Consider the following 42,887-nt stretch of genomic DNA (forward strand, 5'->3'; position numbering starts at 1 on the left):
GTAAAATCGATCATCCACTCGATCATATTCTGCTTACCCTTTGGCTTCATTTGCAATCTGCGTGAAAACCAAAAGACGAGCCCAAAGACGATCAATGCTGAAACCAGTCCTGAAAGGCAGTTACCTACATTAAAAGGAATACCAAAAAGCTTCAAAACTTGAGCTTCTTCATTCACCAAGTTTCACCTCTTTTCAATTGTGATCAATACGGTTGAACAAAATGGTCGAACCATAAGATTAAGATTCAAGCATAGATAGAAAACTATTTTTGAATACAAAAGCAATAATACCACCAAATCCCCCAAAATTCAAAACGAAAATGAATTTATTTCAAAAGTTGGAGAAATGGAGCAACAACCGTATTTAAAGCGTTTGACTAATTTAGACTACGCGACACATTGCGTGACTTGTCTACTTAGTACCAAACAAGCGGTCACCCGCGTCACCTAAACCAGGAACAATATAACCATTTTCATCAAGACGATCATCTAAAGCAGCGGCGAAAATATCGATATCTGGATGTGCTTTACGTAAAGCTTCCACACCTTCTGGCGCAGCAACTAAACACACAAACTTGATCGATTGCGCACCGCGTTTCTTCAAAGCATCTACAGCCATGATAGCTGAACCACCGGTTGCCAACATTGGATCGACCACAAAAACTTCTCGACTAGCTAGATCGCTAGGCATCTTAACGAAATATTCGTGTGGTTGCATCGTTTCTTCATCACGATACATCCCAATGTGACCAACTTTAGCAGCAGGGATAAGATTCAAAATACCTTCTACCATCCCAAGTCCAGCCCGTAAGATCGGTACAACGACGACTTTCTTACCAGCCAAACGTTTTTTGTATGTCTTGCCCATCGGTGTTTCGATCTCAACATCTTCTAACGGCATCTCACGTGAAACTTCATATGCCATCAAAGTTGCGATCTCATCGACACATTGACGAAATTCCCGTGTCCCGCAATCCTTGTCGCGAATGATCGTTAGTTTATGTTGGATCAATGGATGATCTAAGACTTCAAATTTACCCATTGTTAAAATTCCTCCTTTGTCTAGCTCTGCTACTTATTTTAGCCGAAAACGCGCCTATTTGCTACTATTCGCGTTAAATTATTTATTCTTACTGAATTCCTTAAAGAAAACATTTCCAGCTGCTTTCTTTAAGCGGTTCATATAAGCTTCACCTAAACCTGTCTCGGCAACGCCTGCACATAAAATGTAGTCTTGGCTATCAAAAGTTCTGAGACCCGAAAAGAGCCGACTGCTAGCACTCTTGACGTTTGTGCCTAATGAGTAGCCTGCGATATTTTCTGGTAGCTTAGACACTTTAGCTACTTCTGGCTCAAAAGCCATCACGCCGATCTTAGCCGTTTGTGCCTTAGCCCAAGCCAAAGCTTCTTCCCACTCAGCAGCATTTACGATCAAGACCTGAGCATCAGGAGCATAGTGCTTGTATTTCATCCCGGGAGCTTTAGGTGTCTCGGCTTGACCAACATGATGCTTATCTGAACGCACTTCACAACCTAAAATTTCGCTGATCTGCTCGGGTGTGACTGCTCCTGGACGCAAAACAGTCGGCACAGCGGTACTTAAGTCAACGATCGTGGATTCGACCCCAACCGTAGTCGGACCATCATCAACGATCCCTTTGATCTTACCTTCCAAGTCATGAAAGACGTGTTCGGCTGTCGTAGGGCTCGGTTTGCCCGAAGAGTTAGCTGATGGTCCAACTAATGGGACTCCAGCTTCTTTGATCAATTCTAGCGTTGTTTGATTGTCAGGCATCCGAAAGGCCGCGGTCTTTAAGCCACCCGTGACTGCATCGGGCAGTGAATCGGGTTTAATCGGCAAAATGATTGTCAACGAGCCCGGCCAAAAGGCATCCATCAATTTTTGGGCTGCTGTAGGCAATTTTTCGACGTAGCGTTCGACCATTTCCCGTGAACAAACCGTCACGATCAAAGGATTATCTGACGGACGTCCTTTAGCAAGATAAACGCGTTTGACCGCTTGAGCGTTAGTTGCATCGGCCCCTAGCCCATAAACGGTCTCAGTCGGAAAAGCGACCAACTCGCCCAACTGTAGTTCTTTAGCGGCCAAAGCAACTTTATCTGGTGTATAGATCTCAGTTATCAGCACTATTATTTCCTCTTTTCTATTAAAAACTCACTTTTACCATCCGGTCATGTCCGGTGATATCCTGGCGTAATTCGACTTTAGCTGTCGGATAAGCTTGGCTAAAGATCTCGACTACACTTGGACCTTGTTGAAAGCCGATCTCTAAATAGAGCTTACCGTGTTCTGTCAGATGTTGGCTGAGCTTTTCAGCTAATTTCTTATAAAGATATAAGCCTTCATCTGGCGCAAATAAAGCCGTTTTAGGTTCATGCTCTAAAACACTTTTATCCATTAATTCTGCCTCTGATTCGGCAATATACGGGGGATTTGAGACGATCACATCAAATTTGCCCGTGATATTTTGGAAAAGATCACTTTCGATCAACGTGGCCTCTAGCTTCAAGGCTTGCTTGTTTTCTTTAGCAACTGCTAGGGCTTGGGAAGAAATATCACTTAAAGTCACTTCCCAAGCAGGACGTTCATGTTTCAAACTTAGCCCGATCGCTCCGGTACCAGTCCCGATATCTAAGACCCGCAGCGAAGTTTTAGGCTCGGCTTCCAAGATCCACTCGACCAATTCTTCTGTCTCTGGTCGTGGGATCAAGGTTGCTTCGCTGACTTTGAACTCCAAGCCAAAAAAGTTAGCTTTTCCTAGCAAATATTGGGCTGGGTGATCTTGGCAGTATAATTTGACATTGGTAAAAAAGCGCTCTAATTGTTCAGCTGACAATTGCGTCTGATAGTTCATCAACATCTCTGTTGTACTCCAATTCATCTGGCCTTGCAAGAGCAGATCAGCGGCACTTGGATCTTTCCCATGATCTTTGATAAAAGAAAAAGCCCATTGCTGAGCTTTAAAAACTGTCATTTTATCCATTTTGTAATTCTTCTAAGGCTTTAGTTTGATCGTAAAGAACTAAAGCATCGATCACATCTTCTAATTCACCGTTCATGATCCGGTCAAGCTTGTTCAAGCTCAAGCCGATCCGGTGATCAGTCACGCGGTTTTGTGGATAGTTGTAAGTTCTGATCCGTTCAGAACGATCCCCAGTACCGACAGCAGATTTACGGTTTTCGTCATAAGCACTTTGCTCTTGGGCAGCATAATAGTCATAGACACGTGCGCGCAAGATCTTCATTGCTTTTTCACGGTTTTGTTGTTGTGAACGTTGATCTTGCATAGCAACAACGATCCCCGTTGGCAAGTGAGTCATCCGCACAGCTGAAGATGTCTTGTTGATATGCTGACCACCGGCACCAGAAGCGCGGTAAACGTCAACTCTGATATCTTTTGGATCGATCTCGATCTCAACATCTTCTTCTTCGGGCATGACAACTACAGTAGCCGTTGAGGTATGCACTCGACCTTGAGATTCAGTTACAGGGATCCGTTGAACACGGTGAGCCCCAGATTCATATTTCAACTTAGAGTAAACGCTTCGACCATTGATGAGCAATGCGATTTCCTTGAAACCACCTACTTCTGTCATCGTCTTGTCGATAACTTCAATGTTCCACCCTTGATGTTCAGCATACTTGCTGTACATCGTGAATAGATCGCCCGCAAATAGACTCGCTTCATCCCCACCAGCAGCGCCACGGATCTCCATGATGATGTTTTTATCATCGTTAGGGTCCTTAGGTAGAAGTAAGATCTTGATCTCTTCTTCTAATTGTTCTTTTTCAGTCTTTGAACTTGCCAATTCTTCTTTGACCATCGTTGTCATTTCATCATCGTCAAGTCCAGCACTGAGCATCTCTTCGTCATCTTTGATCTGTTGGATGACTTGCTTATATTTGTTATACTTTTCGACTGTTTCACGCAGATCGGCCATCTCTTTTGAAAGTTCCATAAAGCGCTTAGTATCTGCGATCACATCCGGATCAGAGAGCAATTCGCCGAGTTCTTCATACCGATCTTCAAGCATTTGCAATCTGTCAAATAACTTATCCATAAAATTCTCCTTATTTAATAGTATTGTTTGTATCAGTTGGTGGCGCGACGTAATGTTTACGGCACACCGGATAGTAAGATTCATTGCCACCGATCTCGATCTGCTTGCCATCATAAACAGGCTTGCCATCATTGACCCGTAAGTTCATGATCGCTTTTTTGTTGCAGAACCAGCAGATCGTTTTCATCTCTTCGATCTTATCCGCATATAGTAGTAAATATTTTGAACCTTCAAAAAGTTCATTACGGAAATCATTTTTCAAGCCAAATGTCATCACGGGGATATTTAATTCATCGACCACCCGTGTTAATTCTAAAACATGATGCTTACTCAAAAATTGAGCTTCATCGACCAAAACACATGCAGCGTTTGGGTCTAGTTCTTTGACCTTAGCCAAAAGGTCATCTTCCTCAAAGATCGGAAATGCCTTACGCTTAAGGCCAATCCGGCTCGAAACATAACCGACTTCATCGCGGTCATCCAAGCCACTAGTCATAATAATTACGCTTTTATCTTGCTCTTCATAATTATGGGCGACTTTTAAGATCTCGATCGTCTTGCCGCTGTTCATTGCTCCATAGCGGAAAAAAAGCTGTGCCACTAACGCCACCATCCTTTTAATAGTTCCTAAACTAGTATATATGATTTATGCGTAAATTTCATTAATAAATTTGTTAGATGTTGCTATCAGCTAGGCTCGACCCGTTTTTCTGCGCACTGATCTAGATTTTATGGTAAGATACAAGTTGACATAAAAAAATCGGAGGAAATTTCATGTCATTTAAAAGTTCAATCGCAATTACTGCGGGTAAAACTTCTCACTGGTTCTTGCATAACTTTATGCACGGTGGGACCTCTCTGCCTGGTAAATTAACTTTAAAAATTGATCCTGATGTTTTAAAAGCTTTAGCTAAAGATTACGAGATCGTGATCATCACTGGGACCAATGGTAAAACACTGACGACCGCTTTGACCGTAAAAGTGCTCCAAGCTAAATACGGTAATGTTTTGACTAATAAGAGCGGTTCTAATATGAAACAAGGGATCGTGACCGCCTTTTTGACAGCTCAAAAAACGAGCTCTGGCAAAAAGCTCGCTGTCCTTGAAACCGATGAGGCCAATGTGCCGATCGTCTGTGAATATATCAAACCAAAAATGTTCGTGTTGACTAACCTTTTCCGTGATCAAATGGATCGCTATGGTGAGATCTACACGACTTATGACAAGATCTTAAAAGGTGTGTTGATGCATCCTGACGCACTTGTTCTTGCAAATGGAGATGCACCTATATTTAATAGTAAGGAACTACCTAATAAAGTTATTTATTACGGTTTTGCAGATAAAGCTGAAAAAGACCAACTCGCACCAGCTAACACCGATGGGCTGTTGTGTCCTAGTTGTCAACATATCTTGCATTTCAAATACCGTTCTTACAGCAACTTAGGTAAATACTTCTGCCCGCATTGTGGCTTCAAGCGCCCTGAATTGACTTACAAAGTCGATCAGATCAGTGCTCAAACTCCACAATCTTCTAAATTTACGATCAATGGACATGAAGTTGAGTTGCACATCGGTGGGACTTACAACATCTATAACGCCCTAGCCGCTTATGCAGTCGGCTCACAGCTAGATGTCGAACCCGAAACGATCTGCCAAGCGCTCAGTCAAAATGACGAAAAGGTCTTTGGACGTCAAGAAGTTATCGATCTTGATGGCAAAGAAGTGACTATGATCTTGGTCAAAAACCCAGTTGGCCTTGACCAAGTTTTAGAAATGATCAAGACCGATGATAAACCATTTTCACTGGCAGTCTTGTTGAATGCCAATTACGCTGACGGGATCGATACGAGCTGGATCTGGGATGGTGATTTTGAAAACTTACCATTTGACAAGATCCCTAGTGTCTTGACCGGGGGTGAACGTTACAAAGACATCACATTCCGGTTGCGCGTAGCTGGTGTTCCCGAAGAAAACTTTGCGCAACGTGAAAGTCTAAAAGACGTCTTAGCTTATCTCAAAACGATGCCAACAGAACACATCTACGTACTAGCAACCTACACTGCAGTCTTGCAATTACGGAAACTTTTAGCAGATGAAGGCTATATCAAGGGAGGCATGGATTAATATGAAATACCAACTTCACTTAGCACACCTTTATGGCGATCTACTGAACACTTATGGTGATATCGGTAATGTTTTAGTCTTAGAATACTATGCTAAACAGATGGATATCGAGTTGACTTCAGAAGTTATCTCACTTGACCAACCGTTTGATGCTACGAAATTCGACATTGCCTTTTTCGGTGGTGGTCAAGATTATGAGCAAGTCATCGTTTCTAAGGATATCCAAGCCAAAAAACAAGCTTTGACTGATTATATCGAAGACGGCGGTCCAATGCTTGCGATCTGTGGGGGCTACCAATTACTAGGTAAATATTATATCGGGGCAAATGGCGAGCGCATCGAGGGGATCTCCGCACTTGATCATTACACCGAAAGCCAAGACAATAACCGCTTCATCGGCGATATCGTGATCGAAAACGAAGAAACAGGGCAAAAATACCATGGTTTTGAAAACCACAATGGTGTCACCTATCTCGGTAAAGATGAACGTCCTTTAGGAAAAGTCATCAGTGGCCACGGTAACAACGGTAAAGACCAGGGTGAAGGTGCGATCTATAAGAATGTCTACTGTTCTTACTTCCACGGCCCGATCTTAGCCCGCAACGGTGAATTGGCTAAGCGGATCTTACTGACAGCTTTGAAGCGTAAGTATCCTGAAGCTGATCTAACTGCTCAAGAAGAACTAAAAATCAAACCAACATATTAACCAAAATGTTGGGTGTACACTTTCTGGTATGGATAAAAATTCCATACCAGTTTTTTGCGTAAAAAAAACACTTCCCACATTTCTGTAGGAAGTGCCGTACGGGTCTATCCATATCAGTTGACGGACACCCGACTTTTCAACTTTAACTATGCTTTTTTACCCGGTTCAGAAGCAATCAACATCATCTTTCCAGCCAACGTCCAAGATTTAACGGCATAAGGTAAGATAAAATGCATCCCCTTCTTGAGTTCATAGGTACGACCCTCTACTTCCAACTGGCCGTTTCCATCTAAGACTGAGGACAGTGTATATGGTGCTTGCTGGCGTTCAAAGGTCGCACTACCATCGATCTCCCATTTATAAACGGCAAAGAAATCAGTATCGACAAAACGGGTAACTTTTTTATCCCCTGTTACAGTCGTTTGAATATCCAATTTAGGATCAACATGGGGAACGTTGGTCATATCGATCGATTGCTTCAAATGCAACTCCCGCTTTTTACCAGTCGTTTTATCGACCCGATCAAAATCATACAAGCGATAAGTCGTATCTGAACTTTGTTGCGTCTCTAGGACCATGATCCCTTTACCGATCGCATGGATCGTACCGGCTGGAACATATAGGAAATCACCGGCTTTGACTGGGATCTTGCGTAACAACTTATCCCATTGTTTATTTTCGATCATCTCAGCTAACTCTTCACGCGTCTTAGCATGATGACCGTAATACATCTGAGCTCCTTCATCGGCAGCCAATACATACCAGCATTCGGTCTTGCCCAATTCACCTTCATGTTCTTTAGCATAAGCATCATCGGGGTGGACTTGTACGGAAAGATCGGCTTTAGCATCCAAGATCTTCGTCAATAGTGGGAAAACATCGCCCTTAGCATCACCAAAAACTTCACGGTGCTTATCCCAGACCTCCGTCAAAGTCAAACCTTTATATGGTCCATTTTCAACGATCGCTGGTCCATGTTGGTGCGCTGAGATCGCCCAACATTCGCCTGTATGATCACTTGGGATCTGATAACCGTACTCGGTATATAACCGGTCGCCACCCCAAATTTTTTCTTGAAAATATGGTTCTAAAAATAATGGTTCACTACTCATATTCATCATCGCCTCATCTAAAAGTCTATACTTTTATTCTATCACACTCATATAAATTGTAAACCTTTTCCACTCAGTCCTTTTCTGCCAGATACGTTGCGATGATCTTATCACGCCATTCTAAAAACACTTCATTATCAGCACTTGGATGCACGCGATTTGATAAAACGATCAAGGCATTTTTCCCTTTTTGATCAAGTAACATAAAAGTCCCAGTAAATCCAGTATGATAGAGACAAGGCGTGTTATTGCGATCATAGCGCAGATCCCAGCCCAGTGAACGACCAAGATCGTGGGTCGGAGTATGATCAGCATAGAGCATCGCGACCGTTTCTGGCGCTAACACTCCCGGGATCGTTTGGGGAGCAAGCATCCATTTAGCAAATTTCACCAGATCGGCCAAATTAGAAAATAACCCTGCCGACCCACAATGCTCACCCAAAATAAAAGCCTTAGGATCATGGACTTCACCTTGGATCAAGCCTCTAGTCGCCGTTAACTCAGTGGGCACACACTGCTTTTTTTCCGGAGTAAAGGTCGAAGCTTTCATGCCTAATGGCCGTAAGACCTCAGTCGTGATCACCGCTTGTACCGGTCGGTGGTAAAAAGCTTCGATGATCTGTCCGAGTAAGATCAGCCCGATATCTGCATAAACGACCTTTTTCCCCAACCAAGCAGCTGGCTTCAAAGTATATAAAGCCGCCATTAATTCCGCTGGTGGTAATTGATCACGATTTTTTATGTAACCACTAAGAGCAGACGTGTGGGTCAATAAGTGGCGTAGAGTCACCCTTTGATCGGTGAACCGCGGTAAATATTTAGCGACCCGATCGTCTAATCGTAGTTTTTTTGCCTCTAACAGCTGTAAGATCACCGTCGTCGTCCCAATGACCTTCGTCAACGAAGCCAGATCATATAAAGCTCCCTCTTCTAGTGGTTTTACCGTTGGAACTAGTTGCTTATTGCCAAAGACTTCAGTTTGGATATCGTCTTGGCAGATCATAGCATAGGAGACCCCAGGGACGATCTTTTGGTCTACCAGCTGGTGTAGTAAGGCAGCTGTCTTTTCGTTCATGCTCGATTTTCCTCTTGTTTCAATTGATTGATATAGATGATCTCGAATTTACCATCAGCATAGTCTACCCGACTAGCCCGCGAATTGTCGACTAAAAATAGCGGTACATCGCCGTTCAACGACTCTAAGAAATTCGACAAGATCAAACCATGCGTTACGATCAAAATATTGCAATCTTTGCCTTCATATTCACAGGCGATCGTCTTTAAAGCTCGGGTAAAGCGCTGTTCGAGGTGAACTGAAGTCTCGATCTCTTCTTCACCATCCATCGTCCGAAAAAGCTCGGTCAACTCAGAGACGTGCTCTTCATTGGCAAAAGCCCGCAAGATCTTGCGCAACCCTAGCGTTCGCAAAGCTGTAGGGACCATCGTAAAATTATTGGCTTCTTCAAATTTACCAAAACTCAATTCACGCAGATCGGGATCACTATAGATCGGTGGATAACCCTGTTTATTTTCCGCGAGAATATAGCGCGCTGTTTCTTGGGTCCGCTGAAGATCACTCGTATAAACAGCCTCAAACCGGATATTTTCCAACTCTTTGCCTAGCCGCTTGGCCATGCGGATCCCTTTTTTGGTCAACGGAGAATTCGTTGTCCCCTGCAATCGGCGTGATCGATTCAAACGCGTCTGTCCGTGGCGGACTAAATAAAAATGTATCACTATTTTCACCAACTCTTTTTTTCTAAAAACACCTATCTCTATTATAGATTTACCACGCCAACATGCAAAACATTTTACCTAAAACTTCTCGCAACCATAATTCAAATGATTATGCTAAAATGTTGATAGACAATGGGGGTAGTATTTTTGGCAAGTAATTCTGATTCGATTTTCAACGTTTTATCATATTTGAAGCGCCATCCTGAAAAGATCTTTGCTTTGAGATCACGTTATGACAATGTGATCCAGATCTTTTTCAAAGATGCGGTCAAAGTCGCTGATGCAAATATTTATTTTCCTGACAACAAATTAATGGTCAATTGTCTGACTGATGATTTTTTAGCTCAAAACGGTGATCTTTTAGACAGCTTTTGGCAACTAGCTGGTCACGACTACATCGATCATCATGAAATTTGGGCTACAACATCACATTTGACCGAGAAAAATATGTACTTATTGGAGCTCTCATTTGAATAGTATGAGACAAAGCACCAAGGATCTCACCAATATCGTGATGAGGTCCTTGGTGCTTTGCGCTTTGATTATTCTTCGTTTTCAAGTGGACGGTGAACTTTCCAGATCAAAAGCAAGTTCAATACCATCAAGGCTGCTGTTACCAAGAAGACCGCTTGATAGTCGAACAGACCCGAGATGAGCGACCCCATCATTGAACCAAGCATCGCCCCAGCCGCTTGAAATGACTGATTATAACTAAAGATGCGCCCAAAGGCTTCCCGTGGAACACTGACCGTCAAGACCGTTTGAACTGCTGGTAATAACGCTGCATTAGCGATCCCCAATAAGAAGCGCCAAAAGCCTAAACTCCACGGTGACGTCACAAAATACATCGGCAAAAAGACTACCATAGCAGCCACTAAGCCAAAGACTAATACTTTTAGTGGTCCGATCTTATCCATCTTGACACCTAAGCGTGAAGCGACTAACAACGTCCCAAAACCAGGCATTGCCGCTACGACCCCACTGACAAAGGATACATTACCCGTACCGTGCATCAATGATTTGACCAACAAACTGACGATCGGCGCGATCGACATCAAGGCCGATTGGATAAACAGCGTCGTGATAAACATTGCAATGATCAACTGTTTGTTTTCTAACTGTGCAAAGATCTCTTTCATCGGTTTCATCTTTTTAGCTGGGATCGGCGTAAAATGCTCTTTTGTATTAAATAAGGTCAGCAAAAAGACGATCCCCATCATCGCCCCGCAAACAAAAAACGTTACTCGATAGCCAGCAAAACCAGCTAATAGACCACCAACTAAAGGGCCGAGCAAATTCCCCGTCACGTTGGCAGTCATCATATTTGCCATCACAGCCCCAGAACGATTATGCGGGGTCTCGCCTGCCATAAAAGCAGTCGCATTATTGATATAACCAGAAAAAGCTCCTTGAACGAAGCGCAATAATACGATCGTCCAAGCATGGTGGACTAAGCCAACAGCAAAGATCGTAAAAGTCATCACCCCAGAAGCTCGTAAACACATGAGTTTGCGTCCTTTTTGATCGGCAAGATTGCCCCACAGTGGTGAAACGATCGCCTGGGCTAGATATGTAACAGCAAAGGCTAGGCCCGCATATAAGTTCAATTCAAATTTTCCATAGGGATGCAAGGTTTCAATATAGAGCGCCATAAATGGCATCGTCATCGAAAAATTCAACCCCGTCATAAAACACCCTAACCAGAGGGTCATAAAGGTTTTGCGCCATGAAGCAGGCAGCTCAGGATCTGCTACCATATTCATCACTCCTGTCATCATAATATTTACACTCTAGCAAAAATAACTTCAAATTACAAACCCAAGCAAAAAAGTGAACTACCTTGAGCAGTTCACTTTTTAATTACATTTCAAAGTCTTTTTCAGGATCCAAGCCGTAAAGTTCACTGACTGGATCAGTCTTAGCAGTCGGTTTAACTACGAGGATCGCCGTAACTGCTTTAGTCGACTCATATCCGGCTAAAGATACCACGTCTTCAATCAGATAAGTCAGACCGTCACTATTATAAATATGCTCACCGATCACCGGTAACTTTTCAAAAGAAGTTTTGTTCATCCGGTAATAATCCCCGTTTTTTTCGTGCATGACTAGAATCGCTTGCGTCACTTCGATCCCCCCTAAAAATTTTTTGCTTTACCAAAGCTCTTTCATTATAGTATATATCAATATTTTTTTACATAGGTATCTGCCAAAAAATATAAAAAGTTCTGCCAATATTCCAGCAGAACTCTCTACATTAGATATTGATAACTTTTTCCAAGAACGCTTTAGTCCGTTCATTTTGGGGATCTTCAAAGATCGCTTCGGGACGTCCTTCTTCGACAACATGACCCTCAGCCATGAAGACAACACGATCAGCCACTTCTTTGGCAAAGCCCATTTCGTGGGTCACAACGACCATCGTCATCCCATCTTTAGCTAGATCTTTCATAACTTCCAAAACATCACCGACCATTTCGGGGTCAAGCGCTGAGGTCGGTTCGTCAAACAACATGATATCTGGATTCATCGCCAAAGCACGCGCGATCGCGACCCGTTGCTTTTGTCCCCCGGAAAGTGAGGCTGGCATCGCATCGAACTTATCAGCTAAACCGACCGTTTCCAGTAACTGTTTAGCAGTCGTCATCGCTTCATCCTTATTAGCCTTGCCCAACTCAACCGGTGCTAGCATGATGTTTTCACCCACACTCAAATTGTTGAACAAGTTAAAATGTTGGAATACCATCCCGATATTTTCACGGGCTTTATCGATATTTGTCTTAGGATCACTGATATCATGCCCATCGATCACGATCGACCCGGAAGTTGGTTCTTCGAGCTTATTCAAGCAACGCAATAAAGTACTCTTCCCTGAACCAGAAGGCCCGATCAAAACGACCACTTCATTATTCGCAACTTTAAAATCAATGCCCTTTAACACTTGATTTGAGCCGTAGTTTTTCTTTAAATTCGTAACATCTACTTTTAAATCTGTCATTAATTATTGATCCTCCGTTCGATCCACTTCGAAAGAAGCGTTAAAACTGTAATGATGACTAGATAGATCACCGCAACGATCGCCCACACTCTAAAGCCTTCGAGGTTTCGTGCGATAATGATCTTACCAGTCTGAGTAAGTTCAAGTAACCCGATAACAGATAAGATCGAGGTATCTTTTAAGGTAATGATGAATTGGTTGATAAACGATGGGACCATGATCTTGATCCCTTGAGGTAAGATGACCCGACGCATCGATTTACCAAACGGCATCCCTAAACTACGTGCGGCTTCCATCTGCCCTTTATCGACCGATTCGATCCCACCTTTAACAAAGGCAGCAGTATAGGCACCTTCATTTAACATCAACGTGATAACACCAGCTAAGAAGGCTGGCACTTTGCTACCGATCAAGCTTGGGACACCATTATAGATGAACAGTGCCAACACGATCAATGGTAACCCACGGAAGATGTATATGATCGTTGTTGAAAGTCCACGGCAGAATTTGTTTGGTACGACACCTAACAGACCGACAAAGATACCAAAGATCGTGGCACAAAAGATACCCACAACGGTCAACTTCAGCGTCTCAATGATCCCTGAGATAAAGGCATCTTTGTTTTCTTTTAAGATACCTAAAACTGTTCGATCTTCAGCCGTTTCTGTTTGTGATTTGACTTTAGTTTTAGAAGTTGCTTTACCTTCTGTATATTTTTTGATGATCTTATCATACTCACCATTAGCTTTCAACTTAGCTAGACCTTCATTGAACATCTTGAGTAGCTCTTGGTTTTGGCCCTTTTTAACAGCAAAACCCGTTTCTGTCGTATTAGCTGGCTTAGTTACAACTTTTAGATCTAAGCCATTTTTGATCGCATAATACATCACAGCACTATCTTCAAAGCAAGCAGCAGAGTTACCATTGATGACATCATTGTACACACCATCAGAATCATCGAATGTTACGATCTCAAAACCGTATTTATCCTTGATCGAATTAGCATAATCAGCCCCTGCTGTTCCAGTCTTAACGGCAACTTTTTTACCCTTCAATTCAGATAGAGATTTGATTCCACTACCATCTTTGACCGCCATTACGATCCCAGCTGAATAGTATGGATCAGAAAAATCAAATTTTTGCTTCCGTTCTTCTGTGATCGACATCCCAGCGATCATCCCATCGGCTTGGCCAGCACTTACGGATTGAACAGCAGCGTTGAAGCCAACGGGGCGGATCTTAACTTTAAAACCCTCTTCTTTAGCAATTGCACGTAAAAGATCTAAATCGATCCCCACATACTTATTCTCTGTGTTGGCATACACAAACGGCGGGAAAGTCACATCCGTGTCGATCGTATATGTCTTTTCTGATGCAGCTTGGATCTGTGGCTGGGAGAAAACACCCAACATAAATAATCCAAACACTGCACTTAACATTGCAATAAACTTCTTCATGGGAACTCCCCTTTACTAGAATTTAATATAAAATTATTATAGCACAACTTTTGTCAGAAGATAGTACATGGAAATCAAAGCCATAATATAGAACTTAGATTTCGTATCATAATACTATTAAAAAAGCCTATAAAAACGGGGTTTATCTCAAATTCCAAAAATAAAATTAATTTTTGATTAATTTTTGTAGCATGTTACTAATCAAAATCCCCCCCCCCTTTAAAACCCTAAAACAAAAGCATTTATAATTAAATTAACACTAGTAAAATCACGCCCTGGAAATGTAATAAAACATAACATATCATTTGCGAAACATTTCAAACTCGCTCGTTTCCCCCTGTAAAATTTTTTCGATCGCTTGCGCCAGTATTTTTCGTTCGACCGGACGATACCTCTTTAGCCCAGGCAAAGCTGTAATTACGTGTAAGATCTTGCCTAAATAATAAGTACTCTTTTTAGTACGATCATAGATCAAGCCGGGATATACAACATAGGCACGCTTGCCTAGAACTTGACGTGCGTATTTTTCAACGGCCCGCTTAGCTTTTAAATAAGCTGGCGGTCCCGCATTAGCGGAAATGAACAAAAATTTGGTCTCACTTGTTTTGATGGTCGTAATGATCTGTTTACCTGGTTGAATACTAGCATTTTGATAATTCAACTGTCTTTTGCGATCAGGCCACAAGATCCCCACACAATCGATGACCCAATCCGCTTCGTTGAGCAACACTTGCCAAGCTCCCATCTGCTTTAGATCTACTCTTTGATACGTAACACCAGCTACACTGTGTGAACGCTTGCCACCACGTGATAAACTGTGTAGTTCCAGTGTCTTATCCTTGACCAGAACCTGTAAGATACCTTGTCCAACAAAACCAGTCCCACCAACAACGACAACTTTCATCAGCTCATCTCCAGTACTTGATTTTTCCTGATTATAGCACTTAAAAAGTACGAATATGTAAACTTTTGCCTACACATTCGTACTTTAACAACTATTTATTGAGTTTTCCCTTAGCTACTGCTTGATGATAAAAGATCCAAGCGATCACGCCAAAGAAGACCGGTCCAATGATCGTCCAAAAGGCGGTATCATACTCGTGTTGTAAAATAGGTTCAACACAAGTGAAGATTATCCCACCTACAAGGACGAGCAAAACAATGATCGTGACGATCCAGGTCCATTTACGACTCTTGAAAAATTCAAATGGGCGCTCGATATCTGTTCTTTGCTTGAAGAACGGAAACGCACCAACTAAAAAGAGATATGGACAACTCGTTGAAACATTAGCCATGTCCGTCAAGATCGTATAGAACTTTTGAGCAGCCGAGCCTCCAAAAGCAACTAAAAAGATAAAGATACAAACGATCGTCGCCTGAAGCCACATTGAAAAGGCTGGCATTCCCGCTTTGTTTAAGTTTGTCATTTTTTTAGGCCAAAGCTTAGGGTCAGAACCTAAAATAAATGACTTGATCGGCGAATAGACTAAGATGAAAAAGGCCCCGACATAACCGATAAACATTCCCAAACCAGCAAAACGTGTCATCAAGACGCCGAGAAATTGGCTCGTTTGTGCGGTTAAGCCCAACGCTTGACCTAAAACGACCCCTAAATTATTCATCAAAACATATGTAATATTTCCCAGGTTAGCTTCATTTTTTCCAATGACTTCTTGCCAATTAGTACTGATCCCCCACATAAAGATCATCAACGAATAACTAAGAGCGATCACTAAAGTCGAGATCAAAACAGCTCGCGGAAAAGTCTTTTCCGGTTTTTCAACGTCATCCATGACGCCCCCGAGCGATTCCATCCCAGCATAAGCAAAGATCGCATAGACCACAAAGGATAGCAAAGCGACCAGCGTACTAAAATCTGGATTAGGTGAAGTTGTAAAACTGCTCCAGCCTGTGATCGGCTGCTTTAAAGCCCCATGATCAGCAATCCAGATCACAATACTAGCTACGCAAAAGATCACATTCAAAGCGATCGTGAATATCCCACCGATCGAGCCAACTTTAGCCACAAAATCCATCCCACGAGTACTGAAGAATGTGACCCCCAAGATCCAAATGATCGCTAATAACCCGATCGTCTGCGTTGCGCCTAGACCTAAAAAATTCCAGCTTTGGGTGGTATCTTTACCGAAAAGCAAAGCCGATAACGGAATCCAGACCTTATTTGACGTCGAGACTAGCCAGATCACCCACGAGGCTAACCAGATAAAGGTCCCGATAAAAGCGATCTTTTCTCCAACTGAGCCCGCTAGCCAAGAATAGATCCCACCTTTTGCTTCTTTAAAGGCAGCACCATACTCGGCTAACATCAAAGCACTGGGAAGAAAGAAAAAGATCGCCGCTAAGATATACCACATGATACTCCCATATCCCATCTGTTCATAAGCGACGGTCGAATTCGCAAATCCAAAGATCGTTGAAAAGATCATCATTACCAAACCAAAAAGTTTGATTTTCTTTTTATTCACATTAAACCCTTCTTCTTATACATAATTATTAATATTTATTCATTATACACCTTTTAGTAACAACATAAAAGTGTATATCAAAATATTTTTAACGATTATCTATGCAAAAAGAGTTATATTCTGATCTACTAGTGCAACAAAATAATTCTATTTATAAGTATTGACAAAGCTACGCGACAGGCATAAACTGTAATAGTTGGGTTTTTATTGGGCATTCGCCAAATCGGTAAGGCAGTGGACTCTGAATCCATAATTTACAGGTTCGAACCCTGTATGCCCAACTACTTAAAAAGATCACTCGAATTTTTGCTAAATTTGAGTGATCTTTTTGTATAATCTTACATATGCACCTCAGCTACTCGGATCCACAAAAAAAGCTTGGGCGTTCCTGCACCCAAGCTCTCCGTCTTATATCCTACCTACGTTTGACCGTATGTTTATGCTTATAACGGTCTTCTTCCTTAACGTAACGGTGGGCATGCTTTTTCAAGTACTGTAATAATTTAGCCTCGTTGGCAAATTCACGTGGATGTTGTTGGCCGTGCAACCTTAAAGTGATCTTATTGATCTTGTCACGTCCTGTCCAGGTATAGCTATGTTCAACGATAAAACGGTTCAAAAACTTACCGTCTTTTTTGCCAAACTTCAGTACATATACTTTCTCAGGCACCATCAACGGATTAACGTGCTCTTTTTCATACTCGACACCGTGTGCACGTAGAAAATTTTTCGTTTTTCTAAGCATGTTTCTCCTCCTAACTTGATAGTAATCCTTTTACTTACTTCACCTATTATAGCACCTTTAAACTTATTTTTTGGTAACAATTTGTTAACATTAACAAATTTAAAAGAATTATTCAATAACTTTATAAAAAAAGCCGCTGGCTAAACCAACAGCTCTGATTTATCACCCGTACGGGGATCGAACCCGTAACTCCGCCTTGAGAGGGCGACGTCTTAACCAATTTGACCAACGGGCAATGACTACTCTTAATAGTATACTCTCTTTTTAAATAACGTCAACTATTTATCCAAATTTTTTAACGCAAAAAAGCAATAGCCTAAAAAGAGCAGTCCCGTCCAAATAACACAGAGGACAAAAACTAGATCTAGCCAGGCAAAAGCGAGGTAAAATTTAGTCGCAAACACTAACAATGTGATAACACACCAAATAACTAGCTTACGTTTGAGATATGCACTCTCACTTGGCATTAAATGTCACTTGCAATTCCGGGACCGCATTTAACTTACGATCATAGTATTGGACCTCGATCCGCTTACCATTTTCACTAGCGAAAGTCTCAACTATCGCAAATGTGCCACCGAGCGCAGTGAATTTCCCACGTGGATAGCTGATACTGCCCGGATTCAAAATAAATTTACCATTGATCACTTCGACCCCTAATTGATGGGTATGCCCAAAGAAAGCCATATTGGCACCTAACTCTTCCATTTTAGCTTGCAAACCACCCAAGCCAAAGCCTACACCGAGCAAATGCCCGTGAACTAACAAGATCTTGTCTTGACCACGATCAAAAAATTGTTCATCTTGTAACTCCAGATCATAGTCACAGTTACCACGAACGACTTTAAAATGTTTGAAAACTTCATCTGTTGCGGGCAACTCTGAATCACCACAATGTAACATCAGATCAACTTTCCCCGCATAAGCCGTGATCAATTTTTGCAAGATCGCCTTATCACCGTGACTATCACTAACAACTAAATATTTCATTTTATCGTACCTCGTTTAGCCAGGCGTCAAAACGCTCCATCAAAGCTTTGACTGCTCGACCACGGTGACTGACACTGTTCTTTTCTTCCATTGACAATTGGGCAAAGGAGCGCTCAAATGGTGGATAATAAAACAGTGGATCATAACCAAATCCGCCTTGGCCGCGTTGTTCTTCTAGGATCATACCGTTGACCTCACCTTCAACTGTCAACTGTTTGCCAGCCGGACTAGCAACGACGATCGCACAATGAAAATGAGCTGTTCGTTTATCTGGGGCAACACCAGCTAATTCAGCTAACAATTTTTGCTTATTGGCCTCATCATCGTGATCACCAGCATAACGCGCTGAATAGATCCCTGGCGCTCCATCCAACTGATCGACCATGAGACCTGAATCGTCTGCTAAAGCGATCACTTGGTACTTTTCAGCTAAGGCTGTCGCTTTGATAGCCGCATTTTGCGCAAATGTTTCACCATCTTCAACGATCTCGATCGGATCATTTAGGTCATTTAACGTCACAATTTCAAAGCCCTTTGGTTCAAATAGTTTACGATACTCTTTAGCCTTACCTTCATTTTTGGTCGCTATTAAAATCTTATCCATGAACATCACCTCACTACAATTATGCACTAAATCACACCTCGATTTCAAACTAACTACTAACCCTCGAGTTTAAAAATCATTAGTAACACGGTATAATTAGAGTAATAACTATTATTAAGGATGTGTCTTTTTTAATGCAAGATAATTTTTATGAACTGGCAAGTTCGCAAAATCAGCTCAGCGCGACCTTGATCCGCGATGCCTTGATCCCCGATATCCTAGGTAAGGATAACAATATTCTCTATTGGGCAGGTAGACGTTTGGCTCGCCTCTTTCCTTTAGCTAAGGATGAAGAGTTACCGATCTTCTTTGAACAGGCAAATTGGGGGCACTTAAAGCGCGTCAAAGCCAAAAAAGAACAACAATACTTTGAATTGACCGGTCAGATCGTTGAGACACGACAAAAACTGAACTCAGCTTGTGAATTTTTGATCGAAGCGGGATTTTTAGCCGAAACGATCCAAAATCAACTCGGTTTCATTACCGAAGCGATCATTGATAAAAAGACACATGATACTATAACGCTCTTAGTCCAAGTCGACACTAAAGATCCCCTTGATCTCGACTTTATCGAAGAACAAAAACCGCTTAACATCTTGACTGAACCAGAAGCAAAATAAAATAGTCTAACAAATAACGCGGGAGCTACCACGATGCAAAACATCATGGTGGCTCCCGCGTTGTATCTTAAAGATATTGTTCTAATTTTGCTTTGAGTGCGCCTTTATCATGGTAACCGATCAAAGTATCGACCACTTGACCATCTTTTTGGATCAATAAGGTCGGGATACTCATTACACCATATTTAGCAGCTGTAGCTTGGTTCTTATCAACATCAACTTTACCGATCTTAACTTGGCCTGCCATCTCTTCGGCAAGCTTTTCAACTACAGGTGCTTGCATCCGACAAGGGCCACACCATGTTGCCCAAAAATCAGTCAAAGTCACACCATTTGCAGTTTCTTGTGCAAAATCTTCATCTGTCCATTCTTTTACCATAAGCTGTTCCCTCACTTTTCATTTCGTATTTATTCAGTAAAAATATATCACATCTAAACAAAAAAGCAACTTATTTGTTTTAGCGGAAATAAACGACCGTTGCCCCATTGCCACCATTATTTGGCGCTGCAAAATTAAAGCTTTTGACAGCGCGATTAGATTGCAAATATTGAGTGATCCCTTGGCGCAAGGCCCCGGTCCCTTTACCATGCACGATCGTCACTGACGGATATCCCGCTAAGATAGCAGCGTCAATATAGCGATCTACCTCAGTCATTGCTTCTTCATAGCGTTTGCCCCGAAGATCAAGTTGCGGTGAAACATGGCTCGTTGACGCTGAGCGCAAGACAGTCCCAGCACGTTTGACTTTCTTTGGTTCAACATTGACCTTTTCAAGATCAGCTTCATCGATCTTCATCTTCAAGATCCCTAACTGCACTTCCCAAACATGCTCCCCGACTTTTTGCACCAAGACCCCACGTTGGCCATAAGAGGTCACCATCACATCATCATTTGGCTTGAAAGCTTGTTTGCGCTTAGCACGTTTCAAGACTTTATTTTTCTTCAAAGCTCGTTTTTGCTCAAGCGCATTTAACTGCGCTTTGGCATCGATCAATTCATTTTCCTTGATCTCAGTCGCCGCATTTTGTTTCAAGGCACGTAATTCACCGATGATCTCATCCGCTTTTTGTTTAGCTTGTTCGACGATCTCGTTAGCTTTTTGCTTAGCTTGATCTTGCATTTGCTCTCGCTCATTGACAAAACGTTCATAGGCCGTTGCCAAATCGTGGTGCAATTTTTGTGCCTCATCAAGGTTAGCTTGTAAACTGATCGCCTCTTCTTCTGCTTGACGTCGTTTTGCGACCAGATCAGCGATCATATTATTGAGATCTTGGCTGTCTTTAGCGACTAAATTCCGCGCAGCTGTGACGATCGTTTGGGATAGACCCAAGCGCTCAGAAATATTGAACGCATTACTTTGGCCCGGGATCCCGATCAGTAACCGATATGTCGGCCGTAATGTTTCTTCGTTGAATTCCATCGAAGCGTTGATCGTTTGGGTCCGCTCAAAGCCATATGTCTTGAGTTCGGGATAGTGCGTCGTTGCCAAAACGTAAGCCCCACTGGCCCCGATAGCGTCTAAGATCGCGATCGCAAGCGCAGCCCCTTCTTGCGGATCAGTTCCAGCCCCCAACTCATCGAATAAAACAAGGGAGTCTTGATCGACATGCTCTAAAATATTGACGATATTTGTCATATGAGAGGAGAACGTACTTAAACTTTGCTCGATCGATTGTTCATCCCCGATATCAGCAAAAATATCCTTAAAGACTCCGATCCGACTATTTTCAAAAGCCGGGATAAATAGCCCTGATTGGCCCATCATTTGCACTAACCCCAAAGTCTTTAACGTGATCGTCTTCCCACCTGTATTAGGTCCAGTGATCACCATTGCTTGATAATCTTTTCCTAGGATAATATCGTTTTTGACCGCTTTATCCATCTCTAGAAGCGGATGCCAAACTTGGCGCAAGTAAATATCTTTTTGTTCTGACAATAAAGGTTGCGTTGCTTTGAGCTCTTTAGCATATTTGGCTTTAGCATTGATAAAATCAAATTCACCTAAGATCTTAGCATCGTGGGCTAATTCAGCCGTATAAGGCATCGTCTCTTCCGATAGTTCGCGCAAGATCCGCAAGATCTCCTCTTTTTCAGCCACTTGCTCTTGCTTGAGGCGATTATTCAATTCTACGATCTCACGTGGTTCGATAAAGTAGGTCTGCCCCGAAGAACTTTGGTCGTGAACGATCCCACCAAATTTGCCCTTATGCTCAGCTCGCACAGGGATAACATAGCGGTCATTTCTGATCGTCACATTGGCTCCGCTTAGATACTTGGCATTATTACCACGGGTCAGTGCCACTAAACGATTTCTGATCGTGGCTTCAGTCGTTGAGATCTGACGGCGCAATGAGCGTAAGAGGCTAGAGGCGTCATCGGTCACATAGCCATCAGCTTCCAACGATACTTGCAGTCGCTTAGCTAATTGCGGTAGCGTCTCGAGTTGTTCTTCGAGTTCATATAGATAGTTCAATTCAACTTTTTCATCGGCTAGAGCCATAAAAAAGCGATGCACTTCGTTAGCTGAGCGCAATACCTGACTGATCTCAGCTAATTCCTTGCCATTTAGCGTTGCTCCGATCTCTAAGCGCTTGAGATGATCGGTGATCAACGTTAACTGTGGGACTGGTACCCCACCTTTTAAGCGCAAAATATCTGCGCCATCTTTTGTTTGTAAGAGCTTCACCTGGATCTCATCAAGATCGGTGCTGGGTCTTAAGCGTTTGACTTGCCGCTTACCCATTTCAGTTGTCGCATGTTGGAACAACTTTTGTTTGATCTTGTCGTATTCGAGGATCGCTAAACTTTTACGATTCATTTCCATCCCCCTGTGGTTCAAGTAACCAGTTATCTAATACTTGTTGTGAGATGACTGGTGTCTTTTTTAGCATAAACTGTGCTACGCTAGATTCGGCAATAAATGGCTTTGGTTGCACACCAGGCCAAGTATCCACTAGTAGCAACAAAAAGAAGATCACCCCATACGTCATTGCCAACGAAAAAAGCCCACCGAATAGACGGTCAGCTTGGGAAATGATCGGTATCTTCTTAGCTGTTTGGCGTACTGCATTTGTAATGAGCCGTAGTCCTAGGCCACCGATGAGCGCGATCATCCAAAAGGCCAGCATCTGGTAGAAGATCCGATTCACTCCTGTCGTTGCAAATATACTACTTAACTTTTGTCCCAAACTAGGCGCAAAGTAAAGCCCCAGACCTGCGACCACTACAAAGCCAACTAGCTTGATAAAGATCGCTGCTAGTCCTTTATGCGTTCCATGACGAAAAGCTGCTACTAGTACGATCAAAATACCTATTGTTAAAATCATTTTTTCTCTATTCTTTTGGTTCTGTTTGCTTTAATTTCAGCAATTCTTCTTGTTTATATAATTGATCTGAGACTGCATTGATCGCTAATAGGATCGCTGCTTTTTCATTATTCAATGACGGCATCAATTCCTTGATCTCCGCCAATTGTTCTTCCACGATCTTGACAACAGCTGCCATATGATCTGGTTCAGCTTTACCAATGATCGTATAAACTTCATTTGCAATCTTAACTTTAAAACGTCGCTTATTTTCAGGCATTCTCAAAAAAGCCCCCTAATTAAAAATTAACATACTATATTTTAGCATAATATCTAAGTGTGGAGAAAATCGTTTTGAGCCGTACGGATAGCCTAAATCAAACGATGATGTGTTTTTTGCATTATTGCTTGACTGTAGCTATACGCTAGGCTTAGATTTTTGCAACACGTCAATATCTACGTGTGGAGAAATGCGGATCGCACCGTACACCACTTACAGAAAAAGGCCCTCAATATCCAAAAGATATCCAGGGCCTGTAAGCGAAAAGAATTATTGGAGATTTTCGTCATTCAAGAAAGTATCTAAGACACCTTCGACCATATCCCATTCTTCATCACTTTCGATATCGTAAAGTTCAGCATCCTTAGCTTGACCATCTTCGTCAGGGTTAAAGGAGAAGGCTAAAACATCAACTTGTTCTTCAGGTTCTGAACCGGCTGGGATCAACAAGATATAAGCCTTGCCGTAATCTTCTGATTCAAATGTGAATAAAATTTCGTATAAAGTTTCGTTGCCATCTGCGTCAACTAATGTGATCATCTTTTCTTCTTGTTCACTCATTATCAATACCTGCTCTTTCTTATAATTCTGAGAGTAACTTGCCTTTGCTATCAAGATAGTTTTGCAAGATCAAGCCCGCAGCTAGTTTATCGATAACTTGCTTGCGCTTCTTGCGTGAAGTATCAGCTTGTTCAACTAGCATACGTTCTGCTTCGACCGTTGTCAATCGTTCATCACAAAAATCAACGGGTAAAGCAAATCTTTCTTCTAAAAGTTTACCATAATTTTTAGAAGCTTCTGCTCGAGGTCCTAAAGTATTGTTCATATTCTTAGGCAATCCGAGAACAAAACCCTTAACATCATATTCTAAGACCAATTCAGCGATCCGGTCGATCCCAAACTGTTCTTCATCTTCATTGATCCTAACGATCTCAACACCTTGAGCTGTCCAGCCCAATTCGTCGCTGACTGCTACTCCGACGGTTCTTGAACCTACGTCTAGCCCCATCAATCGCGCCATTAATTTTCTTCCTCCTTGTTGAGATATGAACGAACCAACTCTTCGATTATCTCATCACGTTCATGTCTTCTGATCAGGTTGCGCGCATCGTTTAACCGCGGAATATAGGCTGGGTCCCCTGATAATAGATAGCCTACTATTTGGTTGATCGGATTATAGCCTTTTTCTTCCAAAGCCGCATAAACGGTTTCCAGCGTCTCGCGCACATCCTTTTTATCGCCGTCATCAAAGTTAAAATACATTGTTTTATCCAACGAACTCATCTCAAAACACCTCCGTGATCTTGTCTACTAGTTCTATTTTACTAAACAAATGCTTACGCTACAATGAATATCTCTCAATTTGTATATTACAAAAAGATTATGTTTGTAAACTAAACGTCATGCTAACGAATAAAAGACCTTAGAAATCACCTTCTAAGATCTTTTAACGCTAAATTATTTATCAGCCAACCAAGTCTTGGCTTTAGCTAAAGCTTCACCGATACCAGCTGGGTTCTTACCACCAGCTTGGGCTAAGTTAGGGCGACCACCACCGCCACCACCAACAAGTGGAGCGATGCCTTTGATCAAGTCCCCTGCTTTGATGCCTGCTTTGATGCCGGCATTGGAAACACCCACGATCAAGTTGACCTTATCCTTAGCTGGTGCTGTCGCTAAGACTAACACTTCGGATAGATCTTTTTCTTTCCATTGATCAGCTAATTGACGCAATTGATCCATTCCAGAAACGTTGACTTTAGCCGCGATCAACGTATGACCGTTGACTTCATTAACATCTTTGAAGATATCTTGTGCTTGTTGACTTGCAAACTTAGCTTCAAGTGCTTGTTTTTGTTGTTCTAACTCTTTGATCTGTGCTTGTAAAGCTTCGACCTTACGTGGCACTTCTTTTAATTGTACGACTTTCATTTCAGCAGCTGTTTCTTGCAATAAATTATTACGTTGTTCTAAGAATTCAAAAGCTTCCTTAGAAGTTACCGCTTCAATCCGTCGAACCCCAGCACCAACACCGGATTCAGAAACGATCTTGAAGAGACCAAGTTCGTTAGTATTGTCAACGTGATTACCACCACAGAATTCCATGGAGTAGTCGCCAGCTTTAACAACACGCACGGTATCGCCATATTTATCGCCAAACAATGCGATCGCACCCATCTTTTGAGCAGATTCAAGGTCCGTGACCACTGTTTCGACTGGTAAATTAGCCCAGATCTTAGCATTAACGATATCTTCAACTTGTTGCAATTGTTCAGCTGTAACTGCGCCAAGGTTCGTGAAGTCAAAGCGCAAGTAAGTTGGTTCCACCAATGAACCAGCTTGATGTGTGTGTTCGCCTAAAACATCACGCAAGGCTTGGTCTAACAAGTGAGTTGCTGTATGGTTCTTTTTGACCTTATTATGGAATTCACGGTTTACTTCTAAGCGGTAAGTCATGCCCTTAACCAATTTTTGGCGTAATTTCAAGGTATGCATGTTTTGGCCATTTGGTGCATGTTGCACGTCCATCACTTCAGCTACCACATTGCCGTCTTCATCTTTGACGAGACCTTTATCGGCTACCTGGCCCCCCATTTCAGCATAAAATGGTGTCTTGTCAAAGATAACTTGTACCGTCGTATCAGCTTGTGCTTCATTTACCAAAGCATCATCTAAAATGATATCTTCAACAGTCCCTAAAGCATTTAATTCGCTATAACCGACATATTCACTTGGGGTCGTGATATCAGTCAATAAGCCATTTTGAACGCCCATGGATTTAGCCCCAGAACGCGCATTTCGCGCACGTTCACGTTGTTTTTCCATTTCAGTATCAAAACCAGCTTTATCCACACCTAGACCATTATCACTTGCATATTCAAGTGTCAATTCATATGGGAAACCGTAAGTATCGTAAAGCTTGAAGACACCTGCTCCAGAAAGTTCAGTTTGACCAGCAGCTTTAGTTTGTTCGATCAAGTCATCCAATAAAGCGACCCCATCTTTTAGGGTCTCATTGAAACGATCTTCTTCCATGCGGATGACTTTTTGAATGTAGTCAGCTTGTTCCAAAACTTCTGGATAAGCGGCTTCCATGATCTGACCCACGATCGGCACTAATTTATACAAGAATGCTTGGTCGATCCCAAGTTTTTGACCATGCATAACAGCTCGCCGGATCAAACGGCGGATAACATAGCCACGTCCTTCGTTTGAAGGTAAAGCACCGTCGCCGATCGCAAAAGTCACAGCCCGTGCATGATCAGCGATGACCTTAAATGAGATATCTTTTTCAGGGTCTTGACCATAATGATACTTACCACTTAACTTTTCAGTTTCCTTGATAAGTGGCATGAAAAGATCAGTCTCAAAGTTTGTCTTAGCGTTTTGGAAAACAGAAACGACACGTTCTAAGCCCATGCCCGTATCAATGTTTTTATGTGGTAGTTCTTCGTAAGTGCCGTCTGGCTTGTGGTTGAATTGAGAGAACACGATATTCCAGATCTCAAGGTAACGTTCATTTTCGCCCCCTGGATAGTTTTGTGGATCATCTTCAGCCACGTTGTTCATCGCTTGGCCACGGTCATAGAAGATCTCAGAGTCGGGACCAGATGGACCTTCCCCGATATCCCAGAAGTTGTCTTCGTCTTCGTAGATATGATCTTCTTTGACACCAGCTTCAAGCCAGATCTTCTTAGCATCAGTATCTTTTGGATAAACTGTGATGTAAAGTTTTTCGGGATCCAAAGCAAACCATTCCTCACTCGTCAACAATTCCCAGGCCCAATTGATCGCTTCTTTTTTGAAGTAATCACCGATCGAGAAGTTACCTAACATTTCAAATAACGTATGGTGGCGCGCAGTCCGCCCAACATTTTCGATATCGTTAGTTCTGATCGATTTTTGAGAACTCGTCATGCGGTGGTTCTTAGGCACAACAGAACCATCAAAATATTTTTTCATCGTAGCGACCCCAGAGTTGATCCAAAGTAAAGTTGGGTCATCTTGAGGAACTAAAGGTGCACTTTTCATGATATCGTGACCTTTTTGTGCAAAGAAATCTAAATACATTTGCCGGATTTGGGCACTTGATAATTCTTTCATCTTTGATCCTTTCTGGGCTGAAGGCAAAAAAACACCGCTGCTAGCAAGGACGCCTTAGCGCGGTACCACCTTGCTTGCAACGATGTTAGTCGTAACCTCTCAGCTGCTCAAATACGTGAGCACGTTATTTTCATGTAATAATATTAGTTTCAGGGAGCACCAATCAGTTTTTGCAAGTCCTTTCACCCACCGGACCCTCGCTTTAGCAAAATAGCTGACTGACATATCCTGAGTCAATGCAAAGTATAGGCAAAAATCACCCTTTTGTCAAGCTTACGAACGTTGATTTTTACGTTCTTGTCGGCGTGCGATCTTGCGTTTTTGTTGAGCATCACGTTTTAACGCCCGCTTGATCTTATTCTTGTAGCCTGGTTTGCGCTTCTTCTTAGCCTTTTTGACCATCCCGATCATCTTAGGATCAAGACTTTCTTGTCTCGTCCGGCGTTTTTGGCGCCGATTGCGATCATACGAATCCACGATCTCACCATTTTTGAGCGCTTTAGGGACAAAAGTGACTCCCATCTTTTCTAATTCTTCGATCTGAGCTTCTTCACTTGGGACATACAATGTGATCGCTATGCCCTTAAGGTTGTTACGCCCAGTCCGACCAACACGGTGTACGAAAAATTCAAGGTCTTCTGGTAGATCGTCATTGATCACATGCGAAACCCCCTCGATATCGATCCCACGAGCTGCGAGATCAGTTGCAACGACATATTGATATTCGAGATTTTGGATCTCACGCATCAAACGTTTGCGTTCCCGTGGTTGGATACCCCCGTGGATCTTAGCGACTTTTAGACCTTGATGACGCAAATAAGTCGTCAATTCGTCAGCCCGTTCTTTGGTGTTAGCAAAAACTAATGCCAAATATGGCTCACCCATCGTCAACAATTGATAGATCAATTGCTTTTTATCGCGTCCTTTAGTCGAAAGTAACCAGTTATCGATTGTCGGACTGATAACTGTTTTATTTTCCACCACTTCAACCACGGGATCATTCATATATTTTTGTAAGAATGGTTTTAATTTTTGGGGGATCGTTGCTGAAAAGACCAACATTTGGAGATCTTTTGGCAAAGCTGACGCGATCGCATCGGTCTCTTTTAAGAAACCTAAGTCTAACGTCATATCAGCTTCATCAACGACTAAATAATGCGCATTATGCACATCTAAAGCATTTGAACGCATCAGATCCAAGATCCGTCCCGGTGTCCCGATCACGATCTGTGGTTGGTGATGCTTTAATTTTTCGATCTGGCGTAATTTATCAGTCCCACCGACATAGTTTTGGACTAAGATCTCAGTTTCGGAATGCTTAGCTAGTTGCTTAGCCGCACCATAGATCTGATAGGCTAATTCCCGACTCGGAGTCGTAATAACAGCTTGGACTGCATGGACAGCTGGATCGATCGCATTAAAGATCGGTAGCAAGAAAGTATGAGTCTTACCACTCCCCGTTTGCGATTGTCCGACAACACTTTTGCCCTTTTTGATCACCGGGATCAAGCGTTTTTGCACTTCAGTCGGTGCTTGAAATCCGATCTCGGTCAACGCTTCATTTAAGAAGGGTTTTAAGTTAAAATCTTTAAATGTCTTATTCATAATATCCTCAATTTCTATTTTTCTGCGCTTGCAGCAATCTTATCTAATTTAGCAAGATAAGTTGGCAGCTCATCTAGGCTTCTCAGAATCGCTCCGCTGGCTAGGGGATGACCGCCACCTTCATATTCCTTAGCTAATTCGTTGATCACAGGCCCCTTGGAGCGGATCCGTAAACGATAGGTCTCGTCTTTTTGTTGCACGAGTACGGTCCAACAAATGACAGAAGAGATCTTACCCACTAATGGTACGATTGGAGCTGTGCCAGCATCCTCTAATGTGAATTGTTCCAGCGTCTCATTATCTAAAACCACGTAAGCTGCATTGTGTTCAGTGTACTTGATGTTTTCTAAAACATAGGCTGATAACCGCGCAACCTCTGGCGTCACTTCGTCTAAAGTCCGATTTACTTGACTGGCATCAAAATCATATTCCATCAATTTAGCCGCTGCTCGCATAGTAGCTGGGGTCGTGGCATTATACATGAAACGTCCCGTATCCCCAACGATCCCCGCATACAATAGACGCGCCGCTTTTGCATTTAGTTTTAATTTGCCATCTAAATTTTCTACTAAACGCGTGATGATCTCAGAACAGCTGGAAGCTGAACTATCGACCCAACAAATATCACCATAAGGGTCATCATTTGGATGATGATCGATCTTGATCAAAAACTTGCCCTTAGTATAGCGGTCATCATCGACACGCGGTTGATTAGCTGTATCAGTGACGATCACTAAAGCATCCCGATAGCATTCATCGCTGATCTCTTGGGGCGTATCGAGCCAACTTAGGCCTTTGACATTTTTACCGACTTGATAGACTGTCTTAGTCGGAAATGTTTCGCGAATAATTTCAGCTAACCCACATTGTGATCCATAGGCATCTGGATCGGGACGCTGGTGGCGATGGATAATGATCGTATCATACTGTTTGATCTGTGCTAAGATTTCTTCTTCAACCTTCATTTTTCGTTTCCTTATCTTTTTTTGTAGTTAAATACCTATAACAATGTAGTATACCACGTTATTTCCCTATTGTTCAAACAATGATAGACTCAAGTTTTCAAATTCCAGTGGGGCTAACCCCGTCATCGTCAGGCCCAACAAGCGTAATTCTAACTCTGCCGGGGCTACTTCTTCAAATAACTGCATGGCATAATAGACGATGGTCGCGACATCATTTAAGAAATAGTCTTGCTTAGTCAAGCGTTTCGTGACCGTTTCAAATGAAGCTGTCCGCAATTTCAAAACCAAGGTCTTGCCATGCTTTTGCTTGTTATTTAATTCTTTTACCAGACGTGTGGCTAATTGCCTAAATTCATCATTGACTTGGGCTTCACTCACTAACGGGCGAATAAATGTCCGCTCCGTCCCGATCGATTTGCGTTCCCGAACTTCGACTGGTCGTTCATCGATCCCCCGCACCTGCTGGTACAAGACCGTACCGATCTTGCCAAAATGTTTATTTAAATAGCGCTCTGATTTGGCATAGAGATCTTCACCCTTCTCGATCCCTAAAGCATGCATCTTAGGCGCAGTCTTTTTACCCACGCCACGAAATTTTTCGATCGGTAGTGGGAATAAGAAAGCTTTTACCTCCTCTGGCCTGACCACGGTCGTTCCCACCGGCTTGCAAAAATCCGAAGCCAATTTTGCTAAAAATTTATTGTACGAAACGCCGATCGAACACGTCAGTTGCGTTTCATCATAGATCCTTTGCTGTAAGCGATGCGCGGTCAAGACCGCTGAGCCAAGTTTTTGTTTATCAGCCGTAATATCTAAATAAGCCTCATCAAAAGCGATCGGTTCAACTAGATCGGAAAACTCAGCAAAGATCGCATGGATCTGGCGCGATACTTTACGATATTTTTCAAAATTTGGTGTTACAAAAACTGCTTTAGGACAAAGTTTTAAGGCTTGTTGCGCATTCATCGCCGAATGGATCCCAAAAGCCCGCGCCTGATAATTGGCCGTTGCTACGACTCCATGTCCCCCGGTTTTACGCGGGTCACGGGCGATTACAACTGGTTTATCACGTAACTTAGGCTCATCGCGCATCTCGATCGAAGCATAAAAACAATCCATATCCACATGGATGATATCACGTTGTTTCATCAGTTTCCTCACATTACAAATAGGACCCAGGCTAAAACATCCCAAGGTCCCAAATATTTAATCATTCAACTTTTTTAGAAGATCCAATGGTGACCTGCTTTAGCCAATAATTCATCTGATGCTTGTGGTCCCATCGTCCCGCAGGCATAATTTGGGAAATAATCAACTGGTAGGTCTTCTTGATCCCAAGCATTTCTGATCGCATCAACGAATTTCCAAGAATATTCCAATTCGTCCCAGTGCGTAAAGTTTACCGAATTACCTTGCAACGCATTTAAGATCAAGCGTTCGTAAGCTTCAGGAACTTTAGCAACTTGTTCTTCAGTCAAGCGATAACCGATATTAGTTTGCCGTGTTGCAAATTCTTGACCGATCTTTTTGGTGTTCAAAGTAAAGTCGATCCCAGTATCGGGTTCAACATTGATCGTCACAGTATTATCGGCTAAACCTTGGCCGCCAAATAAGGAATCATCATCTTGTTTAAAGACGATATCGATCCGTGTAGCTTTCGTAGCTAATCTTTTACCTGTCCGGATATAGATCGGCACACCCGCCATATCACAGTTATCCACTTCAAGTTTACCCGCTACAAAAGTCTCAGTCATTGAATCGGGAGCGATCATACTTTCATCACGATAAGCCACCATATCCTTACCCTCACCATATTGACCGCGGACAAAATTTTGTGCGACTTCTTCGGGTGAATAGATCTTCAACGCCTCAAAAGTTTCAACTTTTCGCTTCCGGACGTCTTTAGCACAATAAGAATCCGGCCGATCCATCACAAGTAACGCAACGATCTGTAAAATATGGTTTTGGACCATATCCCGCAAAGCGCCGGCTGTATCATAATAGCCTCCACGTTCTTCGACACCTAATGATTCGCTGAGTGTCACTTGGATATTACTGATCATCTTATTGTTCCAGATCGCACTTAAAATGCTGTTGCCAAAGCGCAGCGCCATAATATTTTGGATCATTTCTTTACCTAGATAGTGGTCGATCCTGAAGGTCGCTTCTTCTGGGAAATATTTACTGATCTCATCGTTTAATTCTTTAGCACTAGCATAGTCATGCCCAAATGGTTTTTCGATGATCACACGATTATAACCTGCCGTTTTAGTTAGACCTTGTGATTTCAAATGTTCACAGATCGTCCCAAAGAAACTAGGTGACATCGCTAAATAATACAAGCGGTTGCCTTCTAAGCCATAATCTTGGTCTAACTTATCGGCCAAAACACGTAAAGTCTCATAGTGGTCAACATCATTGACATTATGTGATTGATAGTAGAAATGGCTAGCAAATTCATCGATCTGGGTCTGGAAGTTAACCATCCCATCGATCGATGATCTAACTACATCACGGTAATAGCCGTTTGACCAAGGGCGTCTTGCTGTACCGATAACTGCAAAGTGTTTTTTTAAGTAGCCACGCTTATACAGATTAAACAAGGCAGGATACAATTTGCGTTGTGCAAGATCACCAGTCCCACCAAAAATAACAAACAATGCTTTTTGTTCTTTCTTAGCCAAGTTAAGCACCACTTTCATGATTAATTATAGTTATGTTTATTTTACTAATTCAGCTAATATTTAACAAGTAATTCAGTGCGAAGAATTACGAAAAGGAGCGTAAAAATAACGGTAATATCACTTGGAGGCACTTTTGGCCTCGAAGGGATATCATTGTTATTTTCTAGATCCTGCAATTCGCAGCCCGACATAATTCAGTGCGGAGAATTGCATGTATGATCTATTGCACAAAAAAACGCCCCGAATCACTCGTGAGCGTATTACTTTGTTTTCATTAGATCAAGTGGACACCCTTATCTACATAAATGACATCGCCAACTACACCAGTCGCTAAGTCACTCATCAAAAAGGCACAAGTTCCCCCGACTTCTCTGATCGTCACAGCCTCTTGATCGACCGTTCGTTGCTTGGAGATCTCTAGGAGGTCAGAGTGACCCTTGATCCCCGTCACAGCTAGTGTTTTGATCGCACCCGCTGAGATCGCATTTACCCGGACCCCAAACTTACCCAGATCACGTGCTAGATAACGCACACTAGATTCTAAAGCGGCTTTGGCGATCCCCATCGTATTATAGCTTGGGATCGCCCGAGTCGAACCCATATAGGTCAAAGTTACTAAACTGGCAGGATCATTTAAAAGCTCTAACTCCATCGCCACCTTGCTAACAGCGATCAAAGAGTATGCTGAAACATCGAGTGCCGTTTGAAAACCAGCACGAGTCGCATTCGTGATCTCACCTTCAAGTTCTGCTTTTGGAGCATAAGCGATCGCATGAACGATCCCATCGATCTTGCCATATCGTGTTTTGATCTCACTAAAAGCTTGGGCGATGCTGTTATCATCTGCAACATCACACTCAAGTAAGGAAGCTTCATCGCCCGTCAACTTGAGTAAACCTTTTTTTAAGCGCTCATTTTGATAAGTATAGATCAAATTAGCGCCTTGCTCTTGCATTACTTGGGCACAACCCCAAGCGATCGAGCGTCGATTAGCGACACCCATTACCAAAATCGTTTTATTTGCTAATAAATCTCCCATGATCATAATTTCCTTACTTTAAAATTTCCGAAAACGTTCATACCGCTCGGCTAACAATTCGGTTGGATCTTTTTTTACTAAAAGCTCTAGATCACGTTTTAAAACAGCCTTGATCGCTGCTACCGTCGCCAAATGGTCATTTCCATCTTCTGCGATCACCCCTTCGATCGCGCCGTGCTCTAACAACGCTTCTGGGGTCAACTGCATCACTTCAGCGGCCTCATCTGCTCGCTGACTATCCTTCCACAAAATAGACGCGAACCCTTCAGGTGATAAAACAGAGTACATGCTATCTTCTAACATATACACCCGATCACCACAGGCCATGGCAAGAGCGCCTCCACTACCACCCTCACCAAAGATAAACGTGATCAGCGGCACTTCCAATTGTCCAAGTTCTAACAAGCAGCGGGCGAGCGCTTCACCTTGTCCTTGTTCTTCGGCACTACGCCCCGGATAAGCACCGGCTGTATTGACAAAAGTCACTACTGGACGACCAAATTTTTCGGCTTGTTTAGCTAACCGCAATAATTTGCGGTACCCCGCTGGTTCAGGTGAGCCAAAATGCTTAGCCACACGCTGCTTAGGAGTTTTACCCTTGTCAGTTGCGACGACAGTGACTGGACGGCCACAAAATCGGGCCAAGCCACCAACGATCGCAGGATCATCTGAACCTTGACGATCACCATGTAATTCAAAAAAATCATCAAATAAATGCTCAATAAGTTCAGGGGTGGTGATTTTAGCTTGTGATCTAGCTGCAGCTACTACCTGAGCTGGCGTCTTACTATTTGCCATTAGCTTCACCTTCCTTTTGATGGAATCTCAATAACTGTGCCAAAATTTGTTTTTGCTCGCGCCGCTTAACAAGCGTATCGATAAAGCCATTTTGCAACACCGTTTCGGCACTTTGCAGATCAGCTGGGATCTTTTGATGCATCGTCTGTTCGATCACCCGCTTACCGGCAAATCCGACTAAAGCATGAGGCTCAGCCAAGATCAGATCACCTTGCATCCCAAAACTAGCCGTAACTCCGCCAGTTGTCGGATCGGTCAAGACTGAGATATACAACAAGCCAGCCTCTGAGTGCTTAGCGACGGCATTTGAAACTTTAGCCATCTGCATCAAGGCATGGATCCCTTCTTGCATCCGTGCGCCCCCTGACGCCGTAAAAACGACGACAGGTAAACCTTCTTTAGTCGCACGCTCAAATAAACGCGTCAATTTTTCGCCAGTAACTTTGCCTAATGAACCCATGATAAAATATGGATCCATGATCCCTAAAGCAAATTTTTGGTCTGCAATCTGAGCCAGACCTGTCAAAACGGAATCATTCAACTCTGTCGTTTTTTGCGCTTTAGCTAATTTTTCAGCATACTCAGGAAAGTCCAACGGATCATCGGTCACCAAGTCTTCATCCCAAGGAATAAACTCATCGACCAGCCACGATAGACGCTTTTTAGCCTTTATTCTAAAACCATAAAAACATTGTGGACATTCTTGTAATGGGCCTAAATCTTGATGAAAGATCTCATAGCCACATTTAGGACAAGCGACCCACAAGCCAGCTGGAACCTTTTTTTCAGCGGCTTTATTGGCCTTTACTTGTTTATTTTGGACTGTATTGGCCTCATCAAACAGTTTCATCGGTATTTCCTCGTTTCCACTCTGGTAATAAAACACGTTCTAAGTAATCAGTGTTAAACGTTCCATCCAAGAAACCTTGGTCTTCTAAAATAGTCAGATAGAAATTCTGGTTAGTCTTGATACCCGAGATCACCATCTCACTTAATAAACGTTTTAGCTTTTCGATCGCTTCATGGCGATTTTCACCCAAAACGATAACTTTAGCAATCATCGAATCGTAATATGGTGAGATCTTGACCCCAGCATACAAATCAGAATCGATCCGCATCCCTAAGTTACCCACCGGGAAGTGCAGATAGTCGACTTTACCAACAGAAGGCGTAAAATTCTTGGCGGGATCTTCAGCATTGATCCGACATTCAATCGCGGTCCCCAGTAATTTGATATCAGCCTGCTCAAATGGTAGATCTTGGCCAAAAGCGACCTTGACTTGGGCCTTGACCAGGTCAACGCCAGTCACCATTTCTGTGACAGTATGTTCCACTTGGATCCGCGTATTCATTTCCATGAAATAAAATTTATGGTCTTGATCCATCAAAAATTCGATCGTCCCAGTATTACGGTAATCGATCGCTTCAGCTGCTTTGACCGCCAATTCACCTAAGTATTTACGTTCAGCTTCCGTGATCAACGCACACGGACTTTCTTCGATCATCTTTTGTTTATTTCTTTGCAATGAACAATCCCGTTCTGGGAAATAGACCGTGTTGCCGACATCATCGCGAAAGATCTGGACTTCGATATGCTTAACATCTTCCATGATCTTTTCCAAATACATCCGCGCATCACCAAAGGCCATCTGGGCTTCACGTTTAGCCTCATTAAAGGAATTAGCGAGCTCTTTTTCTGTATCGACCCGCCGGATACCTTTACCACCGCCACCAGCTGCCGCCTTCAATAAGACCGGATAACCGACCTCTTTAGCGACCCGCTTAGCCTCTGCAACATCTTCTAAAAAGCCAGTACTGCCAGGGATCACCGGAATATCGTGTTTTTGCATCTGGATCCGGGCATTGGCTTTATTTCCCATCAATTCGATCGTCTCGGAACGTGGCCCGATAAAGACTAAGCCACAAGCCTCACACAACTCTACGAAGCGACTATTTTCTGATAAGAAGCCAAATCCGGGATGGATCGCTTCAGCACCCGTCAAAACAGCAGCTGCCAAGATATTTTTCATATTCAGATATGAATCTTTTGGTTTAGCCGATCCAACACAGACCGCTTGATCTGCCAGTTTGACATGCAAACTTTCACGATCTTCAGTCGAGTAGATCGCAACTGATTTGATACCAAGCTCTTTTAAAGAGCGAATAATGCGGACCGCGATCTCACCACGGTTGGCCACCAATACTTTAGAAAACATGTAACTACCTCTTTTATCCGATCATAAAAGTCAATTCAGCTAGGCAAACTACTTGACCAGCCACTTTGGCGGTCGCTTTACCACTGCCGATACTGCTCTTGATCTTTTCAAGTTTTACCTCAAGTTCTAACACATCCCCTGGGTACACAGGGCGTATAAATTCTGCTGCTTTGATCCCGCCAAAATAAGCAGTCTTACCAACAAACTCTGGCAACGTCAGCAACGCACAGGCCCCTGTCTGTGCTAAAGACTCGATGATCAAAGTTTCAGGCAAGACAGATAATTCCTGTCCTGCAAACAAAGCTTCATGTTCTGTCACACAGCGAAGCGCCCGCGCTGACTTTCCGGGTTCTAATTCTTCGACCCGATCGATCAGCAACAACGGGTAACGATGGGGCAAGATCTTTTTGATCTCTGCACTACTTAACTTCATCATTTAACCTCGCCCTACTTTGAACAGCGGTTGATCAAATTCGACTAAGTCTTCATTTTCGACCAAGACCTCAGTCACGATACCATCTTGATCACTTTTGATCTCAGTCATCATCTTCATCGCTTCGATGATGCAGACCACGTCCCCTTTATGAACACGTGAACCCACCGTTACATAAGGATCTTGATCAGGTTTAGGTTGTAAATAAACACTACCGACCATCGGCGATTTGATGAATTCCCCTTCAGCCTGGGTATCTTTTGTTACCGGTGGCACATTTTCTTCAACGGCGGTGATCGCTGGTTGCTCAGCTTTTTCACGCACTGGTAAAAATGGGATCTCATTTTTACTCAAATGGATATGAAAGCCATCCGTCGTGATCTCTAATTCACGCATTTCTGACTTTTTAAAATCATCCATTAATTTTTCAATATCATTAAAGTCCAAGTCTCTCAACTCCATTTTCTAAAAGCTAAAACTGCATTATGGCCCCCAAAACCTAATGAATTGCTCAAGGCATATTCAAGTTTTTCAGGGTGGGCTTTAGCCTGTGTTACTACATTAACTTTACACTCTTTATCTTGTTCTGTCATACCTATATTAACAGGTAATTGCCCCTTTTGTAAGCTAGCAACTACCGCAATGGCTTCGATCGCCCCAGCAGCACCTAATAAATGCCCTGTCATCGCTTTGGTACTTCCGACTAAAACTTTACTATCTTCACCAAAAACTAAATTGATTGCTTTTGCTTCAGCAGCGTCATTAGCTTTAGTTGCCGTCCCATGAGCATTGATATAATCAACTTGCGCTGGCTCGATCTTTGCTTCAGCGAGGGCCAGTTGCATTGCAGTCGCAGCTCCTTCGCCCGTCGGATCAGGTGCCGTCATATGAAAGGCATCACAGTTACTACCATAACCAACGACCTCACCTAAGATCTTAGCGCCCCGTGCCTTAGCATGTTCTAAACTCTCCAAGACTAAAGCACCACTACCCTCGCCCATGACAAAGCCAGAGCGGTCTTTATCAAATGGGATAGAGGCTCTTTGCGGATCAGTTTGCGTCGATAGAGCCGTTAATGCTGCAAAACCAGCGATCCCGATCTCATTGACTGATGCTTCTGCCCCACCAGCGACCATCACCTTGGCCCGCCCTTCTTTGATCTGGCGGTAAGCTTCACCGATCGCATTGGTCCCTGAAGCACATGCCGTTACGATCGAAGTACAGATATTTTTAGCCCCGATCCGCAAAGCGATATTCCCGGCTGCCATATTGACGATCGAGGTCGGAACAAACATCGGTGAGACCCGCTTAGGACCTTTTTCATGCATCTTGATCACTTGTTCTTGGATCGTCGTCAAGCCCCCGATCCCCGAACTAAAAATAACGCCAAGATCTTTAGAAGCGGTATTTTCAGAGGTGATTTGCGCTTGCTTCACTGCTTGAAGGGCACTATCAACGGCATATTGTGAAAAAAGATCCATGCGTTTGGCCGCTTTTTTACCGACCCGTAAAGTGGTATCAAAATCTTTGACTTCACCCGCATTGGTGACTCCAGTCTCAGTGGCATCAAATTTAGTGATCGGAGCGATCCCCAACTTTCCCTGAAATAAATTGTCACTATATTCAGTCACATCATTACCGATCGGGGTGACCGCCCCCATTCCTGTAATTACTACTCTTGTCATCTAAAACACCTCTCGTTTTGTTCTGCTTTAAAAGGCTAACCCACCATCGACCGTGAGCACTTGGCCTGTCAAATAATCATTTTCAGCTAAAAAGATCGCTGCATGTGCCACTTCATCCGGTGTCCCAAAGCGTTTTAATAAGATCTGCTCTTTAACTTGGTCTTTGACTTTATCGCTTAAGATAGCTGTCATATCACTGGCGATCATTCCCGGTGCGATCGCATTACATCTAATGTTGCGCAAAGCACCCTCTTTAGCCGTCGTTTTGGTCAAGCCAATGATCCCCGCCTTGCTGGCAGCATAATTAGCCTGACCTACATTGCCGTAAAGCCCGACCACAGAAGCGACATTGATGATCACCCCTTGACGTTTTTTATACATTTGCTTTAAAAAAGCTTGCGTCATGCGAAATGTTCCCATCAAGTTAACATCGATCACGTTGGTAAAATCTGCTTCTTTCATACCGATCAGTAACTTATCATCGGTGATCCCCGCATTGTTGACTAAAATGTCGATCTGACCAAATTTGGCTTTAGCTTCTTTGACCATTCGCTTAACGTCAGCGGGCTGGGAAATATCACCTAAAATAACTTCGACTTGAACACCAGTCTGCTTTAATTCATCAAGCAATTCGCTTGGGACTATTTTGCGAGCGTTAAGCGCAACATTAGCTCCTTTTTTAGCAAAAGCGACCGCCATGCTAGCTCCGATCCCGCGCGAAGAACCCGAGATAAAAACATTTTTTCCCGTTAATTCCATCTTTAATTCCTCAATTCTGCCAATGTGGCTTGATAATGCTCCCACGTATCCAACCGATAACGTGGGATTTTTTTAGCGATCTGACGCGCAAATTTGCTCAAAGCGTCACCCGGTCCGATCTCAAGTAAGACATCTGGCTTTTCTTGGGCAACGATCTGAGATAGACAGGTCGCAAAATGGGTCGGGGCAGCAACTTGTCTTGGTAAGATCTTGGCTAAGTTAGCCTTGGTAAATGGAGCTTCGATCGTATTACTAAAGACTGTAAATCCCGGTTCTTGCCACTCGATCTGGACGACAGCTTGTTTTAATTGCTGTTCAGATGTTGAAAAAAGTGGTGTATGAAATGCCCCAGCTACGTTCAAAGCGATCACTTTTTTATTTGCAGCAGCTAAAGCTTGAGCTAACCTGTCAACTGCTGGCTTATGACCCCCAACAACAACTTGTTTGGGCGCATTGTAATTTGCGATCCAAACACCTTCTTCTGGGGTACTGCATTTGACACATAACCGCTCCAATTCAGCGAGCTCGGGCTTTAACACAGCTAACATCGCCCCTGGCTTTTGAGCTACTTCTGCTTCCATGTATTGAGCTCGCTTTTTCACTAGCTCTAGACCAGCTTGTTCACTCAGCGCTCGACTAGCTATCAAAGCGGGATATTCCCCCAATGACAAGCCCAAAGCACCGCCAACTTCAAGTTTTAGATCACGAGCCAAGAGCTGATAGACATTATATGCAAAAGCAGTCAAGGCGGGTTGTAATTCTAACGTACTTGCTTGTTGGCTGTTTTGAAAGATTTTTAGTAGCGGAAGCCCCGTCAGCTGTGTGGCTCGAGCGATCCCAGCTTGAAAATCAGGATCTGCTTGATAAAAATCAAGCCCCATTCCATCAAATTGCGCTCCTTGACCGCTAAATAAGATGACCGCTTTTTTCATTTAGCTCACCTGACCTTAGTCGTTAGCTTCGAGTTGTTTAGCCACATGGTCAACAACATCTTGGATCGTTTTGATGCTTTCATCTGCTTCAAGTTGGATATCCAATTCATCTTCAAGCTCGTTCATGATCTCAAACACATCTAAGCTATCAGCTTCAAGATCTTCTTTGATGTCAGCTGTCAAAACGATATCAGCTGCATCAACATCTAATTGTTCACTTACGATCTCTTGTACTTTGTTTAAAATTTCTTCTTTTGTCATTTTTTATTCCTCCAAAAATCATTAATACTTGATGATAACTGTCCCCAAAGTCAAGCCCCCACCAAAACCACTAAAGGCAATGATCTGCCCGCGTTCAAGCACGCCCTGCTCACTTAGCTCAGCTAGTAAAAGCGGAATACTTGTCGCCGAGGTATTTCCATATTTAGCGATATTAGTTGGAAATTTTTCCAATGGTAACTTCATCTTCTTAGCTACACTTTGAATGATCCGTGCATTTGCTTGATGTAATAAAAATAGATCGACTTGATCTGGCGTCAGCCCCGCTTGTTCACAGGCCCGGACCAATGACTTAGGTACTTGACGGGTCGCAAAGTTATAGACCTCACGTCCATCCATCCCAAAAGCTGTCGGTCTTTGTGGTCCAGTAGGCGGAAAGCTGGGTGATACTTGGTCACATCCAGCCGTCAATTTAGCATGCGAAGCTCCAAAAGTTTTGATATCAGAGCTCAATAAATAACTCTGCTGTGTGTCAGCACTAGTCAGTAAAACTCCTGCCGCTCCATCGCCAAATAAAACAGCTGTCTTGCGGTCAGTCCAATCAACTAACTTGGATAAGACCTCGCCTCCGATCAACAAAACATTTTTGATCTGTTCATCCTTTAAGAAATTAGCTGCCACTTTTAACCCGTAGACAAAGCCCGAGCAAGCAGCCGAGATATCAAAGGCAAATGCATTTTTAGCTTCAATTTCTCCCTGCACGATCGCAGCAGTTGCCGGTGTATTACTATCAGGTGACATGGTAGCCACGATGATCAGATCGACTTCTTCTGCCTTGATCTTACTTTTTTTTAATAATTCTTTAGCAACTTGGACGCACAGACTTGACGTATTTGCCTTCAAACTCACGCGACGCTCTTTTATCCCCGTTCGCGTCGTGATCCATTCGTCTGAAGTGTCCATTATTTGTGCTAATTGGTCATTTGTGATGACTGTTGGCGGTATATAACTCGCACTTGCAACAATTTTCAATTCGTCCATTACGCCACTTCCGTCTTTTGATTTAAGAATGCTCGGCTAAGAACGACTCCAAATTTCGGATCGCTTTTTCGACCACTTGTAACTCAGCCGGCGTCGTATCCTTGAGAAACCCTTCGACCATTTTATGGTGAAAAGCATCATGTGCGCGAAACATTACGCGGCCCTTTTTAGTCAAACCTAAGCGAATGACCCGGCGATCATCACTACTTCTGATCCGCTCAACATAACCCTTTTTAACGAGGCGATCAACGGTCGCAGTTAACGAACCCGGTGTTAAATGGAGTTCTTTAGCCACTTCAGAAGCAGTTTTATGGTTATACATTGAAATAGCACTGATCGCATGCATCTCCTTGATCGTTAAATCATTGAAACGGCTCTTCTTAAGTTCTTTTTCCTCGATCCAAAGAATATCACTATAGATCTTGACCAAAGCATCATTGATGTACCTACTTCTTTTATCCATAACTACCTCACCTTGAATATTTTGATTACCATATTGTTTGGTTATCAAAATAATACCAGAAAAAAGTACCTAACACCATTAAATTTTATCCTTAGACTGACCAACGATAAACATCAACTCAGCCGTGCAGACCTTTTTCCCTTCAACGAGGGCTTTAGCTTTGACGATCCCCATGTTTTCTTTTTGTTTGTCCATCGTTACTTCCAGTTGTAAGACATCCCCTGGACGAACTACTTGACGAAAACGTGCATTATGGATTGCGCCTAAATAGGCGGTCTTACCTAAAAAGTTAGGATCTTTTAAGATCATGATCGAAGCCGCTTGCGCTAGGGTCTCAATGATCAAGACCCCAGGCATGACTGGATTTTTAGGAAAATGGCCTTGGAAAAATGACTCATTGATCGTCACATTTTTCACAGCGGTGATCTTCTCACCTAAAACCAATTCTTCGACATAATCAATATAACAGATCGGATAGCGGTTAGGGATCAACTCCATTACTTCTTGAGCGTCCATTAACTTTTTCAAACACGCCACCTCTTTCAATTTATTTCGAATACCAAAATATTCGATAGTCGAATGTTATTATATTTAGCTTTGGGTGTCAAACTGCTAAAAAACCTCTCTTATATCGAATGATATTTAAAATAATTTATATTTATCTAAAAAACCGAAAAATAGTTAATAACTTCAAAATAAA

The 42,887-nt window shown here is 42.8% G+C and carries 47 protein-coding genes and 2 tRNA genes (1 of these 49 cut by a window edge); 5 read left to right on the plus strand and 44 right to left on the minus strand.

The features are described 5' to 3' along the window. The 6 genes from atpB to ABT996_RS02060 all read right to left on the minus strand — a co-directional run. Window positions 1-176 carry the start of a F0F1 ATP synthase subunit A gene (gene atpB / locus ABT996_RS02035; protein WP_010688653.1) on the minus strand. 541 nt of this gene lie to the left of the window's left edge, so only the first 176 of its 717 coding nucleotides appear in the window; the start codon lies at window positions 174-176; the stop codon falls past the left edge of the window. Between the two features lie 235 nt (window positions 177-411). After that, a complete protein-coding gene (upp, locus tag ABT996_RS02040; protein WP_010688651.1) occupies window positions 412-1,041 on the minus strand; it encodes a uracil phosphoribosyltransferase in 630 nt (209 codons plus the stop codon). A 78-nt stretch (window positions 1,042-1,119) separates the two neighbouring features. Beyond that, a complete protein-coding gene (locus ABT996_RS02045; protein ID WP_035448884.1) occupies window positions 1,120-2,148 on the minus strand; it encodes an L-threonylcarbamoyladenylate synthase in 1,029 nt (342 codons plus the stop codon). A 19-nt stretch (window positions 2,149-2,167) separates the two neighbouring features. Continuing rightward, on the minus strand, window positions 2,168-3,004 hold the full coding sequence (gene prmC / locus ABT996_RS02050; protein ID WP_035448883.1) for a peptide chain release factor N(5)-glutamine methyltransferase: 837 nt from the start codon (window positions 3,002-3,004) through the stop codon (window positions 2,168-2,170). Next, on the minus strand, window positions 2,997-4,082 hold the full coding sequence (gene prfA, locus ABT996_RS02055; protein WP_010688647.1) for a peptide chain release factor 1: 1,086 nt from the start codon (window positions 4,080-4,082) through the stop codon (window positions 2,997-2,999). The genes prmC and prfA overlap by 8 nt, the downstream gene beginning before the upstream one ends. A gap of 10 nt (window positions 4,083-4,092) precedes the next feature. Further along, a complete protein-coding gene (locus tag ABT996_RS02060) occupies window positions 4,093-4,683 on the minus strand; it encodes a thymidine kinase (RefSeq protein WP_035449071.1) in 591 nt (196 codons plus the stop codon). A gap of 173 nt (window positions 4,684-4,856) precedes the next feature. Between ABT996_RS02060 and ABT996_RS02065 the strand changes: the two genes are divergently transcribed. Together ABT996_RS02065 and ABT996_RS02070 are read left to right on the plus strand one after the other, a co-directional pair. After that, a complete protein-coding gene (locus ABT996_RS02065; RefSeq protein WP_035448881.1) occupies window positions 4,857-6,206 on the plus strand; it encodes a Mur ligase family protein in 1,350 nt (449 codons plus the stop codon). A gap of 1 nt (window position 6,207) precedes the next feature. Then, a complete protein-coding gene (locus ABT996_RS02070; RefSeq protein WP_010688642.1) occupies window positions 6,208-6,912 on the plus strand; it encodes a type 1 glutamine amidotransferase in 705 nt (234 codons plus the stop codon). A gap of 146 nt (window positions 6,913-7,058) precedes the next feature. On the opposite strand, the gene manA is transcribed toward ABT996_RS02070, so the two are convergent. From manA to ABT996_RS02085, 3 genes are all read right to left on the minus strand, one after another. Further along, complete coding sequence (gene manA / locus ABT996_RS02075; RefSeq protein ID WP_035448878.1) at window positions 7,059-8,024, minus strand: mannose-6-phosphate isomerase, class I; 966 nt, start codon at window positions 8,022-8,024, stop codon at window positions 7,059-7,061. 73 nt (window positions 8,025-8,097) lie between these two features. Then, a complete protein-coding gene (locus tag ABT996_RS02080) occupies window positions 8,098-9,099 on the minus strand; it encodes a serine hydrolase domain-containing protein (protein ID WP_035448876.1) in 1,002 nt (333 codons plus the stop codon). Continuing rightward, on the minus strand, window positions 9,096-9,770 hold the full coding sequence (locus tag ABT996_RS02085) for a histidine phosphatase family protein (RefSeq protein ID WP_180978430.1): 675 nt from the start codon (window positions 9,768-9,770) through the stop codon (window positions 9,096-9,098). Before ABT996_RS02085 ends, ABT996_RS02080 begins: the two co-directional genes overlap by 4 nt. A gap of 138 nt (window positions 9,771-9,908) precedes the next feature. Between ABT996_RS02085 and ABT996_RS02090 the strand changes: the two genes are divergently transcribed. Further along, window positions 9,909-10,238 (plus strand): hypothetical protein, encoded by a 330-nt coding sequence (locus ABT996_RS02090; protein ID WP_010688633.1) that lies wholly within the window; start codon window positions 9,909-9,911, stop codon window positions 10,236-10,238. Between the two features lie 65 nt (window positions 10,239-10,303). Here ABT996_RS02090 and ABT996_RS02095 read toward each other — a convergent pair whose 3' ends face one another. The 6 genes from ABT996_RS02095 to yjeM all read right to left on the minus strand — a co-directional run bounded on the left by ABT996_RS02095 (window position 10,304) and on the right by yjeM (window position 16,699). After that, window positions 10,304-11,518, minus strand: a complete 1,215-nt coding sequence (locus ABT996_RS02095; RefSeq protein WP_035448875.1) for an MFS transporter — start codon at window positions 11,516-11,518, stop codon at window positions 10,304-10,306. Window positions 11,519-11,621: 103 nt separating this feature from the next. After that, window positions 11,622-11,885 (minus strand): hypothetical protein, encoded by a 264-nt coding sequence (locus ABT996_RS02100; protein ID WP_035448873.1) that lies wholly within the window; start codon window positions 11,883-11,885, stop codon window positions 11,622-11,624. Window positions 11,886-12,015: 130 nt separating this feature from the next. Then, window positions 12,016-12,756 (minus strand): amino acid ABC transporter ATP-binding protein, encoded by a 741-nt coding sequence (locus tag ABT996_RS02105; RefSeq protein ID WP_035448872.1) that lies wholly within the window; start codon window positions 12,754-12,756, stop codon window positions 12,016-12,018. Continuing rightward, a complete protein-coding gene (locus ABT996_RS02110; RefSeq protein WP_029507296.1) occupies window positions 12,756-14,213 on the minus strand; it encodes an amino acid ABC transporter substrate-binding protein/permease in 1,458 nt (485 codons plus the stop codon). Before ABT996_RS02110 ends, ABT996_RS02105 begins: the two co-directional genes overlap by 1 nt. 301 nt (window positions 14,214-14,514) lie before the next feature. Beyond that, window positions 14,515-15,117: an NAD-dependent epimerase/dehydratase family protein gene (locus tag ABT996_RS02115; protein WP_035448869.1), complete on the minus strand. Its 603-nt coding sequence runs from the start codon at window positions 15,115-15,117 to the stop codon at window positions 14,515-14,517. A gap of 91 nt (window positions 15,118-15,208) precedes the next feature. Beyond that, window positions 15,209-16,699 carry a glutamate/gamma-aminobutyrate family transporter YjeM gene (gene yjeM / locus ABT996_RS02120; RefSeq protein ID WP_035448868.1) on the minus strand — a complete coding sequence of 497 codons (1,491 nt, stop codon included), beginning with the start codon at window positions 16,697-16,699 and terminating at the stop codon, window positions 15,209-15,211. A gap of 208 nt (window positions 16,700-16,907) precedes the next feature. Between yjeM and ABT996_RS02125 the strand changes: the two genes are divergently transcribed. Next, window positions 16,908-16,980: transfer RNA gene (locus ABT996_RS02125), tRNA-Gln, on the plus strand. A gap of 134 nt (window positions 16,981-17,114) precedes the next feature. Here the strand turns inward: ABT996_RS02125 and ABT996_RS02130 are convergent. The 4 genes from ABT996_RS02130 to ABT996_RS02145 all read right to left on the minus strand — a co-directional run bounded on the left by ABT996_RS02130 (window position 17,115) and on the right by ABT996_RS02145 (window position 19,038). After that, window positions 17,115-17,444 carry a thioredoxin domain-containing protein gene (locus ABT996_RS02130; RefSeq protein WP_035448865.1) on the minus strand — a complete coding sequence of 110 codons (330 nt, stop codon included), beginning with the start codon at window positions 17,442-17,444 and terminating at the stop codon, window positions 17,115-17,117. Window positions 17,445-17,606: 162 nt separating this feature from the next. Then, window positions 17,607-17,679, minus strand: a tRNA-Glu gene (locus tag ABT996_RS02135). Between the two features lie 221 nt (window positions 17,680-17,900). Beyond that, the gene (locus ABT996_RS02140) at window positions 17,901-18,434 is read right to left on the minus strand and encodes a YfcE family phosphodiesterase (RefSeq protein ID WP_035448862.1); all 534 of its coding nucleotides are present in this window, start codon (window positions 18,432-18,434) and stop codon (window positions 17,901-17,903) included. A 1-nt stretch (window position 18,435) separates the two neighbouring features. Further along, window positions 18,436-19,038 carry an XTP/dITP diphosphatase gene (locus ABT996_RS02145; RefSeq protein ID WP_010688618.1) on the minus strand — a complete coding sequence of 201 codons (603 nt, stop codon included), beginning with the start codon at window positions 19,036-19,038 and terminating at the stop codon, window positions 18,436-18,438. A 134-nt stretch (window positions 19,039-19,172) separates the two neighbouring features. Between ABT996_RS02145 and ABT996_RS02150 the strand changes: the two genes are divergently transcribed. Beyond that, complete coding sequence (locus ABT996_RS02150; protein ID WP_035448860.1) at window positions 19,173-19,658, plus strand: YslB family protein; 486 nt, start codon at window positions 19,173-19,175, stop codon at window positions 19,656-19,658. A gap of 67 nt (window positions 19,659-19,725) precedes the next feature. Here the strand turns inward: ABT996_RS02150 and trxA are convergent, their stop codons facing one another. The 25 genes from trxA to fabZ (ABT996_RS02275) all read right to left on the minus strand — a co-directional run bounded on the left by trxA (window position 19,726) and on the right by fabZ (ABT996_RS02275) (window position 42,703). Further along, window positions 19,726-20,037 (minus strand): thioredoxin, encoded by a 312-nt coding sequence (trxA, locus tag ABT996_RS02155; RefSeq protein ID WP_010688614.1) that lies wholly within the window; start codon window positions 20,035-20,037, stop codon window positions 19,726-19,728. A gap of 79 nt (window positions 20,038-20,116) precedes the next feature. Continuing rightward, window positions 20,117-22,477, minus strand: coding sequence for an endonuclease MutS2 (locus ABT996_RS02160; protein WP_035448857.1), 2,361 nt, complete (start codon window positions 22,475-22,477; stop codon window positions 20,117-20,119). Then, the gene (locus tag ABT996_RS02165) at window positions 22,467-22,985 is read right to left on the minus strand and encodes a CvpA family protein (RefSeq protein ID WP_035448855.1); all 519 of its coding nucleotides are present in this window, start codon (window positions 22,983-22,985) and stop codon (window positions 22,467-22,469) included. The genes ABT996_RS02160 and ABT996_RS02165 overlap by 11 nt, the downstream gene beginning before the upstream one ends. 7 nt (window positions 22,986-22,992) lie before the next feature. Then, a complete protein-coding gene (zapA, locus tag ABT996_RS02170; protein WP_005920434.1) occupies window positions 22,993-23,244 on the minus strand; it encodes a cell division protein ZapA in 252 nt (83 codons plus the stop codon). Window positions 23,245-23,514: 270 nt separating this feature from the next. Continuing rightward, on the minus strand, window positions 23,515-23,805 hold the full coding sequence (locus ABT996_RS02175) for a DUF1292 domain-containing protein (protein WP_005920432.1): 291 nt from the start codon (window positions 23,803-23,805) through the stop codon (window positions 23,515-23,517). Window positions 23,806-23,824: 19 nt separating this feature from the next. After that, on the minus strand, window positions 23,825-24,265 hold the full coding sequence (gene ruvX, locus ABT996_RS02180) for a Holliday junction resolvase RuvX (protein WP_010688609.1): 441 nt from the start codon (window positions 24,263-24,265) through the stop codon (window positions 23,825-23,827). After that, complete coding sequence (locus ABT996_RS02185) at window positions 24,265-24,528, minus strand: IreB family regulatory phosphoprotein (RefSeq protein WP_010688607.1); 264 nt, start codon at window positions 24,526-24,528, stop codon at window positions 24,265-24,267. Before ABT996_RS02185 ends, ruvX begins: the two co-directional genes overlap by 1 nt. A 174-nt stretch (window positions 24,529-24,702) precedes the next feature. Further along, window positions 24,703-27,348, minus strand: a complete 2,646-nt coding sequence (gene alaS / locus ABT996_RS02190) for an alanine--tRNA ligase (protein WP_035448853.1) — start codon at window positions 27,346-27,348, stop codon at window positions 24,703-24,705. 273 nt (window positions 27,349-27,621) lie between these two features. Next, window positions 27,622-28,953 (minus strand): DEAD/DEAH box helicase, encoded by a 1,332-nt coding sequence (locus ABT996_RS02195; RefSeq protein ID WP_035448851.1) that lies wholly within the window; start codon window positions 28,951-28,953, stop codon window positions 27,622-27,624. A gap of 14 nt (window positions 28,954-28,967) precedes the next feature. Continuing rightward, window positions 28,968-29,918 carry a DHH family phosphoesterase gene (locus tag ABT996_RS02200; protein WP_010688603.1) on the minus strand — a complete coding sequence of 317 codons (951 nt, stop codon included), beginning with the start codon at window positions 29,916-29,918 and terminating at the stop codon, window positions 28,968-28,970. 66 nt (window positions 29,919-29,984) lie between these two features. Beyond that, window positions 29,985-31,067: a DNA polymerase IV gene (dinB, locus tag ABT996_RS02205; RefSeq protein ID WP_035448849.1), complete on the minus strand. Its 1,083-nt coding sequence runs from the start codon at window positions 31,065-31,067 to the stop codon at window positions 29,985-29,987. A gap of 74 nt (window positions 31,068-31,141) precedes the next feature. Then, a complete protein-coding gene (zwf, locus tag ABT996_RS02210; protein WP_035448847.1) occupies window positions 31,142-32,620 on the minus strand; it encodes a glucose-6-phosphate dehydrogenase in 1,479 nt (492 codons plus the stop codon). 256 nt (window positions 32,621-32,876) lie between these two features. Further along, the gene (fabI, locus tag ABT996_RS02215) at window positions 32,877-33,641 is read right to left on the minus strand and encodes an enoyl-ACP reductase FabI (protein WP_035448845.1); all 765 of its coding nucleotides are present in this window, start codon (window positions 33,639-33,641) and stop codon (window positions 32,877-32,879) included. A gap of 18 nt (window positions 33,642-33,659) precedes the next feature. Further along, window positions 33,660-34,439 carry an acetyl-CoA carboxylase carboxyltransferase subunit alpha gene (accA, locus tag ABT996_RS02220; RefSeq protein ID WP_035448843.1) on the minus strand — a complete coding sequence of 260 codons (780 nt, stop codon included), beginning with the start codon at window positions 34,437-34,439 and terminating at the stop codon, window positions 33,660-33,662. Continuing rightward, window positions 34,429-35,289, minus strand: coding sequence for an acetyl-CoA carboxylase, carboxyltransferase subunit beta (gene accD / locus ABT996_RS02225; protein ID WP_035448842.1), 861 nt, complete (start codon window positions 35,287-35,289; stop codon window positions 34,429-34,431). The genes accA and accD overlap by 11 nt, the downstream gene beginning before the upstream one ends. Further along, window positions 35,276-36,655 (minus strand): acetyl-CoA carboxylase biotin carboxylase subunit, encoded by a 1,380-nt coding sequence (accC, locus tag ABT996_RS02230; RefSeq protein ID WP_035448840.1) that lies wholly within the window; start codon window positions 36,653-36,655, stop codon window positions 35,276-35,278. The genes accD and accC overlap by 14 nt, the downstream gene beginning before the upstream one ends. 13 nt (window positions 36,656-36,668) lie before the next feature. Continuing rightward, on the minus strand, window positions 36,669-37,091 hold the full coding sequence (fabZ, locus tag ABT996_RS02235; protein ID WP_010688596.1) for a 3-hydroxyacyl-ACP dehydratase FabZ: 423 nt from the start codon (window positions 37,089-37,091) through the stop codon (window positions 36,669-36,671). After that, complete coding sequence (gene accB, locus ABT996_RS02240) at window positions 37,092-37,535, minus strand: acetyl-CoA carboxylase biotin carboxyl carrier protein (RefSeq protein WP_103050409.1); 444 nt, start codon at window positions 37,533-37,535, stop codon at window positions 37,092-37,094. A 5-nt stretch (window positions 37,536-37,540) separates the two neighbouring features. Further along, window positions 37,541-38,773, minus strand: a complete 1,233-nt coding sequence (fabF, locus tag ABT996_RS02245; protein WP_035448836.1) for a beta-ketoacyl-ACP synthase II — start codon at window positions 38,771-38,773, stop codon at window positions 37,541-37,543. Window positions 38,774-38,800: 27 nt separating this feature from the next. Beyond that, window positions 38,801-39,532, minus strand: coding sequence for a 3-oxoacyl-[acyl-carrier-protein] reductase (fabG, locus tag ABT996_RS02250; RefSeq protein WP_035448835.1), 732 nt, complete (start codon window positions 39,530-39,532; stop codon window positions 38,801-38,803). Window positions 39,533-39,534: 2 nt separating this feature from the next. Further along, the gene (locus tag ABT996_RS02255) at window positions 39,535-40,464 is read right to left on the minus strand and encodes an ACP S-malonyltransferase (protein WP_035448832.1); all 930 of its coding nucleotides are present in this window, start codon (window positions 40,462-40,464) and stop codon (window positions 39,535-39,537) included. A 15-nt stretch (window positions 40,465-40,479) separates the two neighbouring features. After that, window positions 40,480-40,725: an acyl carrier protein gene (locus ABT996_RS02260; protein WP_010688591.1), complete on the minus strand. Its 246-nt coding sequence runs from the start codon at window positions 40,723-40,725 to the stop codon at window positions 40,480-40,482. A 21-nt stretch (window positions 40,726-40,746) separates the two neighbouring features. Further along, window positions 40,747-41,724: a beta-ketoacyl-ACP synthase III gene (locus ABT996_RS02265; RefSeq protein WP_035448829.1), complete on the minus strand. Its 978-nt coding sequence runs from the start codon at window positions 41,722-41,724 to the stop codon at window positions 40,747-40,749. 22 nt (window positions 41,725-41,746) lie between these two features. Further along, entirely contained in the window at window positions 41,747-42,187 is a 441-nt protein-coding gene (locus tag ABT996_RS02270; protein ID WP_035448827.1) for a MarR family winged helix-turn-helix transcriptional regulator, read from the minus strand. A gap of 78 nt (window positions 42,188-42,265) precedes the next feature. After that, window positions 42,266-42,703 (minus strand): 3-hydroxyacyl-ACP dehydratase FabZ, encoded by a 438-nt coding sequence (gene fabZ, locus ABT996_RS02275; protein WP_033193014.1) that lies wholly within the window; start codon window positions 42,701-42,703, stop codon window positions 42,266-42,268. Window positions 42,704-42,887: the final 184 nt, after the last annotated feature.

The organism is Ligilactobacillus sp. RTP31139st1_D10_RTP31139_211217 (genome assembly GCF_040226755.1).
Lineage (GTDB): Bacteria > Bacillota > Bacilli > Lactobacillales > Lactobacillaceae > Ligilactobacillus > Ligilactobacillus animalis.

What these genes read in the sequence shown, in the direction of transcription:
- upp (WP_010688651.1), bottom strand. Translation starts at nt 1,041, where the DNA reads ATGGGTAAATTTGAAGTCTTAGATCATCCATTGATCCAACATAAACTA.
- prmC (WP_035448883.1), bottom strand. Translation starts at nt 3,004, where the DNA reads ATGGATAAAATGACAGTTTTTAAAGCTCAGCAATGGGCTTTTTCTTTT.
- prfA (WP_010688647.1), bottom strand. Translation starts at nt 4,082, where the DNA reads ATGGATAAGTTATTTGACAGATTGCAAATGCTTGAAGATCGGTATGAA.
- ABT996_RS02065 (WP_035448881.1), top strand. Translation starts at nt 4,857, where the DNA reads ATGTCATTTAAAAGTTCAATCGCAATTACTGCGGGTAAAACTTCTCAC.
- ABT996_RS02070 (WP_010688642.1), top strand. Translation starts at nt 6,208, where the DNA reads ATGAAATACCAACTTCACTTAGCACACCTTTATGGCGATCTACTGAAC.
- manA (WP_035448878.1), bottom strand. Translation starts at nt 8,024, where the DNA reads ATGAGTAGTGAACCATTATTTTTAGAACCATATTTTCAAGAAAAAATT.
- ABT996_RS02080 (WP_035448876.1), bottom strand. Translation starts at nt 9,099, where the DNA reads ATGAACGAAAAGACAGCTGCCTTACTACACCAGCTGGTAGACCAAAAG.
- ABT996_RS02095 (WP_035448875.1), bottom strand. Translation starts at nt 11,518, where the DNA reads ATGGTAGCAGATCCTGAGCTGCCTGCTTCATGGCGCAAAACCTTTATG.
- ABT996_RS02105 (WP_035448872.1), bottom strand. Translation starts at nt 12,756, where the DNA reads ATGACAGATTTAAAAGTAGATGTTACGAATTTAAAGAAAAACTACGGC.
- ABT996_RS02110 (WP_029507296.1), bottom strand. Translation starts at nt 14,213, where the DNA reads ATGAAGAAGTTTATTGCAATGTTAAGTGCAGTGTTTGGATTATTTATG.
- ABT996_RS02115 (WP_035448869.1), bottom strand. Translation starts at nt 15,117, where the DNA reads ATGAAAGTTGTCGTTGTTGGTGGGACTGGTTTTGTTGGACAAGGTATC.
- ABT996_RS02130 (WP_035448865.1), bottom strand. Translation starts at nt 17,444, where the DNA reads ATGCTTAGAAAAACGAAAAATTTTCTACGTGCACACGGTGTCGAGTAT.
- ABT996_RS02140 (WP_035448862.1), bottom strand. Translation starts at nt 18,434, where the DNA reads ATGAAATATTTAGTTGTTAGTGATAGTCACGGTGATAAGGCGATCTTG.
- ABT996_RS02145 (WP_010688618.1), bottom strand. Translation starts at nt 19,038, where the DNA reads ATGGATAAGATTTTAATAGCGACCAAAAATGAAGGTAAGGCTAAAGAG.
- ABT996_RS02150 (WP_035448860.1), top strand. Translation starts at nt 19,173, where the DNA reads ATGCAAGATAATTTTTATGAACTGGCAAGTTCGCAAAATCAGCTCAGC.
- trxA (WP_010688614.1), bottom strand. Translation starts at nt 20,037, where the DNA reads ATGGTAAAAGAATGGACAGATGAAGATTTTGCACAAGAAACTGCAAAT.
- ABT996_RS02160 (WP_035448857.1), bottom strand. Translation starts at nt 22,477, where the DNA reads ATGAATCGTAAAAGTTTAGCGATCCTCGAATACGACAAGATCAAACAA.
- ABT996_RS02165 (WP_035448855.1), bottom strand. Translation starts at nt 22,985, where the DNA reads ATGATTTTAACAATAGGTATTTTGATCGTACTAGTAGCAGCTTTTCGT.
- zapA (WP_005920434.1), bottom strand. Translation starts at nt 23,244, where the DNA reads ATGCCTGAAAATAAGCGACGTTTTAAAGTTAAGATTGCAAATGAAGTT.
- ABT996_RS02175 (WP_005920432.1), bottom strand. Translation starts at nt 23,805, where the DNA reads ATGAGTGAACAAGAAGAAAAGATGATCACATTAGTTGACGCAGATGGC.
- ruvX (WP_010688609.1), bottom strand. Translation starts at nt 24,265, where the DNA reads ATGGCGCGATTGATGGGGCTAGACGTAGGTTCAAGAACCGTCGGAGTA.
- ABT996_RS02185 (WP_010688607.1), bottom strand. Translation starts at nt 24,528, where the DNA reads ATGAGTTCGTTGGATAAAACAATGTATTTTAACTTTGATGACGGCGAT.
- alaS (WP_035448853.1), bottom strand. Translation starts at nt 27,348, where the DNA reads ATGAAAGAATTATCAAGTGCCCAAATCCGGCAAATGTATTTAGATTTC.
- ABT996_RS02195 (WP_035448851.1), bottom strand. Translation starts at nt 28,953, where the DNA reads ATGAATAAGACATTTAAAGATTTTAACTTAAAACCCTTCTTAAATGAA.
- ABT996_RS02200 (WP_010688603.1), bottom strand. Translation starts at nt 29,918, where the DNA reads ATGAAGGTTGAAGAAGAAATCTTAGCACAGATCAAACAGTATGATACG.
- dinB (WP_035448849.1), bottom strand. Translation starts at nt 31,067, where the DNA reads ATGAAACAACGTGATATCATCCATGTGGATATGGATTGTTTTTATGCT.
- zwf (WP_035448847.1), bottom strand. Translation starts at nt 32,620, where the DNA reads ATGAAAGTGGTGCTTAACTTGGCTAAGAAAGAACAAAAAGCATTGTTT.
- fabI (WP_035448845.1), bottom strand. Translation starts at nt 33,641, where the DNA reads ATGGGAGATTTATTAGCAAATAAAACGATTTTGGTAATGGGTGTCGCT.
- accA (WP_035448843.1), bottom strand. Translation starts at nt 34,439, where the DNA reads ATGGCAAATAGTAAGACGCCAGCTCAGGTAGTAGCTGCAGCTAGATCA.
- accD (WP_035448842.1), bottom strand. Translation starts at nt 35,289, where the DNA reads ATGAAACTGTTTGATGAGGCCAATACAGTCCAAAATAAACAAGTAAAG.
- accC (WP_035448840.1), bottom strand. Translation starts at nt 36,655, where the DNA reads ATGTTTTCTAAAGTATTGGTGGCCAACCGTGGTGAGATCGCGGTCCGC.
- fabZ (WP_010688596.1), bottom strand. Translation starts at nt 37,091, where the DNA reads ATGATGAAGTTAAGTAGTGCAGAGATCAAAAAGATCTTGCCCCATCGT.
- fabF (WP_035448836.1), bottom strand. Translation starts at nt 38,773, where the DNA reads ATGACAAGAGTAGTAATTACAGGAATGGGGGCGGTCACCCCGATCGGT.
- fabG (WP_035448835.1), bottom strand. Translation starts at nt 39,532, where the DNA reads ATGGAATTAACGGGAAAAAATGTTTTTATCTCGGGTTCTTCGCGCGGG.
- ABT996_RS02255 (WP_035448832.1), bottom strand. Translation starts at nt 40,464, where the DNA reads ATGAAAAAAGCGGTCATCTTATTTAGCGGTCAAGGAGCGCAATTTGAT.
- ABT996_RS02260 (WP_010688591.1), bottom strand. Translation starts at nt 40,725, where the DNA reads ATGACAAAAGAAGAAATTTTAAACAAAGTACAAGAGATCGTAAGTGAA.
- ABT996_RS02265 (WP_035448829.1), bottom strand. Translation starts at nt 41,724, where the DNA reads ATGGACGAATTGAAAATTGTTGCAAGTGCGAGTTATATACCGCCAACA.
- ABT996_RS02270 (WP_035448827.1), bottom strand. Translation starts at nt 42,187, where the DNA reads ATGGATAAAAGAAGTAGGTACATCAATGATGCTTTGGTCAAGATCTAT.
- fabZ (WP_033193014.1), bottom strand. Translation starts at nt 42,703, where the DNA reads ATGGACGCTCAAGAAGTAATGGAGTTGATCCCTAACCGCTATCCGATC.